Source organism: Hyphomicrobium sp. (assembly GCF_051860585.1).
Taxonomy (GTDB): domain Bacteria; phylum Pseudomonadota; class Alphaproteobacteria; order Rhizobiales; family Hyphomicrobiaceae; genus Hyphomicrobium_C.
Genome location: NZ_JBHYDS010000003.1, coordinates 56,888 through 111,961, shown reverse-complemented (window position 1 = coordinate 111,961; position 55,074 = coordinate 56,888). Strand labels below are relative to the sequence as shown.

54 protein-coding genes (2 of these 54 only partly in view) are annotated in these 55,074 nt (G+C 64.1%); 19 read left to right on the top strand and 35 right to left on the bottom strand.

Annotation, left to right across the window (positions count from 1 at the left end):
- The 8 genes from ACTIFK_RS06175 to ACTIFK_RS06140 form a co-directional block, all read right to left on the bottom strand.
- On the bottom strand, window positions 1–423 hold the 5' portion of the coding sequence (locus tag ACTIFK_RS06175) for a F0F1 ATP synthase subunit B family protein (RefSeq protein ID WP_439542177.1). Its footprint begins 153 nt before the window's first position; only the first 423 of its 576 coding nucleotides appear in the window; the start codon lies at window positions 421–423; its stop codon lies beyond the left edge, outside the window.
- A gap of 79 nt (window positions 424–502) precedes the next feature.
- Window positions 503–727 carry a F0F1 ATP synthase subunit C gene (locus ACTIFK_RS06170; protein ID WP_026867805.1) on the bottom strand — a complete coding sequence of 75 codons (225 nt, stop codon included), beginning with the start codon at window positions 725–727 and terminating at the stop codon, window positions 503–505.
- A 95-nt stretch (window positions 728–822) separates the two neighbouring features.
- Window positions 823–1,539, bottom strand: coding sequence for a F0F1 ATP synthase subunit A (locus tag ACTIFK_RS06165; protein WP_439542450.1), 717 nt, complete (start codon window positions 1,537–1,539; stop codon window positions 823–825).
- 61 nt (window positions 1,540–1,600) lie between these two features.
- The gene (locus ACTIFK_RS06160) at window positions 1,601–2,020 is read right to left on the bottom strand and encodes an AtpZ/AtpI family protein (protein ID WP_439542176.1); all 420 of its coding nucleotides are present in this window, start codon (window positions 2,018–2,020) and stop codon (window positions 1,601–1,603) included.
- Window positions 2,021–2,287: 267 nt separating this feature from the next.
- On the bottom strand, window positions 2,288–5,746 hold the full coding sequence (smc, locus tag ACTIFK_RS06155; RefSeq protein WP_439542175.1) for a chromosome segregation protein SMC: 3,459 nt from the start codon (window positions 5,744–5,746) through the stop codon (window positions 2,288–2,290).
- A gap of 32 nt (window positions 5,747–5,778) precedes the next feature.
- A complete protein-coding gene (locus ACTIFK_RS06150; RefSeq protein ID WP_439542174.1) occupies window positions 5,779–6,585 on the bottom strand; it encodes a DsbA family protein in 807 nt (268 codons plus the stop codon).
- A gap of 60 nt (window positions 6,586–6,645) precedes the next feature.
- Window positions 6,646–7,323: a DsbA family protein gene (locus ACTIFK_RS06145; RefSeq protein ID WP_439542173.1), complete on the bottom strand. Its 678-nt coding sequence runs from the start codon at window positions 7,321–7,323 to the stop codon at window positions 6,646–6,648.
- Window positions 7,324–7,473: 150 nt separating this feature from the next.
- Window positions 7,474–8,220, bottom strand: a complete 747-nt coding sequence (locus ACTIFK_RS06140) for a DUF721 domain-containing protein (protein WP_439542172.1) — start codon at window positions 8,218–8,220, stop codon at window positions 7,474–7,476.
- A gap of 102 nt (window positions 8,221–8,322) precedes the next feature.
- Here ACTIFK_RS06140 and mutY point away from each other — a divergent pair, with 102 nt between their 5' ends.
- Entirely contained in the window at window positions 8,323–9,429 is a 1,107-nt protein-coding gene (gene mutY / locus ACTIFK_RS06135) for an A/G-specific adenine glycosylase (protein ID WP_439542171.1), read from the top strand.
- 117 nt (window positions 9,430–9,546) lie between these two features.
- Here mutY and ACTIFK_RS06130 read toward each other — a convergent pair whose 3' ends face one another.
- The 7 genes from ACTIFK_RS06130 to ACTIFK_RS06100 form a co-directional block, all read right to left on the bottom strand.
- Window positions 9,547–10,602: a DUF4347 domain-containing protein gene (locus ACTIFK_RS06130; RefSeq protein WP_439542170.1), complete on the bottom strand. Its 1,056-nt coding sequence runs from the start codon at window positions 10,600–10,602 to the stop codon at window positions 9,547–9,549.
- Window positions 10,603–10,898: 296 nt separating this feature from the next.
- A complete protein-coding gene (gene arsH, locus ACTIFK_RS06125) occupies window positions 10,899–11,666 on the bottom strand; it encodes an arsenical resistance protein ArsH (protein ID WP_439542169.1) in 768 nt (255 codons plus the stop codon).
- The gene (gene arsC, locus ACTIFK_RS06120; RefSeq protein ID WP_439542168.1) at window positions 11,641–12,060 is read right to left on the bottom strand and encodes an arsenate reductase (glutaredoxin); all 420 of its coding nucleotides are present in this window, start codon (window positions 12,058–12,060) and stop codon (window positions 11,641–11,643) included. Before arsC ends, arsH begins: the two co-directional genes overlap by 26 nt.
- Window positions 12,061–12,063: 3 nt before the next feature.
- A complete protein-coding gene (locus ACTIFK_RS06115; RefSeq protein ID WP_439542167.1) occupies window positions 12,064–12,762 on the bottom strand; it encodes an aquaporin in 699 nt (232 codons plus the stop codon).
- On the bottom strand, window positions 12,759–13,280 hold the full coding sequence (locus ACTIFK_RS06110; RefSeq protein ID WP_439542166.1) for an arsenate reductase ArsC: 522 nt from the start codon (window positions 13,278–13,280) through the stop codon (window positions 12,759–12,761). The genes ACTIFK_RS06115 and ACTIFK_RS06110 overlap by 4 nt, the downstream gene beginning before the upstream one ends.
- Window positions 13,281–13,291: 11 nt before the next feature.
- Window positions 13,292–13,627 (bottom strand): ArsR/SmtB family transcription factor, encoded by a 336-nt coding sequence (locus ACTIFK_RS06105; protein WP_439542165.1) that lies wholly within the window; start codon window positions 13,625–13,627, stop codon window positions 13,292–13,294.
- 204 nt (window positions 13,628–13,831) lie between these two features.
- A complete protein-coding gene (locus ACTIFK_RS06100; protein WP_439542164.1) occupies window positions 13,832–13,993 on the bottom strand; it encodes a hypothetical protein in 162 nt (53 codons plus the stop codon).
- Between the two features lie 193 nt (window positions 13,994–14,186).
- Between ACTIFK_RS06100 and ACTIFK_RS06095 the strand changes: the two genes are divergently transcribed.
- Window positions 14,187–16,004 (top strand): methanol/ethanol family PQQ-dependent dehydrogenase, encoded by a 1,818-nt coding sequence (locus tag ACTIFK_RS06095; RefSeq protein ID WP_439542163.1) that lies wholly within the window; start codon window positions 14,187–14,189, stop codon window positions 16,002–16,004.
- A gap of 134 nt (window positions 16,005–16,138) precedes the next feature.
- Here the strand turns inward: ACTIFK_RS06095 and ACTIFK_RS06090 are convergent, their stop codons facing one another.
- The 10 genes from ACTIFK_RS06090 to ACTIFK_RS06045 form a co-directional block, all read right to left on the bottom strand.
- Complete coding sequence (locus ACTIFK_RS06090; RefSeq protein ID WP_439542162.1) at window positions 16,139–17,272, bottom strand: SRPBCC domain-containing protein; 1,134 nt, start codon at window positions 17,270–17,272, stop codon at window positions 16,139–16,141.
- A complete protein-coding gene (locus ACTIFK_RS06085; RefSeq protein ID WP_439542161.1) occupies window positions 17,262–17,609 on the bottom strand; it encodes an ArsR/SmtB family transcription factor in 348 nt (115 codons plus the stop codon). Before ACTIFK_RS06085 ends, ACTIFK_RS06090 begins: the two co-directional genes overlap by 11 nt.
- Before the next feature lie 62 nt (window positions 17,610–17,671).
- Entirely contained in the window at window positions 17,672–18,001 is a 330-nt protein-coding gene (locus ACTIFK_RS06080; RefSeq protein ID WP_439542160.1) for a chaperone modulator CbpM, read from the bottom strand.
- Window positions 17,998–18,921: a DnaJ C-terminal domain-containing protein gene (locus ACTIFK_RS06075; protein ID WP_439542159.1), complete on the bottom strand. Its 924-nt coding sequence runs from the start codon at window positions 18,919–18,921 to the stop codon at window positions 17,998–18,000. Before ACTIFK_RS06075 ends, ACTIFK_RS06080 begins: the two co-directional genes overlap by 4 nt.
- 199 nt (window positions 18,922–19,120) lie before the next feature.
- Window positions 19,121–20,209 carry a site-specific DNA-methyltransferase gene (locus ACTIFK_RS06070; RefSeq protein WP_439542158.1) on the bottom strand — a complete coding sequence of 363 codons (1,089 nt, stop codon included), beginning with the start codon at window positions 20,207–20,209 and terminating at the stop codon, window positions 19,121–19,123.
- A complete protein-coding gene (locus ACTIFK_RS06065; RefSeq protein ID WP_291155506.1) occupies window positions 20,161–20,340 on the bottom strand; it encodes a hypothetical protein in 180 nt (59 codons plus the stop codon). The genes ACTIFK_RS06070 and ACTIFK_RS06065 overlap by 49 nt, the downstream gene beginning before the upstream one ends.
- Window positions 20,341–20,557: 217 nt before the next feature.
- Window positions 20,558–22,240 carry a methyl-accepting chemotaxis protein gene (locus ACTIFK_RS06060; protein WP_439542157.1) on the bottom strand — a complete coding sequence of 561 codons (1,683 nt, stop codon included), beginning with the start codon at window positions 22,238–22,240 and terminating at the stop codon, window positions 20,558–20,560.
- 214 nt (window positions 22,241–22,454) lie between these two features.
- On the bottom strand, window positions 22,455–24,161 hold the full coding sequence (ybaL, locus tag ACTIFK_RS06055) for a YbaL family putative K(+) efflux transporter (protein ID WP_439542156.1): 1,707 nt from the start codon (window positions 24,159–24,161) through the stop codon (window positions 22,455–22,457).
- Window positions 24,162–24,386: 225 nt separating this feature from the next.
- Complete coding sequence (locus tag ACTIFK_RS06050; RefSeq protein WP_439542155.1) at window positions 24,387–25,037, bottom strand: ribonuclease HII; 651 nt, start codon at window positions 25,035–25,037, stop codon at window positions 24,387–24,389.
- A 74-nt stretch (window positions 25,038–25,111) separates the two neighbouring features.
- Entirely contained in the window at window positions 25,112–26,245 is a 1,134-nt protein-coding gene (locus tag ACTIFK_RS06045) for a PA0069 family radical SAM protein (RefSeq protein WP_439542154.1), read from the bottom strand.
- Between the two features lie 122 nt (window positions 26,246–26,367).
- Between ACTIFK_RS06045 and ACTIFK_RS06040 the strand changes: the two genes are divergently transcribed.
- Window positions 26,368–27,102 (top strand): TIGR04283 family arsenosugar biosynthesis glycosyltransferase, encoded by a 735-nt coding sequence (locus ACTIFK_RS06040; protein ID WP_439542153.1) that lies wholly within the window; start codon window positions 26,368–26,370, stop codon window positions 27,100–27,102.
- A 34-nt stretch (window positions 27,103–27,136) separates the two neighbouring features.
- Here ACTIFK_RS06040 and moaB read toward each other — a convergent pair whose 3' ends face one another.
- Together moaB and ACTIFK_RS06030 are read right to left on the bottom strand one after the other, a co-directional pair.
- Window positions 27,137–27,679, bottom strand: a complete 543-nt coding sequence (gene moaB, locus ACTIFK_RS06035; RefSeq protein WP_439542152.1) for a molybdenum cofactor biosynthesis protein B — start codon at window positions 27,677–27,679, stop codon at window positions 27,137–27,139.
- 43 nt (window positions 27,680–27,722) lie between these two features.
- Entirely contained in the window at window positions 27,723–28,703 is a 981-nt protein-coding gene (locus ACTIFK_RS06030; protein WP_439542151.1) for a uracil-DNA glycosylase, read from the bottom strand.
- Window positions 28,704–28,840: 137 nt separating this feature from the next.
- Here ACTIFK_RS06030 and ACTIFK_RS06025 point away from each other — a divergent pair, with 137 nt between their 5' ends.
- The 3 genes from ACTIFK_RS06025 to ACTIFK_RS06015 all read left to right on the top strand — a co-directional run bounded on the left by ACTIFK_RS06025 (window position 28,841) and on the right by ACTIFK_RS06015 (window position 33,787).
- Window positions 28,841–30,523 carry a 4Fe-4S dicluster domain-containing protein gene (locus ACTIFK_RS06025; protein ID WP_439542150.1) on the top strand — a complete coding sequence of 561 codons (1,683 nt, stop codon included), beginning with the start codon at window positions 28,841–28,843 and terminating at the stop codon, window positions 30,521–30,523.
- Between the two features lie 136 nt (window positions 30,524–30,659).
- On the top strand, window positions 30,660–32,801 hold the full coding sequence (locus tag ACTIFK_RS06020; RefSeq protein WP_439542149.1) for a tetratricopeptide repeat protein: 2,142 nt from the start codon (window positions 30,660–30,662) through the stop codon (window positions 32,799–32,801).
- A 95-nt stretch (window positions 32,802–32,896) separates the two neighbouring features.
- Window positions 32,897–33,787 carry a 4-(cytidine 5'-diphospho)-2-C-methyl-D-erythritol kinase gene (locus tag ACTIFK_RS06015; protein WP_439542148.1) on the top strand — a complete coding sequence of 297 codons (891 nt, stop codon included), beginning with the start codon at window positions 32,897–32,899 and terminating at the stop codon, window positions 33,785–33,787.
- 24 nt (window positions 33,788–33,811) lie between these two features.
- On the opposite strand, the gene ACTIFK_RS06010 is transcribed toward ACTIFK_RS06015, so the two are convergent.
- On the bottom strand, window positions 33,812–34,825 hold the full coding sequence (locus tag ACTIFK_RS06010) for a polyprenyl synthetase family protein (RefSeq protein ID WP_439542147.1): 1,014 nt from the start codon (window positions 34,823–34,825) through the stop codon (window positions 33,812–33,814).
- A 110-nt stretch (window positions 34,826–34,935) separates the two neighbouring features.
- Here ACTIFK_RS06010 and ACTIFK_RS06005 point away from each other — a divergent pair, with 110 nt between their 5' ends.
- From ACTIFK_RS06005 to ACTIFK_RS05970, 8 genes are all read left to right on the top strand, one after another.
- Window positions 34,936–35,733, top strand: coding sequence for a tRNA1(Val) (adenine(37)-N6)-methyltransferase (locus ACTIFK_RS06005; RefSeq protein WP_439542146.1), 798 nt, complete (start codon window positions 34,936–34,938; stop codon window positions 35,731–35,733).
- Between the two features lie 44 nt (window positions 35,734–35,777).
- On the top strand, window positions 35,778–36,626 hold the full coding sequence (locus ACTIFK_RS06000; protein ID WP_439542145.1) for a S49 family peptidase: 849 nt from the start codon (window positions 35,778–35,780) through the stop codon (window positions 36,624–36,626).
- A 48-nt stretch (window positions 36,627–36,674) separates the two neighbouring features.
- Window positions 36,675–36,866 (top strand): hypothetical protein, encoded by a 192-nt coding sequence (locus ACTIFK_RS05995; RefSeq protein ID WP_439542144.1) that lies wholly within the window; start codon window positions 36,675–36,677, stop codon window positions 36,864–36,866.
- Between the two features lie 147 nt (window positions 36,867–37,013).
- Complete coding sequence (locus tag ACTIFK_RS05990) at window positions 37,014–37,661, top strand: hypothetical protein (RefSeq protein ID WP_439542143.1); 648 nt, start codon at window positions 37,014–37,016, stop codon at window positions 37,659–37,661.
- Between the two features lie 172 nt (window positions 37,662–37,833).
- Window positions 37,834–38,787 carry a glycine--tRNA ligase subunit alpha gene (locus ACTIFK_RS05985; protein WP_439542142.1) on the top strand — a complete coding sequence of 318 codons (954 nt, stop codon included), beginning with the start codon at window positions 37,834–37,836 and terminating at the stop codon, window positions 38,785–38,787.
- Window positions 38,784–39,200 (top strand): hypothetical protein, encoded by a 417-nt coding sequence (locus ACTIFK_RS05980; protein ID WP_439542141.1) that lies wholly within the window; start codon window positions 38,784–38,786, stop codon window positions 39,198–39,200. Before ACTIFK_RS05985 ends, ACTIFK_RS05980 begins: the two co-directional genes overlap by 4 nt.
- A 273-nt stretch (window positions 39,201–39,473) precedes the next feature.
- Window positions 39,474–41,642 carry a glycine--tRNA ligase subunit beta gene (gene glyS / locus ACTIFK_RS05975; RefSeq protein WP_439542140.1) on the top strand — a complete coding sequence of 723 codons (2,169 nt, stop codon included), beginning with the start codon at window positions 39,474–39,476 and terminating at the stop codon, window positions 41,640–41,642.
- Between the two features lie 1,221 nt (window positions 41,643–42,863).
- The gene (locus ACTIFK_RS05970) at window positions 42,864–43,067 is read left to right on the top strand and encodes a hypothetical protein (RefSeq protein WP_439542139.1); all 204 of its coding nucleotides are present in this window, start codon (window positions 42,864–42,866) and stop codon (window positions 43,065–43,067) included.
- Window positions 43,068–43,221: 154 nt separating this feature from the next.
- Here ACTIFK_RS05970 and ACTIFK_RS05965 read toward each other — a convergent pair whose 3' ends face one another.
- Both ACTIFK_RS05965 and ACTIFK_RS05960 read right to left on the bottom strand, forming a co-directional pair.
- A complete protein-coding gene (locus ACTIFK_RS05965; protein WP_439542138.1) occupies window positions 43,222–43,644 on the bottom strand; it encodes a DUF7282 domain-containing protein in 423 nt (140 codons plus the stop codon).
- 139 nt (window positions 43,645–43,783) lie between these two features.
- On the bottom strand, window positions 43,784–45,685 hold the full coding sequence (locus ACTIFK_RS05960) for an ABC-F family ATP-binding cassette domain-containing protein (protein ID WP_439542137.1): 1,902 nt from the start codon (window positions 45,683–45,685) through the stop codon (window positions 43,784–43,786).
- Between the two features lie 250 nt (window positions 45,686–45,935).
- On the opposite strand from ACTIFK_RS05960, the gene ACTIFK_RS05955 reads away from it, so the two are divergent.
- Window positions 45,936–46,256 carry a DMT family transporter gene (locus tag ACTIFK_RS05955; RefSeq protein ID WP_439542136.1) on the top strand — a complete coding sequence of 107 codons (321 nt, stop codon included), beginning with the start codon at window positions 45,936–45,938 and terminating at the stop codon, window positions 46,254–46,256.
- 37 nt (window positions 46,257–46,293) lie between these two features.
- On the opposite strand, the gene ACTIFK_RS05950 is transcribed toward ACTIFK_RS05955, so the two are convergent.
- Both ACTIFK_RS05950 and ACTIFK_RS05945 read right to left on the bottom strand, forming a co-directional pair.
- Window positions 46,294–46,644, bottom strand: coding sequence for a DUF3147 family protein (locus tag ACTIFK_RS05950; protein ID WP_439542135.1), 351 nt, complete (start codon window positions 46,642–46,644; stop codon window positions 46,294–46,296).
- 31 nt (window positions 46,645–46,675) lie between these two features.
- Window positions 46,676–48,262 (bottom strand): GYF domain-containing protein, encoded by a 1,587-nt coding sequence (locus ACTIFK_RS05945; RefSeq protein WP_439542134.1) that lies wholly within the window; start codon window positions 48,260–48,262, stop codon window positions 46,676–46,678.
- Window positions 48,263–48,619: 357 nt separating this feature from the next.
- On the opposite strand from ACTIFK_RS05945, the gene ndk reads away from it, so the two are divergent.
- Window positions 48,620–49,042, top strand: coding sequence for a nucleoside-diphosphate kinase (gene ndk / locus ACTIFK_RS05940; RefSeq protein WP_439542133.1), 423 nt, complete (start codon window positions 48,620–48,622; stop codon window positions 49,040–49,042).
- Window positions 49,043–49,303: 261 nt separating this feature from the next.
- Here the strand turns inward: ndk and ACTIFK_RS05935 are convergent, their stop codons facing one another.
- The gene (locus tag ACTIFK_RS05935; RefSeq protein WP_439542132.1) at window positions 49,304–50,668 is read right to left on the bottom strand and encodes a cytochrome P450; all 1,365 of its coding nucleotides are present in this window, start codon (window positions 50,666–50,668) and stop codon (window positions 49,304–49,306) included.
- A 391-nt stretch (window positions 50,669–51,059) separates the two neighbouring features.
- Window positions 51,060–51,725: a phosphoribosylglycinamide formyltransferase gene (purN, locus tag ACTIFK_RS05930; RefSeq protein ID WP_439542131.1), complete on the bottom strand. Its 666-nt coding sequence runs from the start codon at window positions 51,723–51,725 to the stop codon at window positions 51,060–51,062.
- A 183-nt stretch (window positions 51,726–51,908) separates the two neighbouring features.
- Between purN and ACTIFK_RS05925 the strand changes: the two genes are divergently transcribed.
- On the top strand, window positions 51,909–52,142 hold the full coding sequence (locus ACTIFK_RS05925; RefSeq protein WP_439542130.1) for a hypothetical protein: 234 nt from the start codon (window positions 51,909–51,911) through the stop codon (window positions 52,140–52,142).
- 62 nt (window positions 52,143–52,204) lie between these two features.
- Here the strand turns inward: ACTIFK_RS05925 and purM are convergent, their stop codons facing one another.
- Window positions 52,205–53,338 (bottom strand): phosphoribosylformylglycinamidine cyclo-ligase, encoded by a 1,134-nt coding sequence (gene purM / locus ACTIFK_RS05920; protein ID WP_439542129.1) that lies wholly within the window; start codon window positions 53,336–53,338, stop codon window positions 52,205–52,207.
- 182 nt (window positions 53,339–53,520) lie between these two features.
- Here purM and ACTIFK_RS05915 point away from each other — a divergent pair, with 182 nt between their 5' ends.
- Together ACTIFK_RS05915 and ACTIFK_RS05910 are read left to right on the top strand one after the other, a co-directional pair.
- Entirely contained in the window at window positions 53,521–54,654 is a 1,134-nt protein-coding gene (locus ACTIFK_RS05915; protein ID WP_439542128.1) for a DUF2066 domain-containing protein, read from the top strand.
- A 185-nt stretch (window positions 54,655–54,839) separates the two neighbouring features.
- Window positions 54,840–55,074, top strand: partial view of a CDP-alcohol phosphatidyltransferase family protein gene (locus ACTIFK_RS05910; RefSeq protein WP_439542449.1) — the 5' end (the start) only. Its footprint extends 296 nt past the window's final position; the window shows 235 of its 531 coding nt (coding positions 1–235); it begins with the start codon at window positions 54,840–54,842; the stop codon falls past the right edge of the window.

Here is a 55,074-nt window from a genome sequence, read left to right as displayed (position 1 = left end):
GGCGCCGGCGAGCTTGCTCGCCAACTGATCCTCGATAGCCTTGCGTTCCTTGTCGACCTCGGCGGTCAATTCATCGCGCGTCTGGCGCGCTATGGCAGACGCACTGCCGCGTGCGTCCGAAAGCGCCTTCTCGTAAGTCTGGAGCGCCTTGTCGGTTTCGGTCTTCAGCCGCTCGGCAGCAGCCAGGTCGCGCTGGATGCGGTCGCGGCGCTCCTCGATCACTTCGCCGATGCGCGGAAGCGCAACCTTCGCCATGATCCAGTAGAGCAGCACGAACGTCACCGCGAGCCAGAAGAGCTGCGGACCGAAGTCCGGTGCGTGGAGCTGCGGAAGCCCGCCCGACTTGTGCTCGTCGAGCGCTTCGGCCACGTCGGTCGCCACGTCAACTGCACCCGCGACGAGCACGGTCATCGCTGCAATCATTGGAGTCTCCCCAAAGGAGCCGGCTGCGGGCCCGCGAGCACGGGCTTACCCGCGTCGAGGGCCTGCCGCCTATGGCGGATCAACCGAAGAGGATGATCAGAGCGATGAGAAGGCCGAACAGGCCGGTTGCTTCAGCGAGCGCGAAGCCAATCAGCAGGTTCGTGAACTGGCCAGGAGCAGCCGACGGGTTGCGGAGCGCGCCCGACAGGTAGTTGCCGAAGATGTTGCCGATGCCGATGCCGGCGCCGATGAGCGCGAAGCAGGCGAGGCCGGCGCCGATGAACTTTGCTGCCTGGGGATCCATGGTCGTCTCCATTTTAGAGTTTTGAGTGGTTGATCGAGAAACGGCACGCTTTTGTCCGGAACGGCATCTCTGCCGGTCCGGCCTCGGCGCAGCGATTAGTGGTGCATGTTGACCGCGTCGTTCAGGTAGATGCAGGTCAACACGGTGAAAATGAACGCCTGCAGGAAGGAGATGAGGAACTCGAGGCCCGTGAACGCGGCGATAAACAGGACCGGAAAAGCCTTGGCGACAAAGGGAAGGCTGACCGCGAAAGTCGCGAATACCTTCAACATCGTGTGGCCGGCCATCATGTTGGCGAACAGACGCACGGAAAGGCTGATCGGACGGATGAGGTACGACACGATCTCGATCGGCACGATGAGCGGCATCAGCCAGATCGGGACGCCATCCGGGACGAAAAGCTTGAGGTAGCCGAAGCCGTGGCGCGCAAAGCCGATCAGCGTGACCGTGAGCCAAACCATGGCAGCAAGCGCGAACGTGACGATGATGTGGCTGGTGACGGTGAACGAGCCCGGGATCATGCCCAGCATGTTGAGGGCGAGAATGAAAATGAAGATCGAGAAGACCCAAGGGAAGTAGCGCATGCCTTCTTCGCCCAGGTTCTCGCGGACGATGCCGGCGACGAACTCATAGAGGCTTTCGGCGATGGACTGAATGCGGCTCGGCACGAGCGAGCGGCCGTTCATGGCGAAAATCAAAAAGCCCGACACGAGCACGACCGCCAGGACCATGAACAGCGATGAGTTCGTGAAGGAGATGTCGTAGCCGAACAACTCCATCGGAACGAGACGCTTGATCTCGAACTGAGCCATCGGGCCGTGGTTTTCCGCCGCGTGTCCCGCCACTTCTGCCGCCTGAGCCAATGTCCGTCCCCTACTTCCGGTCTTCTTCTTCGTCGTCGTCAGGAACCGCCTTGGCGCTTCGCTGCATCGGTTCGGCTTCGGCCTGAAGTCGCCGCGCCGTCCTTATGATGTTCATGAGACCGGCCGCAAAGCCGAGCATCAGAAACACGATCATTAGCCACGGCGCCGTTCCGAACTGATCGTCCAGAATTTTGCCGATGAACCCGCCGACGGCGATGCCGACAACCAGTTCAATGGCGATTTTCATCGCCTGACCCATCGCTGCGCCCCGCGCCCGGCCATCCGGTTCGGGTCCGCGCTTGGCGCGAGCCTCCGCCTTGACCTTCTCGAGCCGAGCACCCAAATCCGAAGCGCGCTTCTTGAACGCGTCCCGATCCTCGGGGGTGATCTCGCCGCGAGCAGGCTTTTCGTCATCGCTCGACGTCGACATCGCGTCCCCTCACCGTGCCAGACTCAGGGCTGAAAACGGCCGGATTACCAACGGCGCGCACCATAGCCGGGGTGCTCGCGGTGTCAAGCAATGGCCACATTGTCGGGGGTTCGGAGGGGTACGGCGAAACCGCGCAGGGATTGGGCAGCGGTCAATAGGCAGCCGGCAACAGATAGTCGGCAGGAAATAGCCGGCCTCCCCCTAAGTATTGGGCTGCTTTCCCACTCACCACTCCGGCTGCCTGTTGCCCGCCGCCTTGCTGCCCCTTCAACCGGCTTCCCGGAAGGACCGGGCGGTTTCGAGGTCGACGGAAACCAGTTGCGAGATGCCTTTTTCGGCCATCGTGACGCCGAACAACCGGTTCATCCGCATCATGGTCATCGGATGGTGGGTGATGACCAGAAAGCGTGTGGCGGTTTCCTCCGACATCTTTTCCATCAGCAGGCAGAAGCGGTCCACGTTGGCGTCGTCGAGCGGCGCATCGACTTCGTCCAGGACGCAGATCGGTGACGGATTCGTGAGGAAGATCGCGAAGATAAGCGATAGCGCGGTCAGGGTCTGTTCGCCGCCGGACAGCAGCGACAGGGTGACCGGCTTCTTGCCCGGCGGCTTGGCGATGATTTCCAGGCCGCTCTCCAGCGGGTCTTCGCCGGGGATCATCTCGAGGCGGGCTTCGCCGCCGCCGAACAGGGTGGTGAAGAGGCGCTGGAAGTGGCCGTTGACGGTCTCGAAGGCCTCGTCGAGGCGCTTTTTGCCCTCGCGGTTCAACTGATTGATGGCGCCGCGCAGCTTGGCGATCGCCTCTTCGACGTCGGCCTTTTCGGTTTCCATCGTGCCGAGCTGTTCGAGGAGGGCGTTCAACTCCTCATCGGCCTGGAGATTGACGCCGCCGAGCCGCTCCCGGTCGCCCTTGAGGCGCTGCAGGCTGCGATCGGCGTCGGCAAGGGCGGGCAGCGCGTCGTTTGCGCCGAGACCCGCGATGGCGAGGCAGTCTTCCGGATTGACGTTCATGTTCTCGCGAATGCGGCGCGCTTCTTCCTGGCGGCGCGTGCGTGCGCCTTCGAGCTTCGTCTCGACGCGGACCTTGGATTCGCGGGCGCTCGCGAGGGCGGCTTGAGCTGCGCGGAGGGCCTGGGCGGCCGTGCGCAATGCGCCTTCCGCACGCGCCAGGTCGTCGGCGGCTGCGTTGCGGGCGGCTTCGGCGTCCGACAGAGCGCCGAGCAGGCTTTGGCGGCGCTCCTCCAGGGCGGGGATGACTTCGTCGAGCGAGACGACGTCGGCCTTGGTCTTGGTGAGGCGTTCCTCCAGCGCGGCGATGTGGTCGGCGGCACTCTGGCTGCGCGTTGCCCAACGGGTGCGCTCGGAGCCGATTGCATCGCGGCGGCGCTTGCGCGCCTCGCGCTCGCGGACGTGGTTGGCGACGCGGGCCTGCGCGACGGCGAGGGCGGTGCGCTTCTCCTGCGCGGCGCGCTGGACGTCCTGCAATCGCGCCGCTGGATCGGTCTCGGCGTCGAGCTTGGCGAGTTCGTCTTCGATGTGATCGAGGGCGGCTTGGGCATCGGCCTGCGCCGTCCCGGCGCGGTGCCGCGCTTCCGCAATCGAGGCCATCTTCGCCTCGGTGGCGCGCGCCTGACGCTCGATGGCTTCGAGGGCATCGCGGGTGGCGACGTGATTGGCCTGCGTGTCGCGCCAGAGGCCGCGAAGGCGCTTTTCTTCCGCAGCGGCAGCAGCGTGTGCGGCAGCTGCTTCCTGCTCCTCGGCGGTCAAGCGCTGCGTCTCGGTCTTGGCGAGCTTTTCGCGCTCGAACATGTCGGACAGACGGTTACGCTCGGCGAGGCGTTGCGCAGCCGGCGTCATGCCGCCGGCGACGGCGATGAACCCATCCCAACGCCAGAGGTCGCCCTCGCGGCTGACGAGGCGCTGGCCTTGCTTCAGATGCGGCTGAAGACGCGCACCGAGCTCGCGCGAGACGACGCCGATCTGACGCAAACGGCGCGTGAGTTCGGGCGGCGCGCCGACGTGGAGGCTCAACGGCTCGGCGTCGGCGGGGAGCGCTTCATCGTCCGTCCCGACCTCGATGCGGCGCCAGCGCACGGCCGCGTCTTCGTGGACCGGGGCGTCGAGATCGTCGCCGAGGGACGCGACAAGGGCGGCCTCGTATCCGGGCGCGACGCGCAGCTGCTCGACGACGGGCGGCATGCCGTCCTCGTAGGTCGGCATGACGAGCTTCGAGAGCGTTTCGCGCTCGGTGATCAACGCGGAGAGCGCCATGCGCGCGCGCTGGGCGGTTTCACTCTTGGTGCGCGCGAGTTCGGCGAGGTCGCCGAGTTTGTCCTCGGCATCGAGCGTGGCGGCTTCGATGGTCGCGATCTCACGCGCCAGGCGCTGGCCTTGCTCGGTGATGGAGGCGAGCTTCAAGGCATCGGGCGCGGCGGCGGCGGCGGCGTCCGTATCGCGCTGAAGTGCGGAGAGTTCCGCGGCGAGTTTCGAGAGCGCCGCGCGGCGCTCGCTTTCAGAGGTTTCCAGCGACTTGCGTTTGGCGCGCGATTCCGCGGCCCGCTCGGTGACGACGGCGAGGTCCTTCTCGGCCACGTCGAGGACGGATTGGGCCTCCTCCTCCGCGGCGTGGATATGATCCTCGGCGGCGTCCGCTTCGGTGTCGGCGGTGTCGAGGCCGGCTGCTTCGACGTCAAACTCGGCCAGGATGTCCTTGGCCTCGGCGATCAGCACCGCTTCGCGCGCGAGATCCTTTTCGAGTTCCGTCGAAAGCTTGGCCAGCTCCTGGCGGCGATCGGCACAGCGCGTCGCTTCCTTGGCGAGGCCGTCGGTTTCGATGCGGATCCGGCTCAAGGCCGCGCCACGCTCGGCTTCCTTCTCACGCAGCGGCTGAATGCTTTCGGAGAGGCCAGCCTCGTCGCGGATGGCGATGGCCTCGGCCTCCGTCGCCTTCGCCAGCAGCGCGAGCCCTTCGGTGAAGTTGTGCTCCTCGGTGTCGACGAGCGTCTGGGCTTCGATCCACGAAAGATGGGCGAGAAGGGCTTCGCCGCGACGGATCTCCTCGGAGAGGTCCTTGTAGCGGCGCGCCTGCCGGGCCTGGCGCTTCAGGCTTTCGATCTGCGAACCGAGCTGGCCCATGATGTCGGCGAGACGGCCGAGGTTGGTTTCAGCGCCCTTCAGGCGCAGTTCGGCCTCGTGGCGGCGGCTGTGCAGGCCGGCGACGCCGGCGGCATCCTCGAGCACGCGGCGGCGCTGCTCGGGCTTGGAGTTGACGATCTCGGAAATCTGGCCCTGGCGAACGAGGGCGGGCGAGCGCGCGCCTGTGGCGGCGTCCTCGAACAGGATCTTGACGTCGCGTGCGCGTGCATCGCGGCCGTTGATGCGGTAGGCGGAGCCTGCCTCGCGCTCGATGCGCCGCGTGATTTCGATCTGATCCGAGTCGTTGAATTCGGCCGGAGCCTGGCGCTGGCTATTGTCGAGAAACAGCGTGACTTCGGCGACGTTGCGCGCCGGGCGTACGGTGGTGCCGGAGAAGATCACGTCGTCCATGGCGGCGGCGCGCATCGATTTGTGCGACGTCTCGCCCATCACCCAGCGAAGGGCTTCGAGCAGATTGGATTTGCCGCAGCCGTTCGGTCCGACCACGCCGGTGAGGCCCGGCTCGATCAAGAGATCGGTCGGCTCGACGAAGGACTTGAACCCCAGAAGCCTGAGACGGCTGATCTTCATTGCGTGCGTCTATCCCGCAGTGACGGTACCGGTCAGCGGGTCACGCTGGCGGCGGCAGTCTGCCCCGCGAGCAGCGGATCGACCAGTTCCCGGATGTCGGCCATCGTCAGCGTCTTCTTCACGAGCTTGCCAGCCACGAAGAAATTGGGCGTGCCGATGATGCCGAGCGTCCGCCCGCGATCCTTGACCCATTTCAAGCCTTCGATCATGGCCTGATTCTGATAGCAGGCATCGAACTGGGGCCTGTTCATCCCCACCTGCTTGGCGACGGCGAAAATAGGATCCAGACGGACTTCCTGGGAGACCCAGGACGCTTGCTGCTCCATGAATTTTCCGTAGAGCGTGAAGTACTTATCCGGTGGGGCGCAGCGCAGCGCGATGGTGGCATTGCCGGACTGCTTGCCGATCGGGAATTCGCGCATGATGAAGCGCACCTTGCCCGTCTTGATGTAGGTGCGCTCGAACTCCGGGAAGGTGTCGCGATGGAAGGCGCGGCAGTGCGGGCAGGTGAGCGATTGGTATTGGATGATCGTCACCGGCGCATCCGGACGGCCGAGCGTCATTTCCGGCAGCGTGCCCGACGCCATGACCTCCGCGACAGAGGGGTTCTGGATGATCTGGCGCGCGCCCTGGGTCGGATCGGGGATGGCGCCGAAGGCTGATAGCGGAGAGTCAGAAGATGCCTCGGCGGGTGAGCCATTGAAAGCGCTCGCGGACGATGTCTCGCCTGCGGGCGCTCCCGCGCCCTGAGAGAGGTTCGGCACGGACGTAGTGCCGGAGCAGGCGGCGAGGAGGAGCGCGCCGAGAACGGCCAGTGTCGCCTGCGCGCGCACTTTCATGTCCGGCTTCTCCCCATCGCGGGCCGGCGCTCATGCCGGCCGCCTATCGTCCTCTCCGAATTAGCCCTGCGCGAGAAGGGGCTCGAGGATCTTGTCGAATTCTTCGACGGTCGGTGCCGCCTGCAGCCGCTTGCCGTTGATGAAGAAGCTCGGCGTGGCGTTGACGCCGAACACTTCATTGCCGCGGGTGTGGATGGCGGTAAGCTGGTCGAGCAGCTTCTGGTCCGTCAGGCACTTGTCGAAGCTTTCCTGTGTGAAGCCCGCCTGCTTGGCGATCTCGAACAGCTTCGGCGTCGGGTTTTCGCGCACGAACGCCCACTGCTCCTGAGTTTCGAACAGCGCTTCAATCATGCCCAGCGACTTGTCGGGTCCGGCGCAGCGGGCCAGCATGGACGCCGCGAAGGCGCGCGCATCGAGCGGGAATTCGCGGAAGATGAAACGCACCTTGCCGGTGTCGACGTACTTCTTCTTGAGCTCGGGGAAGACCTTGGTGTGGAAGGCCATGCAGTGGCCGCAGGTCATGGACGCGTATTCGACGATCGTGACCTTGGCCGTGTCCTGTCCGACCGCGAGATCCGGCAGGTCGCCCGCTTTCATCAGCTCGTCGACGGGCACTTCGGCCGGGCCCTTGGCGCGCTGAGCGAGTGCGGGAACCGATGATGCCAGGAGAACGAAGCCCGCGCTTGCGGCTCCTGCCTTCAGGGCCTGGCGGCGATCAAACCGGTTCGTCACGTGCATCGTCCACTCCTCAGGTTTCTTCAGCTACGGCACCGTATTCCAGCCCTGGGGCCAAATTTCGGGTCTGGCTGATAACATGGGCTTGGCGACCGATTAAGGCAAATTGCGCCTGAACGCCATTTGAATGGGTGCGCGAGCGGGAGGGCCGGTTCAGGTCGGACGGGCCGGGCGGCGGGCGAGAACGCTCCGTTCCATGCGCGCCAGGGCCGCGGCAAGGGGGTCGTCACATTCCCCCTCCCCCTCTCGCCGGAGGCGAGCCTTCGGCTCGACGTGGGGAGGGGTTAGGGGTGGGGGGATTCCTGAACGAAGGCCGTTGGGGTTCCCCCCCTCCCGACCTCCCCCACAAGGGGGGAGGGGAAGCAGTGCCTTGACGGGTTTTTCGCTCGTCGGGGCCGCGGCGCGGGCCGATCCTCGGGCAGATTGTCCGTTAGAAACGGGGGCCTGGACCAACCGCAGGGTCTCGACGGCGCGATAGCCGAAATAGGCGTTGATGCGATCCATGATCTGGCGGGCGCGGTATTCGACGTCGAGGGCGCGGGCGGGATCGACACGCAGGATCAGGGTCGCGCCGGGCCGTCCACCCTCGTCGTCCTCGCCGCCATGGTCGGCATTGGCTGCGCCACGAGGCCATTTGAGACGGTCGGGAAGCGTATATGAGGCCAGCTCGGCGCCGGCGATGCGGGGCCAGTCGGTAATCAGAGTCGCGGTCGAGAAGCCGAATTTTTCGAAGGCCTTGCGCGTCAGCGACGGGACGAAGCTGCCGACCGCTTTGGCCGCGACGTAGCGCGCCGTCTGCGGGAGCGCGAATCGCGCCTCGGAGCGGGGTATCGCGAGATGTCGCCGCGCCGGATGGGGCAGCGGCTTTCTCCTAGGATTTTCTGTGAGCTTTGCGGTCACGCGGCTTTGCTGTCATAGGCAGGACTGTTGCAGGTCCCTAGCATCATGGGAGTGATTCGCGCCGTCTCCGACAGGGGACGCGGTTTCCGAGAGGGGAACAACGTGAAAGATGTTGCCCGCAGGCAACTCCCGCTCCGTCCGGCCGGTCCGGATACGGTGGCTGCGTTGCTCGACTGGTACGACCGGGAGCGGCGCGATCTGCCGTGGCGCGGCAAGCGCGGCAAGCGGATCGATCCCTATCGCGTCTGGCTCAGCGAAATCATGCTGCAGCAGACGACCGTGAAGGCCGTCATTCCCTTCTATGAGCGATTTCTTCAGCGCTGGCCAACGGTCGAAGCGCTCTCGGCGGCCGAACCAGAGGACGTGCTCTCGCTGTGGGCCGGGCTCGGCTACTATTCGCGTGCGCGCAATCTGCACAAGTGCGCCAAGGCCGTCGTCTCCGAGCATGGCGGCCGGTTTCCAAAGACGGAGGACGAACTCGGCAGCTTGCCGGGGATCGGGCCCTACACGGCGGCGGCCGTGGCGGCGATCGCGTTCGGCGCGCCGGCTACTCCGGTGGACGGCAATATCGAACGTGTGGTGTCGCGGCTGTTTGCTTTCCGGCAGCCGCTGCCCGGCGCCAAGCGCGAGATCAAGCGTCTCGCGGCCTCGCTTACGCCGCAGCGGCGCGCGGGAGATTTCGCGCAAGCCATGATGGACCTCGGTGCGACGGTCTGCACGCCGAAGCGGCCGTCCTGTCTCATGTGTCCGCTGCAACAGGATTGCCACGCGCACGCGCTCGGCATCGAAGCGCAATTGCCGGTCAAGCTCGCGAAGGCTCACCGGCCTGTGCGTTATGGCACCGCGTTCCTCGCGCTGCGCGAGGATGGTCATGTGCTGCTGCGTAAACGGCCGGAAGCGGGACTGCTCGGCGGCATGCTCGAAGTGCCATCATGCGAGTGGGGCGACGACTGGCTGCCACTCGATCAGGCGCTCGCGGCGCAACCGGTGAAGACGGAATGGTGGTCCGTGCCGGGCGTCGTCAGCCACACGTTCACGCATTTCAGGCTGGAGCTGATGGTGCTGCGCGCGATCGTGCCCGTGTCTACGAGCCTGACGTTCTGGGCCACGCCGGATCAATGCCGGTGGGTCGCCCGCCGCGACCTCGGCGGCGCAGCGCTGCCGTCCGTCATGCGCAAGGTGATCGCGCATGCGCTGAAGGAGCATTGAGGGGGCTGTCGTATTGAGAGAAGTGCGGAGCGGATATTTTGTCCCGCTCCGGCAGCCAGTCATACGATCGGGCCTCATGCTGCCGAAGCAACCCCGGGCGGCATATCCCGTCAGAAACTATCGACGCTTCTGCAGAAATTCGATCAGTTTTGATGAGGCATTGTAATATGTATTCGGGAATCTGATGTCTTGAAGCAGCGAATAAGCAAGAACCCGGAATGACACCATGCGTTCCTCGTTCTTGACCTCATACGTAATGGTCAATATTCCGACGAGAATAGCTCCAGGCTTGTCATTAGTCACAAGCGGATGCGCAAAGTCGACCAATTCGACGATCGATAGAGCTTGCCCACCTCGGGCGGAAAATGCCGTCGGGCTATGGGGTAGGTTGCCGACTGGTGTGAAATTCACCGCGCGGATATCAGTCGCTGGTATCTCTTCTACTCCATCAGGAGTCGGGAGGTGAAAAACAGTCATTTCCTTTTCCGCGACGAAAAGTTCTGGGGCCTCCACAGGCTCGACAAAACTGCCCGGTTGAACGACTATGAAGCTACCTGTCCCCCAAATCTGGCTCGGATTGCACCATACGTCGCCAGTCCAGCCGCCCACCGGCTTCCTCAGGGCGTTGGCGACACGCTGCAGGAAGTTGGCACCATCGGTTCCGGCGGCCACCTTACATCCGAATAAGGTAAGCTGGCTTCCGCTTATCCCCTGAGAAACTATAGATCGCCATGATGCTTCATTCGCGACGGACATATATTTGTCTGACGAGCCAACAACCTGACCGGTGCCACACACGATAAGCCCTGGTGCGCCGTGTCCTCCAACTATGCTAAAGGATTCCGAGCCACCTCTGATATTGGAAAACGCCACAGCGGTACTGCCGTGGTCAAAAACGCTCATATTGTTTGTTCTGGCCCAGCCGTTCCTTATGCAGGCCAGGAAGCCGTTGTCTGATCTGGTTGAGTCGACGGAAGCGCGACCGCGCGACAGGATCGATTCCGCGGCAACTGCTGAAACATCTGACTGTCCGCTGCGATCAGTGAGAGTATTTCGCGACTGCGAGTGATCTTCGTGACATTCGCAATTTTCGTGGACGCCGTAAATTTTCGACTCAAGTTTTTCAAGGCGAGTCCGGAGCTGGTCAAGATCAGTGGAAGAAGAATTACTCACTTCAACCTCCCTCACGGTTTGACGGCGTCGCAGGGATAAATTTGTCGGAGCGCAACGCTCCTACGGAGTCAGCAACACCGATAAAGTACTCAAATTAAATATGTTCCATCTACATCTATCACTGTCCCGAGCATTTTCAAGAAAAATGTTCCGCTCACCCATCATTTGATGGCCGCTCCCGTGCCCAGATTTCCGAGCTCGCCATAATGCGCAAGGCGATCGCGCATGCGCTGAAGGAGCATTGAACGAAGTGCCCCAGGGATTGATGACGCGTCCGCTTCTCACTCTCTGTGGACTTAGCTTCGATCTTCATCGGATGCGTCAACGGCCTTCGACAAGTTGACCCGCTTCGAGAGTTGCTCCGCCGTCTCTACGCGCTCGCTATAGCGATCGGTCAGGTGCTGAGAGGCGTCCCGCGTCAGCAGCGTGAACTTGACCAGTTCCTCCATGACATCGACGACGCGATCGTAAAAAGAGGACGGCTTCATGCGGCCCGCTTCGTCAAACTCTTGAAACGCCTTGGCGACAGAGGATTGATTGGGAATGGTCACCATGCGCATCCAGCGCCCGAGCACGCGCATCTGATTTACGGCGTTGAACGATTGCGAGCCGCCGCTCACCTGCATGACGGCGAGCGTTTTGCCCTGTGTCGGTCGTACCGCACCTGAGTTCAGCGGTATCCAATCGATCTGACTCTTCAAGATGCCGCTCATCGCGCCATGGCGTTCAGGCGAGGTCCAGACCTGGCCTTCGGACCATGACATCAGTTCACGCAGTTCGCGCACCTTCTGGTGATCGTCCGGTGCGTCGTCGGGAAGCGGCAGGCCGCTCGGATCGAAAATGCGCGGCTCTGCACCGAGGTGTTCCAAGAGCCTTGCGGCCTCCTGCGTGAGGAAGCGGCTATAGGATCTGGGCCGTACCGAGCCGTATAGCAGAAGGATACGGGGTTTATGCGCCGAGCGCGGAGGCTCCCCGAGTGCCGCCGTATCAGGCCGCTTGAATGCATCGGCGCGGATATTGGGAAGTGTTGGATCGAGCTCAGACAACACGTCGGCCTTTCTCATCGATGACAATTTCGCCGTCTTCCTTCGTGAACGGGCCGATGTCCGGGTTTGGCAGGAGATCCAGCACCGCTTCAGACGGCCTGCACAGCATCGTGCCCTTTGGAGTGACAACGATGGGCCGATGGATCAAAATCGGATGCTGAAGCATGAATTCGATCAGCTCGTCGTTGGTCCATTTGGGATCGGCAAGCCCAAGCTCCTCATAGGGCGTACCCTTCTGGCGCAGAAGCGCGCGCGGCGCGATCCCCATGGCCCGGATCAAACCGGCCAATTCCTCCCGGCTCGGCGGTGTCTTCAGATATTCGACAACGCGCGGCTCCTCGCCGGACTGGCGGATCATGGCCAGCGTGTTGCGGGACGTGCCGCAGGCGGGGTTGTGATAGATGGTGATCATTCACTAGGCCTCGGTGAGAACAGGCTCGGGTTGAGGCTCTGGGCCTGTCATCGCGCGAACCAGGCCAAGCGCAGTTACAGCGCCGGCGAGTTGGGCCACGACAAACAGCGGGACGTTGGCGAGGTTTATGCCCGCAAAGGTATCCGAGAATGCCCGCGCCAGCGTCACCGCCGGATTTGCGAACGAGGTCGAAGCCGTGAACCAGTAGGCCGCCGTGATGTAGAGGCCGACCGATGTGGCGACCGTTCCGGGCTTGAATCGCAGCGTGAGCAGAATGGTCGAGATCAGCCCCAGCGTCGCAACCCATTCTGAAAAGCCTTGCGAGAACCCGCCGCGCGCCTTCATCGACAGTTGATGCAAAGGCAGGTCGAACATCGCGTGTGCCGCGAGAACGCCGAGCATCGCGCCTGCAACCTGCGCCGCGACGTAAGCGGCGGCTTCCCCATTCGATAGATCGCGTTTGATCAGGAACACCGCGGTTACGGCTGGATTGAAGTGCGCGCCGGAGATCGGGCCCAGCATGGTGATGAGGACGACGAGGATCGCGCCTGTCGGCAAGGTGTTGCCGAGCAGCGCGATTGCTTCGTTACCCCCGGCCAGACGTTCGCCCATAATCCCGGAGCCGATGACGGTCGCGAGCAGGAGGCATGTGCCAAACGCCTCCGCCGCAAGCCTTTGTGAGAGAGTCGGTTTCTGCATCATGCACGCTCTGGAGCTGGAGCTTTGTTCCTGCCGATATCGTCAAGCCGCCGCTTGAGCGACAGCGTGTCGAGAGAAGAGAGCGGCAGGTTCGTGAAGATGCCGATGCGCTGATAGAGCATGCGGTGCGTATCGGCGAAGGCGACCCTCTTCTCCGTCTCTGAGCCATCGTACTCGGAAGGGTCCGGCAGGCCCCAATGTGCGCTCATCGGCTGGCCGGGCCAGACCGGGCACGTTTCGTTGGCGGCGTTGTCGCAAACCGTGAACACGAAATCGAGTTGCGGCGCCCCGGCCTGCGCAAACTCTTCCCACGATTTAGATCGCAGCACAGACGTATCGTAGTTGAGCGTTTTGAGCAGCTCCATGGCGAAGGGGTGGACCTTGCCGCTCGGCTGGCTGCCGGCGCTATAGCCTTTGAACTTGCCCACGCCGAGCCTGTTCATGATCGCTTCGGCGATGATGGAGCGCGCGGAATTGTGGGTGCAGAGAAACAGGACGTTGAGCGGTTGCGTATCGGTCATAGCGGGCCTCCCTACTTACACACGGCTTTCGATTTCTTGAAAATCGCCCCACACAGCTCAGGCTGCCCTTGGCAACAGTCCTCGGTCAGATAGGTGAGAAGCTGGCGCATGCCCTCGATATGGATCGCATAGCGAATGAAGCGACCCTGCCGGGTCGCAACGATGAGCCCCGCGTGGTCCAGCTCCTTGAGATGGAATGAGGCTCCCGTGGGGCTGATGCCCACCGTTTCGGCGATCTCGGACGAGGGCACGCCCGAAGGGCCCGCCTTGACCAGAAGGCGAAAAATCTTGAGGCGATGCTCGTGCGCCAAGGCGCTCAGCATATCGACGGCGTCGGTGTCTTTCATAATGCGATACTACAAATAATATTGCAGTATGCAAGCGAAAACCCCGCTGCCGCAGGTCGCACCTACGATCCGGAGAAAACTCCAATGTCGTCTATCGGCCTTAAGGCGAGCGTCAGAGTCCGGTTCCCGAGACGCGGCGGGTGATGTCTTGCTGCACAGTATCCGGCTGCTCGGACACGGCGCGCGTCATGCAGCTGGTCTCGATCAGCGACAGGATGCGGATAGGCTCGCATGCTCGAAGCCCATGCCGTCGTGCAGGTCGCACTCCAGCGCCACGCGTGACTGATCGATGGGGTCGACGAGATACCCCGTCTCGTCGCGGTGCAGCGCAATCACGCCGTCGCAACCATACGATGAATGCGTCATGGCCGGGTGGTCTTGGCAAATTTCGACGCCACCGCTTCCCGAGAGGTCCTGGACTATTCAACCAAACAGTTGACAACTTTTCGTGATCGACTAAGTTCAACTCAGCGGTTGAATAGTCGCACCTGCGCTATTCGCCGCACAAGGGGGGCGCTCCAGTGGTGCTGGCGCCCGTCAATAATCCAGGAGGAAATAAATGAGATTGCGAACACAGGGCGCAGCACTGGCGGTGCTGAGCGCGTTGTCGTCCCAGGCCTTCGCCAACGACGAGGTCTTGAAACTCACCGCGGATCCCGCGAACTGGGCCAAGCAGGAAGGCGACTACGCCAACACGCGCTACTCCAAGCTCGACCAGATCAACACGTCGAACGTCCGGGACCTGAGGGTCGCCTGGACCTTCTCGACGGGTGTTCTTCGCGGCCATGAGGGATCGCCGCTTGTCATCGGCTCGATGATGTACATTCACACGCCGTTCCCGAACAACCTGTTCGCGCTCAATCTCGACGACGAAAACAAGATCGTCTGGCGATACAATCCCAAGCAGGATGCTTCTGTGATCGGGATCATGTGCTGCGACACGGTCAATCGCGGCCTCGCCTATGCCGATGGAAGGATCTTCCTCCACCAGGCTGACAACGCCGTTGTCGCGCTCGACGCAAAGACGGGCAAGGAGGTCTGGAAGGCCCAGAACGGCGACGCCAAGAAGGGTGAAGCCGGAACGATGGCGCCGATCGTCATCAAGGACAAGGTGATCATCGGCATCTCCGGCGCCGAGTTCGGCGTGCAGGGTCACGTCACCGCCTATGATACGGCGACCGGAAAACGTGCATGGCGCGGTTACAGTGTCGGCCCGGACGATCAAATCCTCTTTGATCCGGAAAAGACGCTGTCGCTCGGCAAGCCGGTTGGGAAGGACAGCTCGATCAAGACCTGGACCGGGGACCAGTGGAAAATCGGCGGTGGCACGGTGTGGGGCTGGTTCTCCTATGATCCCGACCTGAACCTCGTCTACTACGGCACGGCCAACCCCTCGACGTGGAATCCCGCGCAGCGCGCGGGACCGGACGGCAAGCAGATCGACCAGAAGTGGACGATGTCGATCATCGCTCGCAACCCGGACACGGGCGTTGCGGCATGGGCTTATCAGATGACGCCCTTCGACGAGTGGGACTACGACGGCGTCAACGAGATGATCCTCGCCGAGCACAAAATCAACGGCAAGACGCACAAGACGCTGGTTCACTTCGACCGGAACGGGTTCGGCTACACGATCGATCGCGCCAATGGCGAACTGCTTGTCGCCAAGCCCTACGATCCGGACCTGAACTGGTCGTCCGGTGTGGAGATGGACAAGTCGAAACCCAACTATGGGCGTCCGACGGTTGTCGCCTCGAAGTCGACGTTCCTAGGTGGCCCGGATGTCAATACCAAGAACATTTGCCCCGCGGCTCTCGGCTTCAAGGACCAGCAGCCGGCGGCCTTCTCTCCTCTGACAGGCCTCTACTACGTGCCGATCAACAACGTCTGCATGGACTATGAGCCCTTCAAGGTGTCGTACACTCCTGGCCAGCCCTATGTCGGCGCGACGCTGTCCATGTTCCCGCCGGAGGGCACGTCCAACACAGGCCATGTCATCGCCTGGGACGCGGTCAAGGGTGAGATCGTCTACAGCCACGATGAGCGTTTCTCGGTCTGGTCTGGCGTGCTTACCACGGCGGGCGGTCTGTTCTGCCACGGCACGCTCGAGGGTTACTTCAAGTGCCGCGACCAGAAGGACGGCAAGGAGCTGTTCAAGCACCGTATGCCCTCGGGCTCGATCGGTAACGTGTTCACCTACGAGCACGGCGGCAAGCAGTTCATCGGCGCCTATTCCGGCGTTGGCGGCTGGGCCGGCATCGGCCTCGCAGCCGGCCTCGACAAGCCGACCGATGGCCTCGGTGCCGTTGGAAACTACGCCGGCCTGAGCGATTTCACGGCTCTCGGCGGCTCGCTCACGCTCTACTCTCTACCTTAGCGCTTCCTCCAAAGTTCATTCGGTAAGAGAGCACCTGGGCCGGCGCAGCGATGTGCCGGCCTTCTTCGTGTTCGAAGCTGTTAGATTGACAAACGAAAGCCCTCCGAATGGAGGGCTCGAAGCGTCGAACCGGATCAGTCGCGGTTCATCGCCTTGCGCTCATCCGTTTCCTCGCCAGCGACATCCGCATCCTTGTCGGGCAGCACGTCCGAGAACTCCGCCAAGCGTTTCCATTCCGCGGCGGGCGGCGGGGGATGACCTGCGTTCGGAACGAACGACGATTCTTCGACGAGCTCCATTTTGTGGACGTACCGCGGGCAATTTCCGAAAACCGCGCGGATATTGACGCGTACGATGAGATCGGCACCGGGATAGCGCTTCAACAAGCGCGCGGATCGATCTATCTCGGCGTTGCCTGAAACGCGGAGCCGGGCTTGTCGCTCGAAGTCGATGAACAGAAGCGCAACGTGCGGATTTTCGGTCAAGTTGCCCACCGATAGAAACATGCCGCTGCCGTCGTAGCTTGGGAAGATGATCGTGCGCTCGTCAACGACGCTCACGAAGCCGCGCGCGCCGCCCTTATACGAGCAGCTCGGCTTGCCCTCGATGTCCGCGGTAGCCAGGAAGAACATGTTCTGATGCGCGATGAAGGCCGCGTCGGATGCTGTCAGAACCGGCTTTACGTTGACGTCCCTGAGGCGGTCGGCAAGGCGGCGCGTGCCGAACTGCTCCTGCACCTCCCTGTGGCTGTCTCGATAGAAGGTGTTGACCGTCGCCAGTTTCGCCGGGGCGGAGAGATCGACATGCGGCTGGAGGGCGGCCTCGAGATTGTCGATGCAGGTGATCCAGTTCTGCCGAGTAATATCGGCTGCGTGACGGCTGGACAGCTCTTCGTGCGTTACGGTGAGCTCGGTCATTTCGTCGCCAAGCGGTCTCAGATTGGCGGTGACAATCGACGGCCTCCCCTTCAGCGCGGTCGCCGCCCCGTCATACGTCCAGCTCATCGAGATCCGACGATCGGGTTCGATCTGACGATAATCGCCGAAAATCGAATAGGGCGCGCCTTCGTTGTCTGTCCCTTCGATACGGTAGCTTCCGCCGGGCCGGAGGTCAGAGGTGACCGAGTTGACCTGTGCGGACCCAGGCGCCAACCACAACGCGATGATTTCCGGCTCGGTCCAAGCGGAGAACACGTCGCGCGCCGACGACTTCAACCGGCGCACCAGGGAAACCGCAATGGGTCCTCGAACCCGCCTGTCACTTGCCATTACGCTTGGCCTTCTTGGCAGCTAGGACAACCTCGAGCTTATCGAGGCTTTCATTCCAGAAGCGATCATAGGCGCCGAGCCAACGGTAGGCATCCTTCAGCGCCTTGCTGTTAAGCGTGCATCGGCGAAAGTTACCCACGACCTCGCGCTCGACGAGGCCAGCGCGCTCAAGCGTCTTTACGTGCTTCGAAATCGCGTTGAAGGACATGTCGAAGGGCGCAACCAGTTCTCCCACGTGGTGGGGACGGCGCCGAAGCATGGCCAGAATCGCTCGCCTCGTCGGGTCCGACAAGGCGTGGAAAACTTCATCAAGATTGGTTTTAGTCTGTTCAACCATTCGTATGAATGTAAATGTTGTTCGGGCTATGTCAACTTGCCCCAGGAGCCAAGCAACGGCCCTTATCCTCGGCCGGTTCCCGAGACGCGGCGGGTGATGTCTTGCTGCACGGTGTCCGGCTGCTCGGACACGGCGCGCGTCAAGGCTCTGAGGTGATGTCGCGCGTCATGCAGCTGGTCGATCAGCGACAGGATGACGGGCAGGCTCGCGTGCTCGAGGCCCATGCCGTAGTGCAGGTCGCACGCCAGCGCCACGCGTGACTGATCGATGGGGTCGAAGAGATAACCCGTCTCGTCGCGGTGCGGCGCAATCACGCCGTCCTCGATCCAGATCATCAGAACGCGTCGTTCGAGGCAGGTGAACTGCGCGATGAGGTCGCCTTCCCGGATCATGTCACGCTCCTTCCACGCGGATGTTGCGGGTGCGTCTTCTCCCACTCGGCCATGAAGTCAGCCAACGCGTCGTCGGCTCCCTCGGGGGGCACAATCTCGATCCTGACCAGGTGATCGCCCCGGCCGCCTTCCTTGCCGCGCGGTACGCCTTTGCCGCGCAATCTCAACTTCGTTCCGTTCTTGACGCGTTTCGGGATCGACAGTCCGACGGTGCCGTCCACGGTTTCGACGCGGACGCTGGCGCCGTTCAACGCCTCACCGAGCGAAACCGGCACCGTGCTTAGAATATCGTAGCCCTCGCGTGTGAAGCGGGCGTCGGGCGTGATCGAGATCTCGACGTAGGCGTCGCCCACGGCGCCGTCCGAACCGGGCCGGCCTTGCCCCTTGAGACGGAGCACCTTGCCCTCGGCGATGCCGGCGGGGATTGCGATGTCGAGGGTTTTTCCGTCCGGCATCGCGATCACTTTGCGGGCCCCGTTCACCGCATCGAGAAAGTCCACCGCCAACGTGTACCGCACGTCTTGTGGCGGCATGCGGAAGGCGCTTCTTTCGCCGCCGCGTCCGCGAAAGAGTTCCGCGAAAATGTCGTCGTCGAAGTCGGCCCCGCCGTCGCCGCGGTTCGCGCTGTGCTGGGAATAGCGCCAGTGTGGATCGGCCTCGGCGTGTTCGCGGTAGAAGTGCCGTTCCGGCTGGCGCTCAGCGCCCGTCTCGTCGATTTCGCCCGCATCGTAGCGCTTGCGCTTGTCGGCATCGCCGATGATGTCGTTGGCGGCGTTGATCTCCTTAAAGCGCCGCTCGGCCTCGGGCTTGCCGGGATGGAGGTCGGGATGCGACTCCTTGGCGGCCTTGCGGTACGCCTTGCGAATGTCGTCCTGGCTGGCGCTTTTCGCGACGCCTAATGTTTCGTAGGGATCGGCCATGCGTCTCATATTCGCGTTCGCGCGCCGCTGGATCGCGACCCGCAGGGCTTGAGACTATGCCACGCTGTCTTGCCCGATCAATGCCTGTGGTTGCGCGGGCAGCAGCACCGTCGACCCGCGCAGCTCAGCCGTGTCTTGGCTCGACGAGGGAGCGCCGGCCAAGCTGCAACATTCGCGAGACGGAGACCAAGGGCGCACGCTACTCCGCTGCAATGAGCGTTGTCGCGGGGCGGGCAGCGGTGAGGCCGAGCTTTACCTTGGCGCGTTCGCGCAGCAGGTCGATCGAATGCAGCTTGCCGCCGCGCTCGTAGTGCCAGAACGTCCAGCCGTTGCACGCCGTCTTGCCTTGCACGACCGCGCCGAGGCGATGGATCGAGCCGCGGCTGCCAGGTACGGCGAGCGTGCCGTCGGCCTTCACTTCCGCGCGCACGCTGCGGCGCTCGTCAAAGAGCGCTGAGCCTGCACGCAGCATGCCCAACTCGACGATGGTGCCGAACGGCACGCGCGGTTCGGCGCGCTTCGACGGCGGCGTTTCGAGGGCGGAGTTCGACAGCGGCTTGACCTTGGCGATGCGTTCCTCGGCGGCCTTGGCGTAATCGGTGTCGCGCTCAACGCCGATCCAGTTACGGCCGAGCTTCTTCGCCACCGCGCCGGTGGTGCCGGTGCCGAAGAAGGGATCGAGCACGGTGTCGCCGGGGTTCGTCGTTGCAAGAAGGATGCGATGGAGAAGGGCTTCCGGCTTCTGCGTCGGGTGCGCCTTGCGGCCGCCGTCGTCTTTCAGGCGCTCGGGGCCGGAGCAGATCGGAAACAGCCAGTCCGAGCGCATCTGCACGTCTTCGTTGCCCGACTTCAGGCCTTCATAGTTGAAGGTGTAGCGCGACTTCTGGTCTGGCGAGGCCCAGATCAGTGTCTCGTGCGCGTTCGTGAAGCGGCGGCCGCGGAAGTTCGGCATCGGATTCACTTTGCGCCAGACGACATCGTTCAGAATCCAGAAGCCGAGATCCTGCAGCGCAGTGCCGAGGCGGAAGACGTTGTGATAGGAGCCGATCAACCAGAGCGCGCCGTCCGGCTTCAGGATGCGGCGGCATTCGGCCAGCCAGCCGCGCGTGAACCGGTCGTACTCCTCGAACGACGAGAACTTGTCCCACGCGTCGTCGACGCCATCGACACGCGTGTTGTTCGGCCGGAGAAGCTCAGTCGAAAGCTGGAGATTGTAGGGGGGATCGGCGAAGACGAGGTCTACGCTTCGATCCGGTAGTCGACGAAGCTCGTCGAGGCAATCTCCCACCAGGATTCGATTTCGGGCCAAAGCCCGATCTCTGGCAAAGCGGCTGCCAACTGCTGCAGGCGCACCTGCACGACGACGCATACCCATTCGACGCAACTCACTGTGAAGAACCACAAATGCCAGGGATCCATGTTCCGAACCCAACGCGACCACAAACCAGTCCCACGGTTAACGGAATCTAAAGATGGGACGTTAAAATTTAGTTAATGGCCGGTTGTCCGGGTAACGATCTCTTAGCATCCCGACAGCGAAAAGACTCGCAAACGTTTGCGGCGAACGAAGGGCGAACATGGGAAATCGCGCCCGCTTGTGACCGGCGCGATCCGATAGAGATTCCAAATCAATAGCTTAGGCTGCGCGCACCATTGTCAGGAAGCGCTCGACCTCGATCTTGAGCGTCCGGCTGTCGCCCGAAAGGGACTTGGCGGATGCCAGCACCTGTGACGACGCCGAGCCCGTTTCCTGCGCGCCCTGGCTCACGGCCGTGATCGACGCAGCGACTTCGCTCGTGCCCTTCGCGGCTTCCAGAACGTTGCGGCTGATTTCCTGCGTGGTGGCGCCCTGCTGATCGACAGCGGCGGAGATTGCGCCGCTGACGGCCGAGATGCGGTTGATGGTCGATGCGATGTCGTTGATCGCTTCGACGGCCTGGCGCGTCGACTCCTGCATGCTCTGGATCTGGCTGCCGATCTCGCTCGTCGCCTTGGCGGTCTGGGCGGCCAGCGCTTTCACTTCCTGGGCGACGACGGCGAAGCCCTTGCCGGCATCGCCCGCGCGCGCGGCTTCGATGGTGGCGTTGAGCGCCAACAGGTTCGTCTGGCCCGCGATCTGGTCGATCAGCTCGACGACGGCGCCGATGCGCTCGGCCGACTGCGACAGCTCGACGACGTTCTTGTTCGTCTTGGCCGCCTGACGGACGGCTTCCTCGGCGATGGTGCTGCTTTCTTCGACTTGACGGCCGATCTCGAGGACGGTGGACGACAACTGCTCCGATGCGGCGGCCACGCCCTGGACGTTGACGGACGTCTGCTCGGAGGCGCTCGCGACGGTGCCCGATAGCTCCTGGGTCGAGGCGGCGTTCATGGTGAGCTGCCCCGCGGCGGATTCAAGCTGGCTCGAAGCGGCCGAGACGGTATCGACGACGCGGCCCACGCTCTCCTGGAACTGGTTGGCGAGGCGGAGCATGTCAGACTTGCGCTGGGCGGCCATGCGCTTTTCGCTTTCGGCCTGCTCGCCGCGCAGACGCTCGGCTTCCAGGATATTCTGCTTGAAGATCAGGACCGCGCCGGCAATTTCGCCAAGCTCGTCGCCGCGTTCCGTCCCGAAGATGTCGCTTTCGGTGTTGCCGCCCGCGAGATCGAGGATGGACAGCTTCATGCGCTCGATGGGTCGCGTCAGGTTCGTGATTACGAGCCAGATGCCGGCGAGCATGGTCAGGATGGATACAAAACCCGTAATGACAGCCGTGCGAACCGCTGCGGCGCGCGCGCGATCGGACGCTTCCGTCGTGGCGGCGACATAGGTTTCGTAATGGCCTGAGAGCGCGCGCAGCTTGTCGTTCAGCGCTTTGCGGTTCGAGCGGTTGGCATCGTTGTCGCCGAACTGGCGTGCAGCGGGAAGGGTCTCCTCACGCGCAATGCGGACCAGCTCGGTGCGGAAGCCGATGAATTGGTTGATCGTGGTCTCCGCGTCGGTGAAGTCGGCGCGGTTCTCAGGCTCAAGCGTGGCTTCCCAGAGTTGCGTGACCTGCTGGAGGTCCTTGGCGCTTTTCAGGATGCCGGTGCCGTACCCCTCAGCCGAGGCCCAATCGTTCGACATGTAGACGCCGCGCGAGTCCATGACGATGGCGTAGACGAGGCCGTTGATGCGCTCAAGCAGGGTCTGGCCGGTCTTGGCGCGCATGGCTAGCTCCTGGGCCGCGCCTTGCGTCGACAGGCTGAAGTACGAGAGCCCCGCGCCCGCGACCGGGATCAATGCCAGGAACGCAATAAGCGCACCGGCTTTGTATTTGAGTTTCAGCTGATTGAGCATCTTGGACCGTCTTTGCAGAAACCGGATGATACGCCCCGCAATCTAAAAATTTATGCGATTGCGATTACTAATTGAATGACGACGGTTAATTATGTGATTCCGGTTTTGCGATTTGCCGATAAATGGATTTCAAACGTCGCGTTTGCCGCAGCGCAGCCCGCGTCCGGCCTCGGTTTGAGCCCGGCTTCGATTTGAGGTTGTGGAGCGCTGGGCTCTACGCGCCGGATGACTTGTGGTAGGCGGCGACGAGCGCGTCCGCGATCGTGTCGGACGAGAGGACGACATGTGTCGCGCCATAGCGGCGCAGATAATCCGCTTCGGCTTCCGATTGGGCGCGGCCGATGATGGGCATGGTCTCGTTCGCGGCGCGGGCCTGCTCGATCACCTGACCGGCCTCGAAGTTGCTCGGAATGGCCACGATCAGGCTTGCTGCCTTGGCTGGATTGGCGGCGTAGAGCAGTGTCGCGGCACTGCCGGCGACACCTTCGATGCCGCGTGCGTGGAGACGTTTGATCTCCTCGTCGCTTTCGTCGATGACGTAGAGCGGCGAGGCGCCGGAAGCCAATGTATCCGTGATGCGCTTGCCGACGCGGCCGATGCCCACCACCACGGTGTGCCCTTCGAGCGCCGTGACGTGCACGGGGGCGTCTTCTTCGTCGGCCTCCTCCGGTGCGTTCGCGGCTTCGGCGGTGCCGTCCTTCTTTTCAAGCCACGGCTTCAGGCGATCCAGTCCAGAGAAGAACGCAGGGTTGACCAGGATCGAGATCAGTGCGCCCGCAAGGATGAGATCGCGGCCCTCGGGGGGAAGCAATTCGAGGCTGACGCCGAGGGCTGCGAGAATGAACGAGAACTCGCCGATTTGTGCGAGGCTCGCGGAAATCGTGAACGCGGTGCCCATTGGATGACCGAAGGCGCGGACGATGGCGAGCGCGGCCAGCGATTTTCCGATGACGATGATCAGCACCGTGGCGATGACGGCCAGCGGCTGCTGAATGATGATGTTCGGATCGAACAGCATGCCGACGGACACGAAGAACAGCACCGCGAACGCGTCGCGCAGCGGAAGGCTTTCATTGGCGGCCTGCTGGGAGAGCTGCGATTCACTCAGCACGAGACCGGCGAAAAATGCGCCGAGCGCGAACGAGACACCGAACAGGTTGGCGGCGATGAAGGCGACGCCGAGCGCGATCGAGAGCACGGCGAGGCGGAACAGTTCGCGCGAGCCGGTGTGGGCCGTGTAGTGCAGGATCCAAGGAATAACGCGGCGGCCAACGACCATCATGATGGCGACGAACGCGGCGACCTTGCCGATCGTGAAGGCGACCGTCGTCAAAAGCTGATTGATGTTGAGCGAGGCGGAGCTGCCGCCATTGGGCTGGCCGTCGGAGTTTCCGCCCAGCAGCGGAGCGATGGCGGGCAATAGAACCAGCGTCAGGACCATCACGAGGTCTTCGACGATCAGCCAGCCAACGGCGATCTGGCCGCGTTCCGTCGTGACAAGCCGGCGCTCCTGCAGGGCGCGGAGCAGCACGACCGTACTCGCGACGGACAGCGCGAGGCCGAAGACGAGACCGCCTCCCGCGGTCCAGCCGAGCGCATGGCCGAGGGCCGCGCCGAGCAGCGTCGCGACCGCGATCTGCACCACGGCGCCTGGGATCGCGATGTTGCGTACGGCCCACAGCTCTTTCATCGAGAAGTGCAGGCCGACGCCGAACATCAGCAGGATGACGCCGATCTCGGCAAGTTCGTTGGCGAGGCCCTGGTCAGCGATGAAGCCCGGCGTGAACGGCCCGATGGCGATGCCGGCGACGAGATAACCGACGAGCGGCGAGATGCGAAGGCGGTGAGCGAGCGCGCCAAAGACGAAGGCAAGCGCGAGGCCTGTGACGATCGTCGCGATGAGCGGCGTGCTGTGAGGCATCGGGCGACGGGATCCATTCGTAATGGAGGAAATCACATTTGTGAGACAACGATCTCAGGCGCGGCCGCAAAACGCAAGGTGCGTGATGTGTGCGGGGTGTCGCGTCAGCTGTCGCACTGTTTCTCAGAGCGTGACAGCCGCGCTGCTGCTCGGAGATTGTGCACGGCCGTTCAATCTGGCGCGCGTGCGCTGCACGGCCTGTAGTAACCCGACAATGGTGCGTGATCAGACCGCTTCGGCTTCCATCAGCCCAAGTGCAAGTTGCACGGGCTTGAACGAGCGGCGATGCTGGGCCGTGAGGCCGAGACGGACGAGGGCGGCGCGATGTTCGGGTGTGCCGTAGCCTTTATGGCGCTCGAAGCCATAACCCGGCATCTCGCGGGCGAGCTCGATCATCATGCGGTCGCGCGTGACCTTGGCGACGATGGAGGCGGCGGCGATCGAAAGGCACTTCGCGTCGCCTTTGACGATGGTGCGGGCCTGACAGGCAAGACGCGGCGCACGGTTGCCATCGATCAGCGCCAGGCGGGGCTTGCAGGCGAGTTTTCCCATCGCCTCGGCCATCGCCCACATGGTGGCGGCGAGAATGTTGTCGCGATCGATGCGGTCGACCTCGCCGACGCCCACGCCGACGGCGAGAGCCGTCTTCATGATGCGCTCGAAGAGGCGTTCGCGATCCACTGGATCGATCACTTTGGAATCGTCGATGCCTTGCGGGATGCGTGCCGGATCCAGCACGACGGCCGCGGCGACGACGGGCCCCGCCCACGGGCCGCGGCCGGCTTCATCGACGCCTGCGATCGGCCCGCCATCGAGCACAAGCTCGGCAGCCTCCAGTTCGAAGGTCGGCACAATTCTCGAATCATCCACCCGCATGGCTGAGCGTTGCGGTGCGGGCGGCTTCTGTCAAAGCCGCCTGTGGATAAATCGGCGGTGCGCGTCACCGGTTGTCAGAGCAACGACATCTGGCCGCCTTTGCGCACGGGTGGCGTGAAGAGATCCAGGCGCAGCGGCTGGCGGCGCTGGTTGAGGCCGAGCCGTTTCATGGCGAGGCGGAAGCGGAGCGCGATCTGATCCGCGTAGGGGCCGCGGCCCTTCTGGCGGACGCCGAACTCGGCGACGTAGTCCGCTCCGCCGTGCATCGAGCGGAGCAGATTGATCACGCGTCCGGCGCGGTCCGGAAACTCGCTTGCGAGCCACTCGCGAAACACATCCTTGAGTTCGAGCGGCAGGCGGAGGAGCACATAACCCGCCTCGGTGGCGCCTGCGTCGCGGGCGGCTTCCAGGATGCGTTCGATTTCGCTGTCGGTGAGGCCGGGCACGATGGGTGCCACCATGACGGAGACTGGTACGCCGGCTTCGGTGAGGCCGCGCACGGCGTCGATGCGTTTCGACGGTGTGCTGGCGCGGGGCTCCATGGCGCGGGCGATGTGGCGGTCCAAGGTCGTGACGGACAGTGCGACCTTAGCCAGCCCGCGCGCGGCCATCCGTGAGAGGATGTCGACATCGCGCAACACGAGCGCGGACTTGGTGACGATCCCGACCGGATGGCCGGTGCGTTCCAGTACTTCGAGGATGGCGCGGGTGATGCAGTGCTCGCGCTCGATGGGCTGATAGGGGTCCGTGTTGGTGCCGAGCGCGATGACCTTCGGGGTGTAGGCCTTGCTAGCCAGCTCTTTCTCCAGCAGCTCGGGCGCATTGGCCTTCGCATAAAGCTTGGTCTCGAAGTCGAGGCCCGCGGAGTGGCCGAGATAGCAATGGCTCGGGCGCGCATAGCAATAGATGCAGCCGTGCTCGCATCCTCGATACGGATTGATCGACTGCTCGAACGAGATATCCGGGCTCTGGTTGCGCGTGATGATCGAGCGCGCCGGCTCGATCGTCACCTCGGTTTTCAGGGCGTCGAGGTCGGCCATGCCGTCCCAGCCGTCGTCGAATGTGGTTCGCCGCTCCGTTTCGAAGCGGCCGGTGTGGTTCGAGCGGGCGCCACGGCCACGCCTGCGCGTCTCGTCGACCAAGCTGCCGGGCAGCGCTTCGGACGGCGGGCGCGGGGGTTTTTCTGAGGCGGATCGGGGCGCTTTCATGCTGGGCGCAGACTACGGCACCAGCAGGAACAAATAAAGAACAAAAACGTTGCGGCGTCCGTGGTCCACTCGACGCGGGTACGGAGTCTTGTTGCACCGGCGCGGGCGTGCCAAGGAAAGGCATGATCTCTGTCATTATTCCAACGCTCAACCATCAGGCGCATCTCGCCGAAACACTTTCGGCGCTGATTCCGGCTGCCGTGGAAGGACTTGTGCGCGAGGTCATCATCGTCGATGGCGGCTCGACCGACCGCACACTCGAGATCGCGGACGGCTCGGGGGCGGATATTGTGACGAGCGAGGCGGGACGCGGCGCCCAACTCAAAGCCGGCGCCGAGCGCGCGCGCCAGCCGTGGCTGCTGTTCCTCAACGCCGACACGCTGCTCGATGCCGGATGGGAACGCGAAGCCAACCTGCACATCGAGCGCGTGACCAGCGGACGGCGTCGCGCATCGGCGGCTTATTTCCAGTTCGGGTTCGATGATGACGGGGCGATGCCGCGCGTGGTCGAACGCCTCGTTGCGCTGCGGACGCGCGTTCTCAAGCTGCCGCATGGCTATCAGGGGCTGCTCATATCGCGGTCGCTGTTCAACGAGGCGGGAGGCTTTCGCAGGTCGCCGGTGCTCGAGGACGTTGACCTCGCGTGGCGGATCGGACGGCGGCGGCTCTCGGGGCTCAATGCGCGCGTGCTCACGATCGGCGAGCGGTTCCGCGCCGAAGGCGCGTTTGCGCGCATGGCGAAAAATCAGCTTCGGCTCGGGCTCTATCTTCTGGGCGTGCCGCTCGAGCGGATCGCCGCGTTTACCGGACGGCGCGAAGAGCAGCCCGACCGCGGAGCCGTGGCGGAACGCGGATAAGGTTCCCGCAAGCCGGTCTCACGGCATTCCTGACTCAAGGCTTGGCGCGGTGCTCCTCGAAGCGCGGCATGATCTCGACGAAATTGCAGGGGCGATGGCGGTTATCGAGCTGCCATTTCAAGATGCCGTGCCAGGCGTCCTTGCAGGCGCCGGTCGAGCCGGGAAGGCAGAAGATCAGCGTTCCCCTGGCGATGCCGCCGCAGGCGCGCGACTGGATCGTCGACGTTCCCACTGTTTCGAAAGACAACTGGTGGAAGAGGATCGCGAAGCCGTCGATCTCTTTCTCGAACAGCGGTTTTACAGCTTCCGGCGTGACATCGCGGCCGGTGAAGCCGGTGCCGCCGGTGGTGATGACGACATCCACGTCCGGGTCGGCGATCCAGCCGGAGACGCGGGTGCGGATCGCCTCAACGTCGTCCTTGACCAGCGCGCGGCCGGCAACGGCATGGCCGGCTTCCGTGATGAGCTCGGCCAGGGTGTTGCCGGACCGGTCCTCGGCGGGCGAGCGCGTGTCGGACATCGTCAGGATGGCGATGCGGACGGGAATGAAGGGCCGGGTCTCGTCGAGGCGGGTCATGGGGAAACATCCTGAAGTGTCGTGGCTTATTTCGTGGGCCGGCTCACAGCGGACTGGATAGCGCGGCCTGGATGGCGAGCAGATCGCGCCAGGCGTGGCGCTTTGCGGCTGGGGTACGCAAAAGGTAAGCCGGATGCAGCGTTGCCATCGTTTTGATCGTGCGTCCGCCGCTCTGGACCTCGCGCCATTTGCCGCGGATGCGCATGATGCCGTCGTCCGTGCCCAGCACCTGTTTCGCCGCCGCGCCACCGAGGAGCAGCATCACGTCGGCGCCGACCAGTTCCATCTGACGTTCGAGGAACGGGCGGCAGACCTGGCTTTCCTGCGGCGTGGGGGGGCGGTTGCCGGGCGGTCGCCAGTAGACGACGTTGGTGATGTGGACGTCCGCTTCCTTGAGATCGATGGCGGCGAGCATCTTGTCGAGAAGCTGGCCGGCGCGGCCGACGAAGGGGCGGCCTTCCAGATCCTCTTCGCGTCCCGGCGCTTCGCCGACGATCATCAGGCGGGCTTGCTGGGCGCCCCGATAGAAGCAGAGCGATTTGGCCGTCGCCTTGAGGCTGCAGCCGTCGAAGGCGCGGAGCGACGCTTCGAGTTCGTCGAGCGAGCGGGCCTCGCGGGCAAGCGCGCGGGCGGCCATTCCAGCCGCATCCGGAGGTGTCGCCGCAAACGCCGGACGCGGTGGCGCAGGCTCGTTGCTGGGCGAGCGCGGCTCGACGGTGGGAGCCGGCCGTAATGGGGCGGGAGGCTGACGAGGTTGAGGAGCGCCGGTCTGGGCGGCGCCGGGCTGCGGCTCCCGAACGTCACGCGGAGCTGCCTCCGACGGATGGTTCGGGTGCGCAGCGGGCGGCTGCGACAACGCGCCGGCCTCGGGCTGTGCGGCCGGAAGCCGGAATCCGGCTCCGGGCGCCGCTTCGCCCCGCTCCAGCCAATTGGTCGGGTCCGCGGCGACGGACGTCTCGACGCCCATCTCCCGGTACCAGTCGAGGAGGGCGGCCGCCTCGCGTGTGTCGATCTCGGATTGCATGGGGCGCACTTTAGCGTTGCGGCGCGCCAATTGCACGCTTCCGGCGTTGCGGCTCAACGGCCGACAATGCTTGACGCATCCGGCATTTGGGACCAAATCGGGCTATGGGCGATGACGTTAACTAGGGACATTATCTGATGGCGAGCGATGAGGCTGGCCTTCCCGAGCGGGAGGCCATGGAGTTCGATGTTGTTATCGTCGGTGCAGGCCCTGCGGGCTTGTCGGCGGCGATCCGCATCAAGCAGCTCGCGGCAGAGACAGGGCAAGAGATTTCGGTTGTCGTGCTCGAAAAGGGCAGCGAGGTCGGCGCGCACATCCTCTCTGGCGCCGTGATCGATCCCAAGGGCCTCGACAAGCTCATTCCCGATTGGCGCGAGCGCGGAGCGCCGCTCACCACGAAGGTGACCGAGGATCGCTTCCTTGTGCTCGGCCCGTCAGGCGACGTGCGGTTGCCGAACATCATGATGCCGCCGCTCATGAACAATCACGGCAATTACATCGGTAGCCTCGGCCTGCTCGTGCGCTGGCTCGGCGAGCAGGCGGCCGAGCTCGGCGTCGAGGTCTATCCCGGGTTCGCGGCGACCGAGGTGCTTTACGACGTGGAGGGCGCGGTCGTCGGCGTTGCCACGGGCGACATGGGGGTCGCGCGCGACGGAACGCCGAAGGACACCTTCCAGCGCGGCATGGAGCTTCGCGGCAAATATACGCTGATCGCGGAGGGCGCGCGCGGGTCGCTGGCGAAGTCGCTGATCTCGCGGTTCGACCTGGCAAGGGACAGTCAGCCGCAGAAATTCGGGATCGGCCTCAAGGAGCTGTGGGAGGTTTCGCCCGAGCAGCATCAGCCGGGATTGGTGCAGCACAGCTTCGGCTGGCCGCTCGACCTGCACACCGGCGGCGGCTCCTTCCTCTATCACTACGGCAAAAACCTCGTCTCGGTGGGTTTCGTCGTTCATCTCAACTACGACAACCCGTATCTCTCGCCGTACGACGAGTTCCAGCGCTTCAAGACGCATCCCGCGATCCGCACGGTGTTCGCGGGCGGCCGGCGCATCTCCTACGGCGCGCGGGCACTGACGGAAGGCGGCTGGCAATCGATCCCGAAGCTTGCCTTCCCGGGCGGCGCGCTGCTCGGGTGCAGCGCGGGCTTCATGAACCTGCCGCGCATCAAGGGCAGCCACAATGCGGTGCTGTCCGGCATTCATGCGGCCGAGGCGGCGGTCGAAGCGTTGGCGGCCGGGCGCGCCTACGATGTGCTCGACGGCTACGAAAAGGCCGTGCGCGCAGGCGATATCGCGAGCGATCTCAAGCGCGTACGGAACGTCAAACCGCTTTGGTCGCGGTTCGGCACGGTGGCGGGCATCGGGCTCGGCGGGCTCGATATGTGGTTACGGACGATCCTGTTCGGCTGGTCGCCGCTCGGCACGCTGGGGCATGGAAAGCGCGACGCCAAGACCTTGCGGAAGGCCAGGAAAGCGACCCCGATCGCCTACGCCAAACCGGACGGCGTGCTGACCTTCGATAAATTGACCAACGTTTCGTTCTCGGCCACCAACCATGAGGAAGACCAGCCGGTCCATCTCAAGCTGGCCGATCCCTCGATCCCGATCGAGGTCAATCTGCCCGAATATGCCGAGCCAGCGCAGCGATACTGCCCGGCGGGCGTCTACGAGGTGGTGCGCGATGACGCCGGCGGCGCTCGTTTTCAGATTAACGCACAGAATTGCGTTCACTGTAAAACGTGCGACATCAAGGATCCGAGCGAAAACATCACCTGGGTCTGCCCGGAAGGCGGCGGCGGACCGAATTATGCCGAGATGTAGGTATTTGGTCCCTTCCGCCGCATGAACCGATGGCGAAATTTTGCTTCGGATCATTGGTGAAGTGGAGTCGCCAACCGGTCGAAAGGTTTGCTACTCTCCCACCACGTCGTGCGGAAAGCCCGGAGAGGATCAAGGAATGAGTGTTCGCCGTGGCCGGTTTGCCATCTTCGCTCCGCTTGTCGCGCTTGGGTTGATCGGCTTGCCCGGTCTCTCCCGCGCCGAGGCGATCGAAACGGGTGAGGCTTTCGACGGGACACGTTCTCTCGTAGGCAGCTATCTCGCCGGGCGCTTTGCCCGGGCCCAGAACGATGCGGAAGAAGCGGCCGATTTCTACCGCAACGCGCTGCTCCACGATCCTGCCAACGAGTTGCTGCTCGAGCAGGCTTTCCAGATCGAAGCGGCGCGCGGAGATTGGCCAAGGGCCTTCAAGCTGGCGGAAGATCTCATCGGCGTGCAGAAGCAGCACCGCATGGCGCAGCTCGCGCTGGCGCTGCGGGACTTCAAGGCGAACGATTGGAAGGATTCCGAGCAGCATTTCAAATCGGCCGGATCGGGCCCGATCGGCGAGCTGACCAGCGCGCTGGCCATCGCCTGGGTGCATGTCTCCCACAATGAAATGACGGAGGCGCTCGCCAGCCTCAACCTGCCGAAGCAGGCGGAATGGGCGCAGTTCTTCCTGCGCTATCATCGCGCCCTGATCTCGGACATCGCGGGCAAGCGCAAAGAGGCGCGGGCCGCTTACGATCTTGTTTATGGCCAGGACGGCCGGACGCTGCGCACGGCGCTCGCGTTCGCTCGCCACGCCGCGATCGCGGGAGACCGCAAGAAGGCGTTGTCGATCATCGATACACACATCGCCAAGTCGCAGGGTGACGGGCATCCGCTGCTCAGGAGCCTGCGCGCCGCGGTCGAGTCCGGCGCGACGATCAAGCCGATCGTGACGACGGCCTCCGAAGGCATGGCCGAAGTGTTCTACGGCCTCGGCGAAGCCCTGATCGGCGAAGGCGCCGTCGGGGTCGGCGTTCTCTATATGCAGATGGCGCTGTTCGTGGAGCCCGAGCATCAGTTCGCGCTCGCCGCGCTCGCCAGCGCCTACGAAGGCAACAAGCAGTACGCCGACGCGATCAAGACCTACGAGCGGATCCCCGTGACGAGCCCGCTCACGACGGCGGTCGAGATCCGCAAGGCGTTCAATCTCAATTCGCTCGACAAGGTGGACGAGGCGCGCGAGACGCTTTCCCGTCTGCTCGATACCGACGGCACGGCCGTTCAGCCGAGCCCGGCGCATGAAGCCGCGCAGAAAAACACCGCAACCGCTCCGGTGAGCGAACTGGCGGAACTTGCCGACGGCGACGACGTGCTTCGTCTCGGCGACAAGGGCGACGGCGTGCAGAAACTGCAGGCGGCGCTCTCGGCGCTGGGTTACGAGATCGGCTCCAACGACGGCCGCTTCGGTCCCGGCACGCGAAGCGCCGTAATGGCGTTCCAGAAGAAGAACAAGATCCGCGCCGACGGCGTTGCGGGCCCGGCAACCATCCGCGTCATTGCGGCCGGTGGCAGCGCGGCGCCTGCCACAGTTGCCAGCGCCCCGGCGGCCGTCGAGGCCGAGGCGCGCATGCCGCTCACGGTCAGCGACAAGCTCGAAATCCTGGACGCGCTCGGCAACATCCTTCGCGCCCGCAAGCTCTATGCCGAAGCCATTCCGCAATACGATCAAGCGCTCGCGCTCGTGTCCAAGCCGGAACGGCGCCACTGGGTCTACTACTACGCGCGCGGAACGAGCTATGAGCGGCTGAAGAATTGGAGTGCCGCGGAAGCCGATCTCGAAAAAGCGCTGACGCTCTATCCCGACCAGCCGCTGATCCTCAACTATCTCGGCTATTCGTGGATCGACCAGGGCCGCAATCTCAAGGAAGGCATGTCGCTGATCGAGAAGGCCGTCGCGCTCAAGCCGGAGGACGGCTACATCGTCGACAGTCTCGGCTGGGCGCATTACATGCAAGGCAACTTCGACGACGCCGTGCGCTATCTCGAACGCGCTGTCGAACTCGAGCCCAACGATCCGGTGCTCAACGATCACCTCGGCGATGCGCTGTGGCGCGTCGGCCGCGAGCGTGAGGCGCGGTTCCAGTGGGATCAGGCGCTGACGTTGAAGCCCGCGCCCGAGGACGAGAGCAAGATCAAGAAGAAGCTCGAGTCGGGTCTGTCCGCCGCCCTTCCCGCCGGGGACGGCAACGGCAAGCAGGCTACCAAGGTGGGCGAAGCCGAGGCGAAATAGGCGTCGCTCCGGCGCCGCGTCAAACTTCATTCCAATGGCCGGCGGTCCGTTGCGCGGGTCTGCGACGACGTGCGGGTGCGACGTGCGGGCTTGCCATGACTTCCATCCGTGAATTTGCGCCGGCGAAGGTCAATCTCACGCTGCACGTCGCGGGACGGCAGGCGGATGGCTATCATCGCCTCGCCAGCCTGACGACGTTTGCGAGCGTGGGCGACACGCTGACGTTCGAACCGGGGTTGTCCCGGGAGATCGTCGTCTCCGGCCCGTTCGCGTCCGAGCTATCCCGGTCTGGGCTGTCCGGACGGCCGACGACACTCGACGCGGTGTTCGACCTGATCGTCACGGAAGTGCCGGACGTCGCGCTCGGACGCGTTCATCTCGAAAAGAACCTTCCCATCGCCGCCGGACTTGGTGGCGGCTCCGCAGACGCCGCGGCGCTGATCCGCGCGGTCCGGCGCGCGAGCCCGAAGGCCGCGGCCCCGATCGACTGGCCGGCGTTCGCGGCGCGCATCGGAGCCGACGTGCCCGTGTGTCTCGCCTCACGGCCGCTCTGGATGACGGGCGTCGGACATGACCTCGCCGACATTCCGGGCGGGGTCCCGCCGCTCGCGGCCGTGCTCGTCAATCCGCTGGCTCACGTGCCGGACGACAAGACGGCGCGTGTTTTTCGGACGCTCGGTGCTGGGTCCGCACCACACTTAACGCCTCGCGACGCGGTGCCCGCATTTGCCGACAGGGCCGCTCTGCTCGACTTTATGCGCGCGGTCGGCAACGATCTGGAGGACGCTGCGGCGACCGTGGTGCCGGAGATCCGGAAGGTACTGGCGGCGCTCGCGTCCGAACCGGGCGTCGAGCATGCGGCCTTGTCGGGCGCCGGCCCGACCTGCTTCGGTGTTTTTGCCGATGAGGCAGACGCCGCGCGCGCGCGGGGCCGGCTGGCCGCGGCGCATCCCGACTGGTGGGTCGTGGCGGTGACGCTCGGTTGAACGCTTGAGAGCGGAACGCCGCTCTCAGTGCGCGCGTGAGATGCAGAAGTCGATCACGTCCTGCATGGCGCTCTTTTCTCGACTTGGCGGGAAGATCTCCAACGCATCGTGAGCAATGCTGCCGTAGGAGCGCGCGCGTTCGAGGGTCGATTCAATCGTCTTGTGCTTGCGCATGAGAGCGATCGCGTGCTCGAGGTCGCCGTCGCCGAGTTCGCCGGTGACGATGGTGCGGTTCCAGAACTCGCGGTCGCGGCTGGTGCCGCGGCGGAACGAGAGGATGACGGGCAGCGTAATCTTGCCCTCGCGGAAATCGTCGCCGACCGATTTGCCGAGGCTCTTGCTGTCGCCGGAATAGTCGAGGGCGTCATCGACAAGCTGGAAGGCGAGGCCGAGGTTGCGGCCATAGGAGCGCAGCGCGGCCTGCTCGTCCGCCGGTCGCTCCGCGATGGCGCCGCCGACTTCGGATGCCGCGGCGAAGAGCGCCGCCGTTTTCGCATCGATGATTTCGAGATAGGCGTCCTCGGTCGTGGCCGTGTTCTTGGCGGCGGCGAGCTGCATGACCTCGCCCTCGGCGATGGTCGCGGCCGCATTCGACAGGATGCGCAGGACGGGCAGCGAGCCCACCTCGACCAGCATCCGGAAGGCCTGGCCGAGCAAAAAGTCGCCGACCAGCACCGTGGTCTGGTTGCCCCAGATGAGGCGCGCAGTCTTCCGCCCGCGCCGCGTGTCGCTCTCGTCGACGACGTCGTCGTGCAGCAGGGTGGCCGTGTGCATGAATTCGATGGCGGCCGCCGTGGGCACGTGTTTCGGGCCGTCGTAGCCGCACAACTTGGCCGACGCGATGGCCAGCATGGGCCGGAGACGCTTGCCGCCGGAGTTGACGAGGTGATGGGTCAGCTTGGGGATGAGCTCGACGTCGGATACGGCCTTGTCGAGGATGATGCGATTGATCGCCTTCATGTCCTCGGCGACGATCTCGAACAACGGTGCGAGGCCTTTCGGCTCGCGGGCCTCATCCAGGGGGACGACTACTCCCACGGTAAATTCCTTGGTTTGTTGCGGACGTTTCTTGGGGTCTAATGTTCCCGCACCATAGCCAGTGTTTGGCGCTGGTGCATCGAAAAATGAGTTGTCACGAGGCCTTGCATATGTCCGTCAGCGACGACGCCTTTCTTGGCGGCGGGCTCAGAATATTCCAACCACTTCAAGGATATCGCGCGGGGCTCGACGCGGTATTCCTGGCGTCGGCGGTCGTCGATCGCCCGGGCCTGGGCGCGCGTGTTCTGGACGTGGGCGCGGGTGTCGGAACGGCTGGGCTTTGTGTCGCATGGCGATGCGCCGGCGCGCGCGTGGTGCTGATCGAGCGCGAACCGGACCTCGTCGCGCTGGCGCGCCAGAACATCGCGCGAAACGGGCTCGAAAATCGTGTGTCGGTAATTGAAGCAGACGTCGGACGGATCAGCCGTGACGAGCTTGCCGCGCACGGGATCGTGGAAGAGCATTTCGACCATGTGATCGCCAATCCGCCGTTCCATTCGGAAGGCGCCGGGACGGCCGCACGCCACGCCCTCAAGGCCGCGGCGCACGCGATGCCGGAGGCGGGACTTGCCGACTGGGCGCGCTTCATGGCGCGCATGGCGCGGCCGGGCGGGGAGGCGCTCGTGATCCACAAGGCGGACGCCTTGCCGGCGCTCTTGAGTTGTTTCGAAGGACGTTTCGGCGGCCTTTCCGTCCAGCCTCTTCATCCCCAAATGGGTGAGGCGGCGAACAGGGTGATCGTGCGTGGTACAAAAGGGTCCCGTGCGCCGTTCCGTATCGAGGCGGGGCTGGTGCTGCACGACGCCGAGAAGCGCGCCACGGCCGGCGCGGATGGCGTGCTCCGTCGCGGTCTGGCGCTCGACGCGGCCTTTGGTGCTGCAAAGCGAGAGACTGTAACCGGCGGATGACCTTCACGATCTGCACTGATGTGAACTGAGAAAGGAAAGACCGTATGGGTTGGTTCAACCGGGGCGCGGTGGTGCCTGTGCTGAAGTTGTCGGGTGCGATCGGCATGGCGGCGCCGCTCCGGCCGGGGCTCAGCCTCGCGGCGCTCGCTGGTCCCATCGAGCGCGCGTTCTCGATGTCGCGCGCGAAATCGGTGGCGGTCGTCATCAACTCGCCCGGCGGCAGTCCGGTCCAGTCGAGCCTGCTGTTCAAGCGGATGCGCCAGCTTGCCGATGAGAAGGGCAAGAAAATCTATGTGTTCTGCGAGGATGTGGCCGCGTCGGGCGGCTACTACCTCGCTGTTGCGGGCGACGAGATCTACGCCGACCCGTCGTCGATCGTCGGATCGATCGGCGTCATTTCGGCCAGTTTCGGGCTCGACCGCGCCATTGAAAAGCTCGGCATCTCGCGCCGCGTCTATACGGCGGGGACGCACAAGGGCTCGCTCGATCCGTTCCAGCCGGAAAAGCCCGATGACATCGAGCGGCTGAAATCCATTCAGCGCAATGTGCACGACGTCTTCATCGGCGTGGTCAAGGATCGCCGCCTGGGCCGTCTCAGAGGCCCGGACGCGGAGCTCTTCTCGGGCGCGTTCTGGTCCGCATCGGACGCTTTGGAGCTCGGGCTCATCGACGGGATTTCGGACGTGCGGACGAAGATGCGGGAGCTGCACGGGGACAACGTGCGGCTGCGCGTCGTGCCGGTGGAACGCGGCTGGCTCGCCTCGCGTTTCCGGAAGCTGCCTTCGGTATTGGGCGGGCCGGGCCCAGGCTCAGTCTCTGGCAGCCTTGCTTTCGCCGACGATCTGGTGTCGGCTATCGAGATCCGGGCCATGTGGTCGCGTTTCGGACTATGATCGCAGGGCCCCGCTTCGTCATCGGCTCATGAGGAGGTTCATCGCGCCATGCCGCATGTGTTCGCTCTGGTGATCGCCGGTGCCGGGCTCTATGCCGGCCTGAAGTGGGTGTCGCGGCTCGTACAGGGCACGGTGGACAAGCCCACGCCGATGAAAAGCGCGCCGCGTCCCGCGCCGAAGGACCTCGGCACGCTCGACCTCGATCCGCAGTCCGGCGTTTACCGCCCGCGCTCGAAATAGCGTGCCGCACGCAAGGCGATGCCGACTAAGGCTGCCGTTCTGTAGAATGCGGGCTGACTATCAGCTAGCTGTGGATGCGCAGGTTTCGCTGTGGTGTTTGGGTCAGACTTCATCCACTCAGTGCACATGGCCTCTGTGGAGCTGACGATGCGAATTGCCGTTGCTGTCTTGGTGATGGCAGGGTTGACCAGTACTGCCGTCGCAGCCGAACTTGGTGGGGTGCGATTGGGCGCGCCGGTTGCGTCGGTCGCCCTTGAACAAGAGGGATGCGTCCGGGTTGCTTACTTCGACCCTCAACACGGTATGCGGCAGGATTATTTGCGTTTCCCCCTGCAGCAAGCTGAGGCAAAGCTCGGATTGACGCGGGCACGGCGAGACTTCGTCCTCAAGGAGGCGCGGTATAGATGCCCGGATCGCCGCTACTTTACCGTCACATGGGAGCGAAAAGCTCCGCATCGGGTCTTTAGCGTCACGCTGCTTTTCTGCTCTGGCGACGAGCAGAAGGGGGAGGCACTGATCGATCAAAAGTTAGGACGTCCGAATGGTGGTCCCCGGCTCTTCGCAGGCAACGGAGACCTGGGCCTGCCAGTGCAAGCGGATGCGCCCAGCGTGCCGCCTGAGATTTCCGTGCTGGCCTACAAGAATGCGGAGGGCTGCAACGTTCGCGATGTGGGGTCTGCCGCATTGTTCGGTCTGCTGTTCCTCGAGACGGATTTACACAAGGCCGCAGCCGCTCAGCGATCCCAGGAAGAGCGGCGCGCGATCGAGGCAGTCTTGCCGCCGAGCAATCTGTAATCTCTGAGCCGAGACTGCCCGCGCAAGATTGCGACCGGATAGAGGCGGCCGAGTCGTTCGGTGCCGTTCGCGCGTGCTCTCGCTGGCGGTGGGCTGCGCCAAGCGAACCGTGACAGGGCAGCGCGAATGCGTATAGTGCGCGGCTTCAACCCCAAATTCCGGCACACACGCAATGGCAAAGACAGCATCCCGACCGGCCGAGGCCAAATCCTCCGCTGCGCCTCCGTTGCGGCCGAAGGAAAGTTTCCAGGATCTCATCCTGACGCTGCAGCAGTTCTGGGGCGCTCAAGGGTGCGTCGTGCTGCAGCCGTACGATATGGAAGTGGGGGCGGGCACGTTCCACCCCGCAACGACGCTGCGCTCGCTCGGGCCGAAGCCCTGGAGCGCGTGCTACGTGCAGCCGTCGCGGCGGCCGAAGGACGGGCGCTACGGCGAGAATCCGAACCGGCTTCAGCACTACTATCAGTTCCAGGTGATCATGAAGCCGTCACCGGAGAACATCCTCGACCTCTATCTGGCGAGCCTCGATGCGATCGGCATCGATACCAAGGTCAACGACATCCGCTTCGTCGAGGACGATTGGGAGAGCCCGACGCTCGGGGCCTGGGGGCTCGGCTGGGAGGTCTGGTGCAACGGCATGGAGGTGACGCAGTTCACCTATTTCCAGCAGGTCGGCGGCTTCGACTGCAATCCCGTGGCGGGCGAGATTACCTACGGGCTCGAGCGGCTAGCCATGTACGTGCAGGGCGTCGACCGCGTCTTCGACCTCAACTTCAACGGCCGCACCGACGACCGCAAACTGACCTACGGCGACGTTTTTCTGCAGGCAGAACAAGAGTATTCGAGATTCAATTTCGAGCATGCCGATACGGTGCTGCTGCTGCAGCATTTCCGGGATGCCGAGAAGGAATGCAAATCGCTGCTGTCGAAGGGGGCAAATGGCGAAAAGCACCTCTTGGTGTTGCCGGCCTACGACCAGTGCATAAAAGCCTCGCACGTTTTTAATCTGCTCGATGCAAGAGGCGTAATTTCTGTTACGGAGCGGCAGGGGTATATTCTCCGTGTGCGTGAGCTGGCCAAGGCCTGCTGCGCGGCGTGGCTCGAATCCGAGGGAGGACGTTCGTGAACGAGACAGTCATTGGGATCCTTGCGATCGGTGTACCGGCGCTGCTGATCGGCGGCATTCTGTTGGGGCGTTACCGGCCCGTGTTCTGGATGTTCTTTGCGGCGCTCGTCGTCGGGCTTGGCTATCTCACCACCACCGGCGCGGTCGACGACGTCGGCAGGCAGGCCATCGGCTACATCGGAACGCCGCCGCATGCGACGCCCGCCGTAGCACCCGCGCCGGCACCGGCTCCCGAGCCGACTCCATCCGCTGCGCCGGAACCCGCTCCGGCTCCGGCCCCAGAACCGGCCCCGTCGGCTGCACCGGAACCGGCTCCTGCGCCCGCGCCTGAGGCTGCGCCCGCACCTGCTCCGGAGACGCCGGCAGCTCCCGAGACGCCGGCAACCGAGCCTGCGCCCGCTCCGGCGCCGTAAGCGCGACGATCTTTCATTCCGAACCGGGGGCATGCGACCAGCGTGCCCCCTTTTTTTTGTGCCTCGCGGGGGCTTGTGGCGGGTTGCCGGTGGGCGGGGAGGCTCGTATGTCTCTGAATCCACGACCGCCCACCCGGGTCTTTCGAAGTTTGATTGATCGCGAAAGACCCTAGCTCTTTTTTTGTCGTGCTTCTTTGTCGGACACTGTCGCTGGCATGGCTGTGCCATGACCGGTTCCCACTTTTCCGGAAGCACTCTACGAGGCACTCCCCCATGGCCGAACTGTTGCTTGAGCTCTTTTCCGAAGAGATTCCGTCGCGCATGCAGGCGCGCGCCGCGGAGGACCTCAAGCGTCTTGTGACTGAAGGACTGCGCGCCGCCGGGTTGCACATCGGGGAGGCGCACAGCTTCGCGACGCCGCGCCGCCTCACGCTCGCCGTGGAGGACGTGCCGGCCGAGTCGCCTGCGGTCTCCGAGGAGCGCAAGGGGCCGCGCGTGGGTGCGCCCGAACAGGCCGTGGCCGGTTTTCTCAAGGCGGCGGGGCTCGCCTCGCTGGCGGACGCCGAAATCGTCCACGACGAGAAGAAGGGCGACTACTACATCGCGCGGATCGAAAAGCCGGGCCGCGCGGCGGCGGCCATCGTGGCCGATGTCGTATCGGGTGTGCTCGCCAAGTTTCCGTGGCCCAAGTCCATGCGCTGGGGGGCGGACACGTTCCAGTGGATCCGTCCGCTGAAGTCGATCGTGTGCCTCATCGACGGCGCGGTGGTGCCGCTTGAAGTTGCGGGCGTGACGGCGGGCAACGCGACGCGCGGGCATCGCTTCCACGGCAACGCGCTGTTCGAGGTCACGGGCTTCGAGGACTACGCGGAAAAGCTCGCAGGCCACGCGGTGATGCTCAACGCCGAGGAGCGCGCGGAAGAAATCAAGGAGCAGGCGGCGGCGCTGGCGGAGAAGGCCAAGCTCGAACTGATCGAGGACGAGGCGCTGCTGGCGGAGAACGCCGGGCTTACCGAATGGCCGGTGGTGCTCATGGGATCGTTCGACGAAAGCTTCCTCGACGTGCCGGCCGAGTGCCTGACGACGTCGATGAAGATGCATCAGAAGTGCTTCTCGCTGCGCGATCCCAAGACGAAGAAGCTCGCCAACCGTTTTATCCTGGTTTCGAACCTGACGGCGACGGACGGCGGCGCGGAGATCGTGTCCGGCAACGAGAAGGTGATCCGCGCGCGCTTGAGTGACGCCAAGTTCTTCTGGGAGCAGGATCTCAAGCGTCCGCTCGACGAGATGGCCATCGCGCTCGAAGGCATCACGTTCCATGAGAAGCTCGGCACGCAAAAGGAGCGCGTGGAGCGCATCAAGGAGCTGGCGTTCCAGATTGCGGGCGCGGTGGATGCCGATCCGCAGGATGCGCGGCGCGCGGCGGAGCTCTCCAAGGCGGACCTCGTGTCCGGCATGGTCGGCGAGTTCCCCGAGCTGCAGGGGCTGATGGGCCGGTACTACGCCGAGCATGCGGGCGCCAAGCCCGAGATCGCGCGCGCCATCGAGCTGCACTACAAGCCCAAGGGCCCGACCGACATCGTGCCGAAAGAGGACGAGGGCGACGCGGTGGCGATTGCGGTCGCGCTGGCCGACAAGCTCGACACGCTGGTCGGGTTCTGGGCCATCGACGAGAAGCCGACGGGATCAGGCGATCCCTATCAGCTGCGGCGCGCGGCGCTGGGCGTGATCCGGATCGTAATCGAAAACGATCTGCGTGTGCCGCTGATGAAAGTGTTCGAGCAGGCCGCCGCTAGCCCCCTCACCCCAACCCTCTCCCCAGGGGGAGAGGGGGCTCGTCGAGCGCGGGGCACTGGTTCCCTCTCCCCTCGGGGAGAGGGACAGGGTGAGGGGGTGTTCGATCCGGCCTCTCTCAGCAAGGATCTCCTGTCGTTCTTCGCTGATCGGCTCAAGGTCTATCTCAAGGACAAGGGGGCGCGGCACGACCTGATCGACGCCGTCTTCTCGCTGGGCGGGCAGGACGACCTCGCGCTGATCGTGAGGCGCGTCGAAGCGCTGGGCGAGTTCCTCAAGACGGACGACGGCGCGACGCTGCTGGCAGGCGTCAAGCGCGCGTCCAACATCCTCGCCATCGAGGAGAAGAAGGACAAGACGAGCTACACCGGTGGCTACGATCTCAAGCTGCTGCGCGAAAACGAGGAGCTGGCGCTGGCGGCGGCCATCGAGAGCGTCAAGCAGGACACGGTCGCGGCGCTCAACGTCGAGAACTTCAAGGGCGCCATGAACGCGCTCGCGGAGCTGCGGGCGCCTGTGGATGCGTTCTTCGAGAAGGTCACCGTGAACGCGCCCGATCCGGCGCTGCGCGACAACCGTCTCAAACTGCTGTCGGAAATCCGCGCAGCCACGCTGACGGTTGCCGATTTCTCGAAGATTGCCGGGTGATCCCCGCTTGCCATCGTCTTCGATGCGGACGGTTAGGATAACGGCGGCCTCTTGTGTTGCGCCTGGAACCTGCCCCTCACCCCAACCCTCTCCCCGTCAGGACGGGGAGAGGGGGCCCGTCAGGAGCGGGAAGGGCACGAGCCAAACTTCTTCCATAGCCGAAGAGCGTCGGCGCCGATCCCGGCTCGATTGTCATCCTCGGGCTCGCCCTGGGGTTCCCGCCACCCATGTCGATGTGCTCTCGGTACCGGGCGTCAGCCTTCTGGGCGATCCTCTCCGAACAATCGTGGTGTTAGTTGCGCGGATGACGTGCTTCAGAGTCGCTTTTTAGAAATGTCAGGAGAGTGCGCGGTCACTTGCGTGGGTCCCGGCCTGCGCCGGGATGACGGAGTACGGATGAACCGTTTTCAACCCAAACTGTCATCCTACGCCTCGCTCCTAAGACCCAGCGAACTGCATGCAGGCCCGGCGGGAGTGCCGGGGTCAGTCACCTTCGGACCATCCTTGTCGCAGACAACACGGAACGCTTTTCCGGTGATGTCGTGAACGAGGATTTCGGCACCGGGAGACAGTCCCGGCCTGCGCCGGGATGACGGAGCATGGATGAACCGTCTTCAACCCAAACGGTCGTCCTAGGCCTCGTGCCGAGGATCCAGCGAACTGCATGCGACTGGCTCCAGGCTCTCGCGCGCGCTAACGCGAGCCCGAAGGCGTGAGTGTGTCGGCGGCGGCGTGGACGCTGGGCTCTCTCGCGGCGCAAAAGCGAGCGCGAAGAGGCGGTAGGCTGGAACCTCGGGGCGAGCCCGAGACTGGCACGAGGATGACAGAGGGTGCGAGAGATGTTGGCAACGATGACAGTTTGGAGCGAGCGGATCCTCCCCACCACGTCATCCCGGCGTCATGGCGGAGCCATGCTACGCATGGACGGCCGGGACCCACGCAAGTGTCTGCAATCTCTCCACCGATTGGGATTAGCGATCCGAGCTTCGGCAAATCCAAGCACGCCGCCGTTGTCATCCTCTGGCTAGTCCGGAGTTACGCCTTGTGCGCGGCGGGACGGCGTGCGCTGCGTCGTCGTCCCGGTTAAAGGAACCCGTCGGGACGCCACGAATTGGGGAGGCGCCGCGAATTGGCTAGGTATTCGCACGTAGGGCGGGAAGGGCCCGATTCAGGCTAGGCTGAGGCCTTGTTTCGGGGGACGTCGGTTGAAGGGAATAGGTCATGAGCAGCGCCTGCGCGCCGACAAAATTCAGCGTCCATAAAGACGGCAAGTACCACGACGCGACCTACATCGCAGATGGGGAGTCCGTGGCGGTGATCTACTGGGCGCCTCAGGGCGTGGTCCGTCTCCAAGTGCCGTCTGAGGGCTCGACCCCGCCCGAGGAGACCGCACGCGAACTTCTCAGCCAGATGATCCGGCACTAGTCCAAGCAACTGGAAAACCGGCGGCCTTGAGGGGACCGCCGGTTGCTCATGATCGTGCGACTGGCAACTCGTCCGAAAACGGGCTGCGATACATCAAGCGCGATCCGCGACCGCTTTCGCCGCTGGGTTTCAGCAGGTCGCAGACCTTCTTTTCTTACTGCACGGTCACGATCTGCTGGACGGGCCCACGGCCCGCGGTCACGGGCTTGTCGGCCGCGTCGAATGTCGTGTCGTTGTTGCCCTCAGCGTGGAGCATCACGATCAGCTTAGCGCCGGCTTCCGGCTGCTCGGTGAGCGGCACGGAGACCTCCGCATTCTCTCCGGCCTTGACCGGCGCATGGCCGATGACGGCGCCTGGAAGCGTGCCGGTGAAATCCGTGCGGTGGACGACGAGATAGCCATCCTTTTCGGCTGTCACGGACCCGACAGACACCGCGCTCGTCGAAGCCTTGAGGCCGTCGGTGCTGATCATGTTTTCGGCGTGGGCGGCGAGTGCGCCAAGCGTCAGCGCCGATGTCAGCGCGATCACACGTTTCATCATGGTCTTTTGGGTCATCATGATCTTTTGGGACATCATGATCTTTCCTCCTTGATAACGGCGGAGACGGCGCAAGCGCTGGCGGCACCTCGAGGGATGCCGCACGTCTCCTTGCGCTAGAAACGCGCTGGGAGAAGGAGAGTTCCGATTTTCGTTGGCCGGATTGGACGCGTCGGCGTCAGGCGGTCGCGTCCTGTTCGGCATCCTCGTATGCGCTGGTTGCAGCGAGCCAGGCTTCCTCGACTTCGGCGAGGCGCTTCGCGGTGAGACCGCGTTCTTGCGAGACGCGGGTTGCTTTCGCGGCGTCGGCGTAGAGGTCCGGCGCGGCGAGCTGGGCATCGAGCCTGGCCAACTCGGCTGCGAGTTTCTCGACGGTCTTCTCCGCCGTTTGCATGGTCTTCTTGAGAGGCGCGAGTTCGGCGCGCCGGCCGGCGGCCGCCTTGCGCTGATCGGCGCGGCTGGCCCGCGCATCCGCGGGCGCATCGCCGTTGCTGCGCCGTTCGGCCTTTGGCGCGCGCGTTTGAAGAAGCTCGGTGCGATAGCTTTCCATGTCTCCGTCGTACGAGCGCACGGTGCCGCCGGCGACAATCCAAAGACGATCGGCCGTCGCCTCGACGAGATGCCTGTCGTGGCTGATGAGGATGACCGCGCCTTCGTATTCCGCGATGGCGTGGATGAGCGCTTCGCGGCTGTCGACGTCGAGATGGTTGGTCGGCTCGTCGAGGATCAGGAGGTGCGGCGCGTGGAAGGCGGTCAGCGCGAGCAGCAGGCGGGCTTTCTCGCCGCCCGACAGGTTCGAGCATTTCGTATCGGCCTTGTCGGCGCCGAAGCCCCAGGTGCCGAGCCGCGTGCGGCGCTGCGCTTCCGTCGCCTCGGGCATCAGCTTGACGACGTAGTCGAATGGCGTCGAGAGCGGGTTCAACTCGTCGAGCTGGTGCTGGGCGAAGTAGCCGACCGTGACGCGGTTGGCGCCGTACACGTTGCCGGTGAGTGGGGCCAGCTTGCCGCCGATCAGCTTGGCGAAGGTGGATTTGCCGTTGCCGTTGGCGCCGAGCAGCGCGATGCGGTCGTCCTGGTCGATGCGCAGGTCGAGGCCGGTCAGGATGGGCGTGGCCGGGTCGTAGCCGGCGGAGGCTTTCTCCAACCGCAGGAGCGGGCTTGCAAGCGTCTTCTCCGGGCTCGGCAGCGCGATGGGGGCGACGCGATCCTCCACGTGCGAGGCGATGGGCTGCATCTTGGCCAGCGCCTTGACGCGGCTCTGGGCCTGCTTCGCTTTCGTCGCCTTGGCCTTGAAGCGGTCGATGAACGCCTGGATGCGGCGGCGCTCGTCGTCCTGCTTCTTCTTGAGCTTGAGCTCGAGGCGCTGCCTGGCGCGCCGCGTCTCTTCGAAGTCGTCGTAGCCGCCCGCGTAAAGCGTGAGCTTGCCCTTATCGAGATGGAGGATCGCGGCGGCCGCCCGGTTCAGGAGGTCGCGGTCATGGCTCACCAGCAGCACGGTGTGCGGATACGTTTTCAGATAGCTCTCGAGCCAGAGCGTGCCTTCGAGATCGAGATAGTTGGTGGGCTCGTCCAGCAACAGGATGTCGGGCTCCAGGAACAGCACGGAGCCGAGGGCGACACGCATGCGCCAGCCGCCGGAGAACGAAGCGCAGGAGCGGCGCTGGGCTTCCTCGTCGAAGCCGAGGCCGGCCAGGATACTCGCGGCGCGGGCGGGCGCGGCGTGGGCGTGAATGTCCGACAGGCGGATCTGGATCTCGGCGATGCGATGCGGGTCGGTCGCGGTTTCGGCTTCGGCAAGCAGGCTTGCGCGCTCAAGATCGGTGGAGAGCACCCAATCGATGAGGCTGTCGTCACCGCCCGGGGCTTCCTGGGCGATGCGCCCGATGCGTGCTCCGCGCGGCAGCGTTATGCCGCCCTGGTCGGGGTGTATGTCGCCGGCGATCAGCTTGAGCAGGGTGGACTTGCCAGCGCCGTTGCGCCCGACGAGGCCCACCTTATGGCCCTCGGGGATGGCGGCAGTGGCCTCCTCCAGAATCGGCTTGCCTTCGATGCGGTAGGTGAGGTCGTTGATGTGCAGCATCGATGTGGTTCGGGCTTCCAGTCATGTCGGGGTGCGCGCGCGGCGCTGGATTGGTCTCCCTGCGCATACCCCCTCGCGGACGGCTTGTCACGCGGGCGACCAAAGGCCGCCACCTACAGCCCTCTTTAAGCGTGAAACCAGCTTGAAAGGGTCTGCGCACGCCTCTAAATCCGGTGGTGCGGGGACGCCCTCGCAATCATGGACAATTCCGCTGGGACGGCCCGGCCCTATTTCGTGGGAGGGCCGCACCATGGCCTGGATTGCACTTCTTATCGCCAGTTTTCTCGAAGTCGTCTGGTCGTTGGCCATGAAGCAGTCGGATGGCTTCACGCGGCTCGGGCCGAGCGTGCTGACCATCGTGACGATGATCAGCAGCTTCGCGCTGCTGGCAATCTCCATGAAGACGCTGCCGCTCGGAACCGCTTATCCCATCTGGACCGGTATCGGCGCGATCGGCGCATTCGTCGTGGGCATTCTGATGCTCGGCGAGACGTTGAGCGTCACGCGGATCTTGGCCGTGATCCTAATCGCATCCGGCCTCGTGCTGATGAAAATGGGATCGTCGCACTGAGGCCGCGGGTGGGCGTCGCGTTGCGGCCGGTGGCGGCTTAAATTTGGATGCCCAGCCACCGGAGCAACGCCACCATCGCGGCGTAGCTCGCACCGGTCAGTGCGATTGCAAGCGCAAGGCTCAACCAAAAACCAATTCCGCTTCTGAGAAGCAGCGGCAGGGCCAGCAGCAACGTCAGAGAGGGAAGCAGAAGCCAAAAGATGCTGTTGGCGAGGGTCGCGACTTTTTCGGCATCGCGAGTATCGACATAGAGCCAGACCATCGCCATCAGCGAGGTCAAGGGCAGGGAGGCAAGCAGCGCGCCCGCAATTGTGCTGCGTTTGGCGGCTTCCGAGGCTGAGACGACAAGAAGGCTGGTGACGAGAACTTTGACAATCTGTTCGATCATCGCCAGCCGTTTCCTACCCTGACACGCCCTACTACCCTGAGACGACGGGCTTCAGCGTTTCGAACAGCAGGCGTTCCTGGGTCGAGGGATCCTGGATCGCGAGGTGCGCGGTGAACCAGTCCTTCAGCATGCTGCAGACCCGGTCGCGTGGCGCCTTGGCGAGTTCTTTCGGATTGGCAAAGAGCCGCATGTCGGCCTGCGTCCAGCCGAGGCGGCCCAGTTCGCCCGCAAGCACGTCATAGTCGGTCTTGACGGGTGCCGGGTGCGTGGCCGGCTGAGTGCGGCCCTCGACGATGGCGGCTACGATTGCGACGAGCTGCGTTTCGATCTCGGCGCTGCGCGATGCGTCGTCGATGCGCGACAGGATCGCCGCGCTGTTCTCGCCGCGTGAGATGAACTCGTAGCAGCCGTCGCCGCCTTCACGCGAGAGCTCCTTGAGGTTGGCAAGGAACGCCGCCGCCAGCTCCTTGTGGCGCGCGGTCGATGCGGCCAAGGCGTGCGGAGCGTTCTCGCGGCGGATCTTCACGATCTCGCCGACGAGGTAGGCCGTGATCTCGGTCTGCGGTTTCTGCTCGGCGGAGAGGCGAGCTCCCTGAGTCACGATCTCCTGATAGCGCTCCGGGAACTGCTGCTTGATCGCCACCCACATGCGGCGGGCCTGCAGCTTCCGGTCCATCTCGCCCGTGTCCGGCACCACATTGGCGACGGGCGTCGCGGCGGTTTCCGCCGGCTTGCGGTCTGCCATCATGTCGGCGTTGGCGGTGGAGCCGTCGCCGGCTTTTTCGCTTTCGGCCGTGTTGCCCGCCGGCGTGTGGACGAGGGCGAAAATCTGGTCCTTGTACTGGCTGGTCAGCCAGGCGCCCGAGGCCGTCATGGCGATCAGGCCCGTCGCGACCAGCGCCATGCGGCGGCCCTTGCGCGGTGGCTCGGGCTTCGATCGCTGTGGCGCCGACATCTCGGGACGGCGCATGTCGGTCGTGATGCGGGGCCCGCCACTGGGACCGGGACCTGGTCCTGGTCCCGGGCCGGGGCCACCGGCGGGGAAGGGGCCGTTGCCCGGCATCGGATTGCCGAGCGGGCGCGTCGCCGCAAGCTGATCGGGGCCGGGCGCCCTGCCGGGGCCGGGTTGTCCAAACGGGGAATAGGGCTGGCCGGCGCCGGGCTGTCCGAGCGAAGGGCCGGGCTGGCCATGGGGGGAACCGAAGCTCGGCCCTGGCGCAGATCCGAAGCCGGGGCCAGGAGCCATCGTTTGCGGACCGGGAACTTGAAACGCGGACGACTGGGGGCCAGGACCTTGGCTCCCTGGCGACTGGTGGCCTGGAGCTTGTGCGCCGGGGGCGCCCGACTGGTGCTGCGGGCCTGCTCCTTGCGGGCCGGGCGATTGTTGCCCTGTTTGTGCAGGTCCGGCGGGTGCGTGCGCCGCCGCGGCCTGAGCTTCGGGGATCGGAAAAACCGACGCGGCCGTGCGCCAATCCGAAAAGCCTTGCCGCCAGACGAGGTCGGTCGGTTTCAGGTGAGCGAGTTCGACGAGCTTGCGAATTTCCACGTCCGAGACGGGGCCGTGCTGCCGGCCGTCCCGTGCGATGAACCACTGAAAGTTAGTGTCTGTTCCGCTCATGCCTGCTCATACCATGAAGTCCGAACGGCAGTGCAAGTCCTTAGCGCCCTGCCGGTGGCGGCGGCCCATGCCCCGTCCAAGATCCGTTCGATGTTACTTGGCCGCTATCCACAAGTTGGCCCCGTCGCTCCGATCCGCTTCAAACGTTCGTCATGGACAGCGGGGATAGTCTGTGCGATCTGCGCAGCCAGAGCCTGATCAGACATTGAATCCGGGCTTTTACAGGGCATTTTCGTCGGGTTTAGGGACGCGGGCTGCACCTGCGTTAAGCCGCCACCTTCAAAAGGCGGTGGTGTTTCCCTATAAGCCGCCGCGACAGAAGCAAGAATCGAAAGCACACGGAGACTGCGAAAGCCAATGGCCACAGAGCGCACTTTCTCTATTCTTAAACCGGACGCGACCAACCGCAATCTCACCGGCGAAATCAACGCCGTGATCGAGAAGGCCGGGCTGCGCATCGTGGCGCAGAAGCGCGTCAAGCTGTCGAAGGCTCAGGCGCAGGAGTTCTACGCCGAGCACAAAGAGCGTCCTTTCTTCAAGGAGCTCGTAAGCTTCATGACCTCGGCGCCGATCGTGCTTCAGGTCCTCGAGGGCGACGACGCGGTTGCGAAGTATCGCGAGATCATGGGCGCGACCGATCCGGAAGCCGCAAAGCGCGGCACGATCCGCAAGAAGTTCGCGCTGTCCAAGGGCGAGAACTCGGTGCACGGCTCCGACAGCCTCAAGTCCGCATCGCGCGAGATCAAGCTGTTCTTCACGGCCAAGGAAATCGTCGGCTAAAGCCGCGTTTCAGCGACATCAATCGGATACGAAAACGGGCCCTGATCGGGGCCCGTTTTTTTTGTTGGTCGATTTGGCCGGCAAGAGGATACGGCGAGGCACTTGGCCCTCCCCTTGACGGGGAGGGTGCCTTCGAGCGTAGCGAGATGGCGGGTGGGGTGACGAAGCTCGAGCTGGAATCAGCCGGCGTCCCAGTGTCATCCCCCCACCCCTGACCCTCCCCGCAAGGGGGAGGGAAAAAGCAGAGAGCAAAGCTTATTGCTAGCTCAGCTCGCGGACGCGGAACAGCAGGCCGCCGCGCGGCGTCAGGGTCACCGTGGCGTTGATGCCCGGCGGCTCGAGCCCGACGTACTCGGGACGGAAGCGGCGCAGCAGGATCGAGAGGGCCAGAGTGTTTTCCACCTGGCTCATGGCGCCGCCGATGCACGAGCGCTTGCCGGCGCCGAAGGGGATGTAGCTGTACTTCACCTGCTTCTGGGTCTTGTCCATCCAGCGCTCGGGCACGAATGCCTCCGGGTCCTTCCAGAACTTCGGATTGTGATGGGCGCCGTAGCCGAACAGTACGATGCGATCGCCAGGCAGGATCTGCTTGCCGGCGATGTTGTCTTCCTCCGTCGCGACGCGGATGAGGCTCCACACCGGGGGATAGAGGCGCATCGTCTCCTGAACGACCGAACGCGTGTACTGCAGCGCCGAATAGTCGGCCGCCGTCGGCTCGCGGTCGCCGCACACGGCTTCGCCTTCGCGGCGGATGCGTTCGGCGGCTTCAGGGTGCTTCGACGTGAGGTACAGCGCCCAGGCGAGCGTGAGCGCGGTCGTTTCCGTGCCCGCCCACAGGTACTGCTTGATCTCGTCGATCGCCTGCTGCTGGTCGAACTCCGGGATGGACGGATCTGCAACGGCCGCTTCGATCATCTTGAGGAGGGTTTTCTCGCGCTCTTCGCGCGGGTCGGCGGCGAACACGGCCGGCGGCACGCTCCACCAGGCCTCGACGGCCTTGGCGGTGTCTTCCTCCCCGACCTCGAACAGCGCGTCAGCCTGGCGCTTGAGACGGATGTCCTTGTGGTTCGACACGTCCGTGTAGGTCTTCACGCACTTGAACACGAAGTGCGGATTGAACGGCATGTCGCGATCGAACAGCGCCTTGCAGATCATGTCTGCGGCGAGAGTCCAGGTCTGCTCGACCATCTCGAACGTTTCGCCCGACTTGGCGAGTTCGCCCCAGGCGGCCATCTTCGATTTGATGGCTTCGATGAAGTAGGGGATGTAATCGCCGAAGGCGTCGGGATGGAAGGCGGGCTGCTGAGGCATACGGATCTTCTGCCAGAGCGCGCCGTCGTGCGTGATCATCGACTTGCCGAAGATCGGCTTCAGGCCGTCGAAATACTTGACGTAGTTGTCCACCTTCGTGACGAGGATGTGCTTGAAGTACTCGGGATCGGTGACGAGCACGACGCGCTGGTTGGCCATGTTGACGGGAATGACAGGTCCGTAGCGCTCCGCCATCTGCATCAGGAGGCGCATCGGGTTTTCAGGGTCTTTCAGCAAGGGCGAAAGATTGAACCAGATACTGCTCTCGTCGCCGAGGCCGAAGCCGGACTGCTGGTCTGTCGTTTCTGCGGTCATACGAATTCTCTCCGGGTCGATCCGGTGGGGCCAAAAAGGTCCCAAGCGAAGGTTTTCATCAGCGAACGCCGCCCCTTGGGCCTCGTACTGCAGAGGCCTGGGAGCGGCTTGTTCTTCTCAAGTTTGTTCGCGCCCAAGGCTTTGATTGGGCGCAAGGAATTTTGAGGCAGGCCCTCAATTCGCGCGTACTTTAGCACAGTGGCGGGTTGCCGGATGTTTCCACTGTGACCCGCGAGCGAACTTTGACGATGCGTCAGGTCATCGTCCGGCAGGCCGCTTTCCAGTGCACTCTAGGTCCGTGCGTTTCGGACTGTCCATGCGGCAGCATTGCGCTCGGCCAATCGTATACAACGGTCGATGATCTGGAACGTTCAGTATCGGGCCAATCTGGCTATGGCGAGACCAGCATCGTAGACTGGTTAATCTCAGTAATACCAGCGTCTTGCCACTGGATTTTGTCGCCATCGACGCGGACTTTTCCGGTCGCTACGAGCGCCAGCATTTGCGGATAGAGCACATGCTCGGCAGCCAGGACGCGGGCGGCCAGGGTCGCGGCCGTGTCCGAGGCAAGAACCGGCACGGCCGCCTGTCCGATAATCGGGCCGGCATCCATTTCCGCGCTGACGAAATGAACCGTGCAGCCGGCGATGCGAACGCCGGCTTCGAGGGCGCGTTCGTGGGTTTTCAGGCCCTTGAAGACGGGCAGAAGCGACGGGTGGATGTTGATCATGCGCCCGTACCAACGCGCGACGAACGATGCCGTCATGAGCCGCATGAAGCCCGCGAGGGCCACGATGTCGACGCGCGACAGCTCGAGCACGTTCTGGAGCTGGCCTTCAAAATGCTCGCGGCTCTCGTAATGCTTGTGATCGAAGCCCAGCACCGAAAGGCCCTGCGCCTTTGCCCACGCGAGGCCGGGTGCATCCGGCCGGTTTGCGATCACGAGGGCGATCTCGACCGGGTAATCGGGCGCGCGGGCGGCCTCGACGAGGGCCTGCATGTTGGAGCCGCGGCCTGAGATGAGGATCGCGATGCGGGGTTTGGCGGGTGCGGTCATTTTTTGAGATCAGCTGAGGCGGAGGTTACGGGTGAGGCTGGCGGCGTTAATGCGGGTCATGCGGGTCTTGGCGGCCGGCGTTTGGGGGCTTGCAGCGCTGCGTTTCGAGGAACAGGCGGCACTGCGTGTTCGTTCGTGCTATATCATTATTCCTGGATTGAGCCATGTGGAGGCGTAAGCAAGATGGATTTCACGCTCCAAAAAGGGAAACGATACAAGTCGGTCGTCACCTTGGGCTTCGTCGAGCGTATCGCGAGCAACGAGATGATTGCCGGCAAGTTTCAAGCTGCGGGCTTTACCGACGTCAAGGTGACGGGTGAAGGCGGAACGCGGTATGCGGAAGGTATCTGGAACCAGGACAACGTCCGGCCGACCTATCCTCCGCAAATCAGCGACATCTCCGAAATCGTAGCGTAGCAGCGCCCGAACCCACGATGCGAGGCGGTCTCGCGTCGCCGGCTGCGCTTCGGGATCGTCGCTCAGCCGATGAACTTCAGCGCGCCCTCATAGGTAACCGCCCACGCCTCGCCCTTGCCTTTGGCGGTGCTCTTCTCGCCACCGGGCGGAGTAACCTCGCCAATAATGACCGGTGCCTCGCCCCATTCGTGCATCAGGCGAACGAGGGCATCGGCCCCGTCTTTGGCCACGACGGCGACCATGCCGATCCCGCAGTTGAACGTGCGCAGCATTTCCGCGTCGGACAGGCGGCCTGCCTTGGCGAGCCAGCCGAAGACCGCCGGCGCATGCCAGCTTGTGAGATCGACGGTCGCGGATACCGTCGGCGGCAAAACGCGCGGCAGATTTTCCGAAAGACCGCCGCCCGTGATGTGCGACAGGGCCTTGATGGGGCCTTCCATGGCGCCCCCACAGGCTTCGAGCGCCGAGAGCACGGGCTTGACGTAGATGCGGGTCGGCTCGAGCAGGGCGTCGGCCAGCGACACGCCCGGAGCAAACGGCGCGGGATCGTCCCAGCCGAGCTTTTCCTCGGCGGCGAGGCGGCGCACCAGCGAGTAGCCGTTCGAGTGCACGCCGGAGGACGGCAAGCCGATAATCAGGTCGCCGACCGTCACATCGGGGCGCGGGAGGATCTCGCCGCGCTCGACGGCGCCGACGGCAAAGCCCGCCAAATCGTAATCGGCGCCCTTGTAGTGGCCGGGCATCTCCGCCGTTTCGCCGCCGATCAGGGCGCAGCCGGCTTGGCGGCAGCCTTCGCCGATGCCGGACACGACGGACGTTGCGGTCGCGACATCCAGCTTGCCGACGGCAAAATAATCGAGAAAGAACAGCGGCTCCGCGCCCTGGACGACGAGATCGTTGACGCACATGGCGACGAGATCGATGCCGATGGTGGCATGGCGGCCGGTGTCGATGGCGATGCGGAGCTTGGTGCCCACGCCGTCATTGGCCGCGACCAGGATCGGATCGCGGTAGCCGGCGCGCTTGAGATCGAACAGGCCGCCGAAGCCGCCAAGGTCGGCGTCGGCCCCCGCACGTCGGGTGGAGCGGGCAATTCCCTTGATCGCCTCGACGAGCGCGTTGCCGGCGTCTATGTCTACCCCCGACTCGCGGTAGGTGATGCTCGGTGCGGGCGAACCGTCCGTTGGGTGGCTCATACGTCCTCAAAATGAGCTCGGGCAGCAGGGTTTGATCCCTATTTTCGCCCGAATGTCGTCAGGAGATGGCCTCGTACCAGCTCATGGGCGGATCGGCAACGGACAAGGGCGCTACGGCGAGCTTGGGTCGCGGTTGTGAATGCCCCCGGCGGCGGGGATGCGAAATGCGCTGGAGGCTGGTTTTGAGACGTCACACGCCGAATTGCCGCCCCGGGCGATTTGCTTATTTTGCGCACATCGCCCGGCCGCTGCTGGCCGCCGCGGCAGGTGTCGCGATCCTCGTGCATCCGGTTTCGGCCGCCCCGCGCGACAAGGTCTACACGATCGCCAACTATCCCGTTGAGGCGACCGCCAAGGACGCGGTTGCGGCGAAAGAGAAAGCGCACGCGGATGGGCAGCAGGCTGCATTCGGAGCGCTCCTCAAGCGCCTCGTGCCCGTGACGGCGTACGCGCAGATCGACCGCTTGAAGTCTATGCAAGCCGCCAACTTCGTCGATGGCGTCGCGATCCGTTCGGAGAGCAATTCGCGGACGGAATATATCGCCAGCCTCGATTTTTCATTTCAGCCGGATGCCATTCGCGGCCTTCTCAAGCGCGAAGGCGTACCGTTCGTCGAAGAGCAGTCGCCGACGCTCGTGCTCATTCCCGTGATGACGCAGAGCGACCCAAGCGGCGGTGTCCGGTTCCGTCCGGGCGGCGACACGTGGACCAAGGCGTGGAAGGTGCTCGACCTCGAAAACACGCTCACGCCGATGCGCATCGAGGCCCTGCTGCCGTCGATCCAGGACGACACGATCAATGCGGCGCTGGCCGGCGGCGATACCGCCGAGCGCGTTCTGACGACCGAATACAAGGCCGATTTCGTGATGTTCGCCATTGCGGAGATCGACGAGTCGAACAAGCAGCTCAATGTCACGCTGGCCGGCATCGATGCGGCCGGGCTCGTGTCATGGCGGCGCGGGTATCATCTCGAAGGCGGCGATGTCAGCTACGCCATGGAACTCGCGGCGGTCGTGACGCAGGGCGTGCTCGAAGGCCGGTGGAAGGTCGCCAAGGGCGAGGACGGCGGCGGCGCGGGCGGGATCATCCAGATGGCGGTTGCCTATTCGACGCTTGAAGAATGGGACGACATGCGCCGGCATATCCTTGAGACACCGGGTGTCGACGATGTTCGGATCGGGACGGTGTCATCGAATTCCGCGGATGTGTCGGTGCGTTATCCCGGCGGCGGGACCAGCCTCGCGGCGGCGCTCGCGCGGCAGGGCCTCACACTCTCCGGTAGCGGCCAGGCCTGGTCGCTTCGGTCCGGATATTGAGTTAATTAGAACGTCCTCTACCCCGGCGGGTGGTGCCGGACGACCTACCCTTTCCCCATGCGTCCACCTGTGTCCGACGGACTAGCGCAACAGGGTCACGACGTGACATGGTTCGCACGACATCAAGAAGAAACGTCGGGCAAGAGTAGAGAATGGTTGTTTTTCGCGTTTCGGGCCCACGGCATTTGAACCTTCCTAACCTCATCACATTGGGCCGGGTGATCCTGGTGCCAATCGTTTTCTGGCTGCTGGTCTCGGGGCAGACGCAACTTGCATTCATGGTCTTCGTGCTTGCCGGCGTTTCCGATGCGGTCGACGGGTTCATTGCCAAGCGGTTCGGTCTGTCGACCGAACTCGGCGCCTATCTCGATCCGCTGGCCGACAAGCTGCTGATCGTTTCGATCTTCGTCGCGCTTGGCG

What these genes read in the sequence shown, in the direction of transcription:
- ACTIFK_RS06170 (WP_026867805.1), bottom strand. Translation starts at nt 727, where the DNA reads ATGGATCCCCAGGCAGCAAAGTTCATCGGCGCCGGCCTCGCCTGCTTC.
- ACTIFK_RS06165 (WP_439542450.1), bottom strand. Translation starts at nt 1,539, where the DNA reads ATGGCTCAGTTCGAGATCAAGCGTCTCGTTCCGATGGAGTTGTTCGGC.
- ACTIFK_RS06160 (WP_439542176.1), bottom strand. Translation starts at nt 2,020, where the DNA reads ATGTCGACGTCGAGCGATGACGAAAAGCCTGCTCGCGGCGAGATCACC.
- smc (WP_439542175.1), bottom strand. Translation starts at nt 5,746, where the DNA reads ATGAAGATCAGCCGTCTCAGGCTTCTGGGGTTCAAGTCCTTCGTCGAG.
- ACTIFK_RS06150 (WP_439542174.1), bottom strand. Translation starts at nt 6,585, where the DNA reads ATGAAAGTGCGCGCGCAGGCGACACTGGCCGTTCTCGGCGCGCTCCTC.
- ACTIFK_RS06145 (WP_439542173.1), bottom strand. Translation starts at nt 7,323, where the DNA reads ATGCACGTGACGAACCGGTTTGATCGCCGCCAGGCCCTGAAGGCAGGA.
- arsH (WP_439542169.1), bottom strand. Translation starts at nt 11,666, where the DNA reads ATGAGAAAGGCCGACGTGTTGTCTGAGCTCGATCCAACACTTCCCAAT.
- arsC (WP_439542168.1), bottom strand. Translation starts at nt 12,060, where the DNA reads ATGATCACCATCTATCACAACCCCGCCTGCGGCACGTCCCGCAACACG.
- ACTIFK_RS06115 (WP_439542167.1), bottom strand. Translation starts at nt 12,762, where the DNA reads ATGATGCAGAAACCGACTCTCTCACAAAGGCTTGCGGCGGAGGCGTTT.
- ACTIFK_RS06110 (WP_439542166.1), bottom strand. Translation starts at nt 13,280, where the DNA reads ATGACCGATACGCAACCGCTCAACGTCCTGTTTCTCTGCACCCACAAT.
- ACTIFK_RS06105 (WP_439542165.1), bottom strand. Translation starts at nt 13,627, where the DNA reads ATGAAAGACACCGACGCCGTCGATATGCTGAGCGCCTTGGCGCACGAG.
- ACTIFK_RS06100 (WP_439542164.1), bottom strand. Translation starts at nt 13,993, where the DNA reads ATGACGCATTCATCGTATGGTTGCGACGGCGTGATTGCGCTGCACCGC.
- ACTIFK_RS06095 (WP_439542163.1), top strand. Translation starts at nt 14,187, where the DNA reads ATGAGATTGCGAACACAGGGCGCAGCACTGGCGGTGCTGAGCGCGTTG.
- ACTIFK_RS06090 (WP_439542162.1), bottom strand. Translation starts at nt 17,272, where the DNA reads ATGGCAAGTGACAGGCGGGTTCGAGGACCCATTGCGGTTTCCCTGGTG.
- ACTIFK_RS06085 (WP_439542161.1), bottom strand. Translation starts at nt 17,609, where the DNA reads ATGGTTGAACAGACTAAAACCAATCTTGATGAAGTTTTCCACGCCTTG.
- ACTIFK_RS06080 (WP_439542160.1), bottom strand. Translation starts at nt 18,001, where the DNA reads ATGATCCGGGAAGGCGACCTCATCGCGCAGTTCACCTGCCTCGAACGA.
- ACTIFK_RS06075 (WP_439542159.1), bottom strand. Translation starts at nt 18,921, where the DNA reads ATGGCCGATCCCTACGAAACATTAGGCGTCGCGAAAAGCGCCAGCCAG.
- ACTIFK_RS06065 (WP_291155506.1), bottom strand. Translation starts at nt 20,340, where the DNA reads ATGGATCCCTGGCATTTGTGGTTCTTCACAGTGAGTTGCGTCGAATGG.
- ACTIFK_RS06060 (WP_439542157.1), bottom strand. Translation starts at nt 22,240, where the DNA reads ATGCTCAATCAGCTGAAACTCAAATACAAAGCCGGTGCGCTTATTGCG.
- ybaL (WP_439542156.1), bottom strand. Translation starts at nt 24,161, where the DNA reads ATGCCTCACAGCACGCCGCTCATCGCGACGATCGTCACAGGCCTCGCG.
- ACTIFK_RS06050 (WP_439542155.1), bottom strand. Translation starts at nt 25,037, where the DNA reads ATGCGGGTGGATGATTCGAGAATTGTGCCGACCTTCGAACTGGAGGCT.
- ACTIFK_RS06045 (WP_439542154.1), bottom strand. Translation starts at nt 26,245, where the DNA reads ATGAAAGCGCCCCGATCCGCCTCAGAAAAACCCCCGCGCCCGCCGTCC.
- ACTIFK_RS06040 (WP_439542153.1), top strand. Translation starts at nt 26,368, where the DNA reads ATGATCTCTGTCATTATTCCAACGCTCAACCATCAGGCGCATCTCGCC.
- moaB (WP_439542152.1), bottom strand. Translation starts at nt 27,679, where the DNA reads ATGACCCGCCTCGACGAGACCCGGCCCTTCATTCCCGTCCGCATCGCC.
- ACTIFK_RS06030 (WP_439542151.1), bottom strand. Translation starts at nt 28,703, where the DNA reads ATGCAATCCGAGATCGACACACGCGAGGCGGCCGCCCTCCTCGACTGG.
- ACTIFK_RS06025 (WP_439542150.1), top strand. Translation starts at nt 28,841, where the DNA reads ATGGCGAGCGATGAGGCTGGCCTTCCCGAGCGGGAGGCCATGGAGTTC.
- ACTIFK_RS06020 (WP_439542149.1), top strand. Translation starts at nt 30,660, where the DNA reads ATGAGTGTTCGCCGTGGCCGGTTTGCCATCTTCGCTCCGCTTGTCGCG.
- ACTIFK_RS06015 (WP_439542148.1), top strand. Translation starts at nt 32,897, where the DNA reads ATGACTTCCATCCGTGAATTTGCGCCGGCGAAGGTCAATCTCACGCTG.
- ACTIFK_RS06005 (WP_439542146.1), top strand. Translation starts at nt 34,936, where the DNA reads ATGTCCGTCAGCGACGACGCCTTTCTTGGCGGCGGGCTCAGAATATTC.
- ACTIFK_RS06000 (WP_439542145.1), top strand. Translation starts at nt 35,778, where the DNA reads ATGGGTTGGTTCAACCGGGGCGCGGTGGTGCCTGTGCTGAAGTTGTCG.
- ACTIFK_RS05995 (WP_439542144.1), top strand. Translation starts at nt 36,675, where the DNA reads ATGCCGCATGTGTTCGCTCTGGTGATCGCCGGTGCCGGGCTCTATGCC.
- ACTIFK_RS05990 (WP_439542143.1), top strand. Translation starts at nt 37,014, where the DNA reads ATGCGAATTGCCGTTGCTGTCTTGGTGATGGCAGGGTTGACCAGTACT.
- ACTIFK_RS05985 (WP_439542142.1), top strand. Translation starts at nt 37,834, where the DNA reads ATGGCAAAGACAGCATCCCGACCGGCCGAGGCCAAATCCTCCGCTGCG.
- glyS (WP_439542140.1), top strand. Translation starts at nt 39,474, where the DNA reads ATGGCCGAACTGTTGCTTGAGCTCTTTTCCGAAGAGATTCCGTCGCGC.
- ACTIFK_RS05970 (WP_439542139.1), top strand. Translation starts at nt 42,864, where the DNA reads ATGAGCAGCGCCTGCGCGCCGACAAAATTCAGCGTCCATAAAGACGGC.
- ACTIFK_RS05965 (WP_439542138.1), bottom strand. Translation starts at nt 43,644, where the DNA reads ATGATGTCCCAAAAGATCATGATGACCCAAAAGACCATGATGAAACGT.
- ACTIFK_RS05960 (WP_439542137.1), bottom strand. Translation starts at nt 45,685, where the DNA reads ATGCTGCACATCAACGACCTCACCTACCGCATCGAAGGCAAGCCGATT.
- ACTIFK_RS05955 (WP_439542136.1), top strand. Translation starts at nt 45,936, where the DNA reads ATGGCCTGGATTGCACTTCTTATCGCCAGTTTTCTCGAAGTCGTCTGG.
- ACTIFK_RS05950 (WP_439542135.1), bottom strand. Translation starts at nt 46,644, where the DNA reads ATGATCGAACAGATTGTCAAAGTTCTCGTCACCAGCCTTCTTGTCGTC.
- ACTIFK_RS05945 (WP_439542134.1), bottom strand. Translation starts at nt 48,262, where the DNA reads ATGAGCGGAACAGACACTAACTTTCAGTGGTTCATCGCACGGGACGGC.
- ndk (WP_439542133.1), top strand. Translation starts at nt 48,620, where the DNA reads ATGGCCACAGAGCGCACTTTCTCTATTCTTAAACCGGACGCGACCAAC.
- ACTIFK_RS05935 (WP_439542132.1), bottom strand. Translation starts at nt 50,668, where the DNA reads ATGACCGCAGAAACGACAGACCAGCAGTCCGGCTTCGGCCTCGGCGAC.
- purN (WP_439542131.1), bottom strand. Translation starts at nt 51,725, where the DNA reads ATGACCGCACCCGCCAAACCCCGCATCGCGATCCTCATCTCAGGCCGC.
- ACTIFK_RS05925 (WP_439542130.1), top strand. Translation starts at nt 51,909, where the DNA reads ATGGATTTCACGCTCCAAAAAGGGAAACGATACAAGTCGGTCGTCACC.
- purM (WP_439542129.1), bottom strand. Translation starts at nt 53,338, where the DNA reads ATGAGCCACCCAACGGACGGTTCGCCCGCACCGAGCATCACCTACCGC.